Source organism: Candidatus Aalborgicola defluviihabitans, assembly GCF_016705985.1.
Classification (GTDB): Bacteria; Pseudomonadota; Gammaproteobacteria; order Burkholderiales; family Burkholderiaceae_C; genus Allorhodoferax; species Allorhodoferax defluviihabitans.
Genome location: NZ_JADJKN010000006.1, coordinates 56,676 through 113,433 on the forward strand (window position 1 = coordinate 56,676; position 56,758 = coordinate 113,433).

Genomic DNA, 56,758 nt, shown 5'->3' on the forward strand with positions numbered 1-56,758 from the left:
CGCTCTACCAACTGAGCTATTCCCGCATTTCAAGCCTCAAATTATAGCGCGATTTTTCAAAATATTGAAAACTCCAAAAAGTTTTTCGCGCTGTCTCACGGCCTGTTCAGTGCTTAACAGACTCTTGGGGCTGTACGACGGGCACAACGGGTGCGACCACTGCAGCGGGAACTTCTTCGTCCACCAGTGGTACCGGCATGGACTCCAACGCCAGTTCCAGAACCTTGTCAATCCACCGAACTGGAACAATCTCCAGCCCATTCTTCACATTCTCGGGAATGTCCTGCAGGTCCTTGGCATTGGCTTCTGGAATCAGCACGGTCTTGATCCCGCCGCGCAGAGCAGCCAGCAGTTTCTCTTTCAATCCACCAATTTCGGTCACTTCGCCACGCAAGGTGATTTCTCCCGTCATGGCCACATCGCCCCGCACGGGTATGCCCGTCAAAGCGGACACAAATGCGGTAGTCATGGCCGCGCCTGCGCTGGGCCCATCCTTGGGCGTTGCGCCATCGGGGACGTGAATATGGATGTCTTTCTTCTCAAAAACCTCATCCTTGATACCCAGACGCCGTGCGCGGCTACGCACTACCGTCCGGGCCGCCTCCACCGACTCCTTCATCACATCGCCCAAAGAACCCGTACGGGTAATCACACCCTTGCCAGGTGTGAGTGCGGCCTCAATCGTCAACAGATCGCCGCCAACTTCGGTCCATGCCAAACCGACTACCTGGCCAACCTGGTTCTGTTGCTCAGCACGGCCATAGGTGTATTTGCGCACGCCCAGATAGTCATTCAGGTTGTCTGCGTTGACCACCACTTGGCCCACGAGTTTCTTCAGCAACAGGCCTTTGACGACCTTGCGGCAAATCTTGGACAACTCGCGCTCCAGAGAGCGCACGCCAGCTTCGCGGGTGTAGTAGCGAACAATATCGCGCACAGCGTCTTCAGAGACCAGCAATTCGCTGCCCTTCACACCATTGTTCGTCATCTGCTTGGGTAGCAGATAGGTAAGCGCAATATTGGTCTTCTCATCCTCGGTATAGCCGGAAAGACGAATAACCTCCATGCGATCCAACAAGGCCGACGGGATATTCATGGAGTTGGAGGTAGCGACGAACATCACGTCACTCAAGTCGTAATCGACCTCTACATAGTGATCGCCAAACTTGTGGTTCTGCTCGGGGTCCAGTACTTCCAGCAAGGCGCTACTCGGGTCACCTCGAAAATCGGTGCCTAGCTTGTCAATCTCATCGAGCAGGAACAGCGGATTGCGTGTGCCCACCTTCGATAAGCTCTGCAAAACCTTGCCCGGCATGGCACCGATGTAGGTGCGGCGGTGCCCACGAATCTCGGCCTCGTCGCGCATACCCCCCAGAGCCATGCGTACATACTTGCGCCCCGTCGCCTTAGCGATGGACTGGCCCAGAGAAGTTTTTCCCACACCCGGAGGGCCCACAAGACACAAAATAGGCGCCTTGAGCTTGTCCACACGCTGTTGCACCGCAAGGTATTCCAAAATCCGGTCTTTGACCTTGTCCAGGCCATAGTGATCTTCGTTGAGCACGGTCTCGGCATTGGCCAGGTTGTGCTTGATCTTGGTCTTGGCAGCCCAGGGCAGGCCCACCAACACATCGATGTAGTTGCGCACCACGGTGGCTTCAGCCGACATGGGCGACATGAGCTTGAGCTTCTTCAGCTCGCCTTCGGCCTTCTTGCGCGCCTCCTTGGGCATCTTGGCGGCCTTGATCTTCTTCTCGATCTCTTCGATGTCGGCGCCTTCTTCGCCCTCGCCCAGTTCCTTCTGGATCGCCTTGACCTGTTCGTTCAAATAAAAATCGCGCTGGTTCTTCTCCATCTGGCGCTTGACGCGACCACGGATTTTCTTGTCTACGTTCAGGATGTCGACTTCGCGCTCGATTTGTTCGAACAGGTTTTCCAGCCGTTCTTTGACACTGGAAAGACCCAACACCGCCTGCTTGCTGTCGAGCTTGAGCGGCAGATGTGCAGCGATGGTGTCGGCCAGGCGACCAGCATCGTCAATGCTGGAGATGGAGGTCAAAATCTCTGGCGGAATTTTCTTGTTGAGTTTGACATACTGGTCAAACTGCTGCATCACCGCACGGCGCAAGGCCTCGACCTCGCTTGCCTTGCCGCGGCCCTTTTCGGGGAGTTCTGCAACCATTTCAATCGGTGTGACATCGGCAGAAAAATACAACTCGCCTTCTTCAATTTTGTTAACCGATGCCCGTTGGTGACCTTCCACCAGCACCTTGACCGTACCATCCGGCAGCTTGAGCATTTGCAGGATGGTCGAAACACAACCGACGTCAAACATGTCGGAAACCAGCGGGTCGTCCTTGGCGGCCGTCTTCTGTGCAACCAACATAATGCGCCGATCTGACTCCATGGCGGCTTCAAGCGCTTTGATACTCTTGGGACGACCCACAAACAAGGGGATCACCATATGGGGGAACACGACTACATCCCGCAGCGGCAGAAGCGGTAGTTCGATGGGTGTAGCAGGCAGTGGAGAATGGCCAGACATGGGGTACCTCTTAGTTACCTGTTGAATATGGACTGGTAAACCAGTATTTCAAGCGAACTGCCATTATCAAAGCAGTGCGCAAGGAAAAAACACGAATGACCCGGCGCGAAATTCGGTCAAGTCCGGAAGTTGCGATGAAACCGATTACGCCTTCTTGGCGACCTCTCGGTACACCAGTAGCGGGGGCTTGTTCTCATCAATCGTCGATTCGTCCACCACAACCTTTTCGACATTGGTCGCATTGGGCAAGTCGTACATGGTGTCGATCAGGGACTGCTCCAGAATAGAGCGCAATCCCCGGGCGCCTGTTTTGCGTGCAAGTGCTTTCTTGGCAATGGCCTTCAAAGCGGACGGGCGAATTTCCAGCTCAGCACCTTCCATGGCCAGCAGCTTGGTGTACTGCTTGACCAGCGCATTCTTGGGCTCAGTCAGGATCCGGACCAAAGCATCCTCTGTCAATTCCGCCAAGGCGGCCACTACGGGCATACGCCCGACCAATTCAGGAATCAAGCCGAACTTGATCAAATCCTCGGGCTCTACTTCCTTGAACACGTCCGTCAAGCTACGCTGAGCCTTGCTCTTTACAGTGGCGCCAAAGCCCATACCCGACGTCTGCGTGCGGTTTTCGATGACTTTTTCCAGGCCCGCAAATGCACCGCCGCAGATGAACAGGATATTGGTGGTATCGATCTGAACAAAATCCTGATTGGGGTGCTTGCGCCCACCCTGGGGTGGCACGCTGGCCATGGTGCCTTCAATCAGTTTGAGCAGGGCCTGTTGCACGCCCTCGCCCGATACATCGCGCGTAATGGATGGGTTATCCGACTTACGGGAAATTTTGTCGATCTCATCGATGTAAACAATGCCACGCTGCGCGCGTTCCACTTCGTAATTGCAGCTTTGCAGCAGCTTGAGGACAATGTTTTCCACGTCCTCGCCCACATAACCAGCCTCGGTCAACGTGGTGGCATCGGCCATGACGAAGGGAACGTCCAGCATGCGAGCCAGCGTCTGGGCCAACAGGGTCTTGCCCGAACCGGTGGGGCCAATCAACAAAATGTTGCTCTTGGCCAGTTCAACCTCGTCCTTCTTGGCCTTTTCCTTGTGGCGCAAACGCTTGTAGTGGTTGTACACCGCCACCGCGAGCGTGCGCTTGGCAGGCTCCTGGCCGATCACGTAATTGTCGAGGTTGGCCTTGATTTCTGACGGCGTAGGCAACTCGCTCTTGGCGTCCTTGCCTTCGGTCGTGGCGGGCAATTCATCGCGGATGATTTCATTGCACAGCTCAATGCATTCATCACACACAAACACCGAAGGTCCGGCAATCAGTTTTTTGACCTCATGCTGACTCTTGCCACAAAAAGAGCAATACAAAGTTTTTTCGCTGGAAGAGCCTTTTTTCTCGGCCATGGGTCGCTTGCCTTTTCGGTAGATACCGAATGATACTCAAATGAAAGGCGGTGCCGGCATGGCCGCAAAACACCGCCTGAAGGACATTGCCCCGTAATCAGGGGCGTTTGGAAATGACCTGGTCAATCAGACCGTATTCCTTGGACTCATCCGCAGACATGTAATAGTCACGCTCGGTGTCGCGTGCAATGCGTTCCAGAGATTGCCCGGTGCACTCCGCCAGGATCTTGTTCAATTGCTCGCGGGTCTTGAGGATTTCCCGTGCGGCAATTTCGATTTCTGTGGCCTGACCCTGACTGCCACCCGAAGGCTGGTGAATCATGACTTTGGAATTGGGCAGACAAAAACGTTTGCCCTTGGCACCAGCAGACAGCAAGAACGCGCCCATGCTGGCCGCCATGCCAATGCACAGCGTGGACACATCGGGTTTGATGAAGTTCATAGTGTCGAAAATTGCCATGCCGGCGCTCACCGAACCACCGGGTGAGTTGATGTAGAAGGAAATATCCTTGTCCGGATTTTCACTTTCCAGGAACAACAACTGTGCCACTACCAGATTGGCCGTCTGGTCATTAACCGGCCCCACCAGGAAAATCACGCGCTCTTTGAGCAGACGCGAATAGATGTCGTAGGAGCGCTCGCCCCTGCCAGATTGCTCGATGACCATGGGAACCATGCCCAGGCCTTGCGGCTCCAGGGTGCTGGCCATTGTGTGTTTCAAATTCATAGCATCTCCAAAGAACGGTGTTGACTGTACCGAAAAAATCGATTCCGAATGCAAATGGGGCTTGTCCGCAGGACTGCAAGCCCTGCCCAAGCCCCATGCACTACGATTTCGCTCGCCCTGTGGACGAACGCTCGATCAGTTTTGACCCATCAACTCGTCAAAGCTAATGGTCTTTTCGCTAACCTTGGCCTTGGACAGCACAAATTCGGTCACGTTATTTTCCATCACAATGCCTTCTACCTCGGCCATGCGGCGGTTATCGCCGTAGTACCAGCGAATCACGTCAGCCGGCTTTTCGTAACTGGCGGCCAGTTCTTCCACATGGGCCTTGATTTGCTCGGGTTTCGCTTGCAAAGCGTTGGCACGCACCAATTCGGCCACCACCAGACCCAGACGCACGCGCTGCTCGGCTTGGGGACGGAAGATGTCATCCGGAATCGGTGTCTTGTCGGCGTCCTTGATGCCGCGCTGCTTGAGGTCGGCGCGCGCGCTTTCAATCAGGCGGTCCAGTTCGGCTTGCACGCTGGACTTGGGCAAATCCAGTACTGCCTGGGTCAGCAGAGATTCCATGGCAATTTGCTTGTTGCGAGCCAGTAGGCGGTACTTGACCTCGCGCTCCAGGTTCTTGCGAATATCGCTGCGCAGGCCTTCTACGCTGGCTTCGGCAATGCCCAGGGACTTGGCCAATGCGCCGTCCACTTCGGGCAGGTTGGCCGATTCGACTTTTTTCAGCGTAACCAAGAAATCGGCAGTCTTGCCTGCAACGTCCTGGCCATGGTAATCGGCAGGAAATGCCAATTGGAAAGTCTTGCTCTCGCCGAGCTTCATGCCGCGCACCGCTTCTTCAAATTCCTTGAGCATCTGGCCGTCGCCCACGATGAACTGGAAGTCCTCGGCCTTGCCGCCAGGAAAAGGCTCACCATCGATCTTGCCTTCAAAATCCACGGCCACGCGATCGGTATCTTGCACGCCAGCGTCCTTGGGGCGCAGCGCGAAGGTACGGCGCTGCTTGCGCAGAATTTCGACCGTCTTGTCGATGGCTGCCTCGGTCACTTCAGCGTGAATTTTTTCCAGCGAGGCGTTGGAAAGATCGGCGATTTTGACTTCTGGGAATACTTCAAAAATCGCGTCAAAAGCCATCTGACCTTCTGGGGATGTTTCGCTTTCGGTGATGCGGGGTTGACCAGCCACACGCAATTCGGCTTCGTTAGCGGCGGTCGCAAAAGCCTGGCCGACCTTGTCGTTCATCACTTCGTAATGTACGGAATAGCCATAGCGCTGGGCCACCACGTTCATGGGCACCTTGCCAGGACGGAAACCATCCATCTTGACCGTGCGGGCCAACTTGCGCAAACGGGAGTCCACCTCCGTCTGGATCGCGCCGACTGGCAGAGTCAAGGTAATCTTGCGCTCCAGTTTCTCCAGAGTTTCAACAGTAACGGCCATGATCAGTCTCCTAAACTAAATATAGGGGCAGCGCGTGTCGATATACGACTACGGACTGCCCCGCTTTCAAAGTGGTGCGCGGGGGGGGACTCGAACCCCCACAGTGTTGCCACCGTCAGGACCTAAACCTGGTGCGTCTACCAATTTCGCCACCCGCGCAAAAATACGAAATGGGAGGTCAACAGGCCCCGCAGACGCCGTCTGCAAGACCCGAACCACCCATTTGAAATTGGTCAACCTGCTATTTTAACCTGCAGTTGGGGTCAGACTGGCGCCGGTGCTTCGCGTTTTACGCGGAACCATGCTGCATACATGGCCGGCAGTGCCAAAAGGGTCAATACCGTGGCCACAATCAGCCCGCCCATGATGGCAACCGCCATAGGGCCCCAGAAACCCGAGCGTGACAGCGGAACCATGGCAAGCACAGCGGCAGCGGCCGTCAGCACGATGGGGCGCAGGCGCCGCACGGCCGATTCCACAATGGCGTCCCAGGTGGGTATGCCTGCGGCACGGTCCTGCTCAATCTGGTCAATCAGGATCACCGAGTTGCGCTGGATCATGCCCATCAACGCAATCACGCCCAACAACGCCACAAAGCCAAATGGCCGCCCCGACACCAGCAAGGCACCGGCCACGCCGGCAATGCCCAAGGGGCCGGTCAAAAACACCAACATCGCACGACTGAAGCTATGCAGTTGCAGCATCAGCAGTGTGAAGGTGATAAACAACATGATTGGAATGCCAGCAACGATGGAAGCCGAGCCCTTGCTGCTCTCTTCCACGGCGCCCGCCACCTCAATACGGTAAGCGGTCATGCCCTTGGCTTTCCAGGAAGCCTCCAGCGCCCGCAATTGGGGCAGTAATTCTGCCGTTACGGTCGCGCCCTGCAGACCTTCAGCGATGTCACCCTGCACGGTGATGGCGTAATCACGGCCATCGCGCCACATCACCCCAGGTTCCCAGGTGAAGGTCGGCTTGGCAATTTGCGTTAGTGGAATGGACTTTCCACTGGCGGTTGGCAAGTAGGCGTTGCCAATGTCGGTAATGGCGTTGCGTTCGTCCAGCGGCTGGCGCAGCACGATGTCAATCAGCTTGTCTCCCTCGCGATACTGGCCCACGGTTGTGCCAGACAAAATGGTCTTGGACGCTTGGGCGATGGACTGGCTGCTGACACCCAGCGCGCGCGCTTTGGTCTGGTCCACTTCCAGGCGCATGACCTTGACCGACTCATTCCAGTTGTCATTTACTCCCCGCATATTGGAACTGGCGCGCAGGATAGCCTTGACCTCATCGGCGCGCGCCCGCAGGACCTGCGGCTCGCCACCGACCACGCGAAACTGCACCGGATAGGGCACTGGTGGTCCGTTGGGCAGGATTTTGATCCGTGCCCGGACCTCAGGAAACTCCTGAGCCATCAGCTGCGGCAAGCGCAAGCGCAATGGCTCGCGCAGTTTCAGGTCTTTGGGAAGAATGATGAGCTGCGACACATTGGTTTGCTGGAAGATGGCGTCCATGGGCAGGTAGAACCGCGGCACGCCAGAACCGACCCAGGTGGTGACATTTTCCACGTCCGAGTCCTGCATCAGCCGTGCCTCAATGCGTTTGGTCGTAGCCTCGTTGGCGGCAAACGAGGTGCCCTCGGGGTACCACACATCCATCAAGACTTCCGGGCGCGCGGAATCCGGGAAGAATTGCTGCTGCACCCTGCCCATGCCCACAATGCCCAATGCGAACAGCAAGAGCGTCGCGCCAATCGTCATCCAGCGGTGCTGCACGCACCAGTTCACCATTTTGCGAAAGGTGTTGTAGAACGGCGTGTTAAACAGCTCGTGCGGCTGGTCGTCGGGTTTGTGTGGCTTGACCTTGAGCAGTACCGTGCCCAGGTAGGGCACAAAATACACCGACACGATCCAGCTCAGCACCAGGGCCAACACGGTCACCCCAAAGATGGCAAACGTGTATTCGCCCGTGGACGAACGCGCAATACCAATCGGTAAAAATCCCACGGCAGTAATCAGCGTGCCCGTCAGCATGGGCATGGCAGTTATTTCGTAGGCAAAAGTGGCGGCACGCACTTTGTCGTAGCCCTCTTCCATTTTGCGCACCATCATCTCGACAGCAATGATGGCGTCGTCCACCAGCAAGCCCAGCGCAATGATGAGCGAGCCCAATGAGATCTTGTGCAGCCCGATACCCCAATACTGCATCCCAAGAAATGTGACTGCCAGCACCAGCGGAATGGTGATACCCACCACCAGGCCAGGGCGAAAGTCCACGTAGTAGCGGTTGAACCAGCGCGTTGCACCGCTGCGCTTGTGCAAGCCCAGGCTGACAATGCTCACGCCCAGCACAATCACCACGGCCTCGATCAGCACACCCACAAACTCATTGACGGATTTGGCCACCGCTGTCGGCTGGTCTTGCACCTCCACCAGCTTGATGCCTGCTGGCAGGGTTGCACCCAGCTTTTCGGTAGCAACTTTCAGTGCCTTGCCCATGGAGATGATGTCACCACCCTTGTTCATGGACACCCCCAGCGCAACAATCTGCTGCCCCTGGAAGCGGACCTTGACCTGCGCCGGGTCCACGTAACCGCGCTTGATTTCGGCAATATCACCCAAGCGCAATTGGTTGCCCCCGGCACTGGTGCCGGCGCCGTAGCCCGTACCCCGGATGGGCAAGGCGCGCAGGTCTTCCACGGCCTCAAACTGGCCGGCCACTCGCACCTGCAAGGTGTCCAGCGGGGTCTGGATGACGCCGGCGCCTTCAATGGCGTTTTGCTGGCTGAGCTGGGCCAGCACCTGGTTCATGTCCAGGCCCAGTTGGGACAAGCGCTTCTGCGAAATTTCGATGTAGAGCTTTTCGTCCTGCACGCCAAACAGTTCCACCTTGTTGACGTCGGCCACCTTGAGCAGTTTTTGGCGCACTTCGTCGGCGAAGTTCTTGACCTCGGCATCCGAGAAGCCATCGGCCTGCAACGCGTAGATCACACCATATACGTCGCCAAATTCATCGTTGTAGAAGGGCCCTTGCACGCCACCCGGCAGCGTCATGCGCATATCGCCCACCTTCTTGCGCACCGTGTACCAGGTATTGGCCACGTCAGCGCCGCGGGTGGAGTCCTTCACCTGGAACAGGATGGTGGTTTCACCCGGCTTTGAATAGCTGCGGATCTTGTCAGCGTTGGGCACTTCCTGCAGGGTGCGCTCAATCTTGTCGGTCACCTGCTCTGCCATCTGCTGGGCCGTGGCGCCGGGCCAAAAGGCGCGCACGACCATGATGCGGAAGGTAAACGGCGGATCTTCGTCCTGACCGAGCTGGAAATAGGCTGCGGCGCCCAGCACCATCAGCACGATCATCAAGAACTTGGTCAGTGGAATATGTTCCACCGCCCAACGCGACAGGTTGAACCCCTTCTCCGGGCGCAGATGTTGGTCGTTCATGGCGTTTACTTGCCCGCTGCGTTGCTGGCAGCTACCACGGGGCCAGAAGTTGTCACCGCATTTGCTACAACTTTGGTAGTGCGCTGTGTAGTATTGGCGAGGGCTAGAGGCTGTTTTTCCTTATAGATACTGACCTTTTGACCGGGTGACAGCACATGCACGCCGGCCGTCACCACCTGCATGCCCGGCTGCAGACCACTAGACACGACCACCTCATTGCCATCGGCCGTGGCGATCACCACGGGTTGTAGTTTGACCGTCATACTGGCGGTGTCCAGCACCCAAACCGCCGACGACTGGCCGTCCTGGCGGAAAGCACTGGTGGGAAGCTTGACCACCTGGGCACCACTTCGGTCCAATGCCAGCGGCAATACCGCAACGGTGCTCCCCAGTGCCAGCGCATCATCTACAGGCAGGGTCGCCTTCACGGCAAAGGTGCGTGTTACCGGATCGGCACTGGCCGCCACTTCGCGCACCGTGCCCTTGATCACGCCATTGGTTCCCCAGGCACGCACATCCACTTCAGAGCCCACCTTGACCCGTACCACCTTGTCTTCAGGTACAGAAAACACCACATCCCGTGGGCCATCCTGGGCAATACGCACCACCGGTGTGCCTGCGGCCACTACCTGGCCGGGCTCGGCTTCCACTGCGGTCACCACGCCCGCCACATCGGCCACCAGCGTGGTGTAGGCCGCCTGATGGCCCTGGGCCGAGCCTTGGGCCAGCGCTTGGTCCAGTTGGGCCTGCGCCGCTTTCAGGGTGGCATCGCGGCGCTCCAGTTCGGCACTGCTGATGAAGTTTTTGTCACGTAAATCCTTGTAGCGCTTGAAGTCGGCGGCGGCCAAATCCCGGTTGGTTTGGGCTGCGTTGACTTGGGCCTTGGCGGCAGTAGCAGCCAGCTGATAGTCCTGCGGGTCCAGCTGGGCCAGCACTGCGCCGACGCGCACCTGCTGCCCCAGTTCGGCCTGTCGGCGCACGATCTTGCCGCCTACCCGAAAGCCCAGACGGGACTCGATCTGCGCCCTTACCTCACCGGCGTATTCGCTACCGGCATGCATGCCATCTAAACCCACCGTAACCACCTTAACGGCGCGGATCGGTTCTTCGGTGGGAGCAGGTCGCGAGCAGGCGCTCAGGGCAAGCGCTGCAGCAACCAGGGTCAACGCAATGAAGGGGTGTTTGGAGGACATAGCAGAACCGTAAGTGTGGTGCGGACAAAGAGAGAAATTTATTTACTGACCGATTGGTTAGTAATTTATTCTAAACGAGAATTCTTGTCAACCACAGCCACGCGGGTCACGCCGGTGCCGCCCACCGCTCAGTCGTAAGCGATAACCGCCTTGCCCTGCGCCGCTTGGGCGCGCCAGACCGCAAGAGCGGCGTCGCTGGGGTAGAAGCGGGCGTTGTCGCCCAATTGCAGTTCGGCCACCGCGCCAGTGCAAGCGTCTTCGACCCCTTGCGCCGGCTGCAGCTCCCGTTGAATCGCCAGGCGCACGGCCAGGCCGCGAATCAGTTCGCCATGCTCGGTTTCTTCCTTCTGGGCAGGAAACTCGCGCAGCAGCCGGGCCACATCCGGGCCCTTGCCGTCAGCCCGCGCATCCACTGCGACCCGCAAATATTTGCCAAAGCGGCAGCGCGCCTGCTCCAGACTCCAGATTTGCGTGACGGTGAGCTGCTTGCCACCTGAGAATCGGTCGTTCTGTACCTTGCCCATGACGATGATGATTTCGTCATCCTTAAGCTGATTCTTGTGGGCTATAAGCAGTGCTTCGTCGGCGCGCGCCTCAAGTACAGCGGACTTGTCGTCCAGCTTGAACAGCCCCAACTTGCCGCGTTGGCCATTGATAACGCGCAGATCAGTCACGATACCGGCCAGCAACTGCGGCTCGCGGGTGTCCAGAACCTCGTCGAGTTGGCGCTTGGCAAAGCGCCGCACTTCCAGCGTGACTTCATCAAACAAATGGCCCGACAGGTAAAAGCCCACAGCCGTCTTCTCATACGTCAGCCGCTCCTTGATGCCCCAAGGCATGGCGGCCACCAGATCGGGCTCCTGCGTGCTGGAACCGTGGTCGTCGTCCCCTCCCATGTCGAAAAGGCCCACCTGGTTGGCGTTCGCTGCCGTGGCCGCAGCAAAGTCAAAGGCGCGGTCAATACTGGCCACTAAGGACGCCCGGTTGAGTTGCAGCGTGTCAAAGGCACCAGCCTTGATCAGCGCATCCACGCAACGCTTGTTCAGCCGACTGCGATCCACCCGGCGGGCAAAGTCAAACAGGCTCGTGAACGGGCCTTCTTCCCCGGTGGGGCCTTTGCCCTCACGCGCGGCCACAATGGCATCAATGGCCTGCTGGCCGGTTCCCTTGATGGCACCCAGGCCGTATCGGATTTCCTTGTTGGAGATGGGCTCAAAGCGGTGCTTGCCCCGGTTGATGTTGGGCGGCTCAAACGACAGGCCCATCCGCTGTGCGTCCTCAAATAACACCTTGAGCTTGTCGGTGTCGTCCATTTCCACCGTCATGTTGGCGCAGAAAAATTCGGCCGTGTAGTGCACCTTGATCCAGGCCGTGTGGTACGCCAACAGCGAGTAAGCAGCGGCGTGCGACTTGTTGAAGCCGTAGCCCGGCAAACTTCTCCATCAGGTCGAAAACCTCGTCGGCCTTTTCTTCGTTGATGTCGTTTTTGGCAGCTCCGGCGCGGAAGATGCTGCGGTGTTCGGCCATCTCTTCGGCCTTCTTCTTGCCCATGGCCCGGCGCAGCATGTCGGCGCCGCCCAGCGAGTAGCCGCCCAGAATCTGCGCGGTCTGCATAACCTGCTCTTGGTAGACCATGATGCCGTAAGTTTCGGACAACATGTCGGCCACCAGCGGGTGCGGGTACTCAATCACCTCGCGCCCGTGCTTGCGCGCCACAAAGCTGGGAATCAAGTCCATGGGGCCTGGGCGGTACAGGGCGTTGAGGGCAATCAGGTCTTCCAGGCGCGTGGGCTTGGCGTCCTTCAACATGCGCTGCATGCCGCTGCTTTCAAACTGGAACACCGCCTCGGTCTTGCCCTCCTGGAACAATTTGTAGACCCGTGCATCGTCCAATGGCAGGTTCTCAAAGGCGAAACCTTCTTGCCCGGGATGGCGCTTCATGATGAACTCGCGCGCAATTTCCAGAATGGTCAGCGTGGCCAGGCCCAAGAAGTCGAACTTCACCAGGCCAATCGCCTCCACGTCGTCCTTGTCATATTGGCTCACGGCGGACTCGCTGCCGGGTTGCTGGTACAGCGGGCAAAAATCGGTGAGCTTGCCCGGTGCAATCAACACGCCACCAGCGTGCATGCCGATGTTGCGCGTCATGCCCTCCAGCTTGCGCGCCAACTCCAGCAGGGTCTTGACGTCTTCCTCCTTGGCTTCGCGTTCGGCCAAAATCGGCTCCGCCTCGCTGGCGTAGACGTATTTATCGTTCTTCTTGCCGTCTGTGGGCGGCAGTTGCAGTGTGACGTTGGTGCCAGGCTTGTTGGGAATGAGCTTGCTGATGCCGTCGCAAAAGGTGTAGCTCATGTCCAGCACCCGACCCACGTCGCGCACCACGCCACGCGCCGCCATGGTGCCGAAGGTGGCAATCTGGCTTACAGCGTCTTTTCCGTATTTGGCCTTCACGTAGTCGATCACCAAATTGCGGTTGGTCTGGCAAAAGTCAATGTCAAAGTCAGGCATCGAAACCCGCTCGGGGTTCAGGAATCGTTCAAACAGCAGCTTGTACCGAATCGGGTCCAGATCGGTGATCTTGAGCGCATAGGCCACCAAACTGCCCGCACCGGAGCCACGCCCCGGCCCCACCGGGCAGCCGTTGTTCTTGGCCCAGTTAATGAAGTCGCCCACGATCAAAAAGTAGCCGGGGAAGCCCATTTTTAGAATGGTGCCTATCTCAAACTCCAGGCGTTCCAGGTAAGCGGGCATTTGGGTGTCGCGCTCCGTTGCGTTGGGGTACAGATGCGCCATGCGATCTTTAAGCCCTTCGTGCGAGGCGTAGCGGAAATACTCGTCTGGCGTCATACGCTCGCCATTGACCAGGGGCGTTGGGAATTCCGGCAAATAGTTTTTACCCAACACCAGCGTCAGGCTGCAGCGTTTGGCAATTTCCAGCGTGTTGGCCAGTGCGGACGGCAGGTCTGCAAACAGCGCCTGCATCTCGGCGCTGGACTTGAAATACTGCTCGCGCGTGTACTTGCGCACACGCTTGGGATTGCCCAGAATTTCTCCGTCGGCAATGCAGACACGGGCCTCGTGGGCTTCAAAGTCGTCGGGCGTGGTGAACTGCACCGGGTGGGTGGCCACCACCGGCAGCTTGAGGCGGGCCGCCAACTGCACGGCAGCTGCCACATGGGGTTCGTCATCGACACGACCGGCTCGCTGAAGTTCCAGATAAAAGCGGTGCGCAAACACGCTGCCCAACTGCAGTGCGATTTCCAATGCGCGCTGGGTATCACCCTGAATCAGCGCCTGTCCCACCGGCCCGGCTTGCGCGCCCGACAGACAGATCAACCCGTCATTCAACTCTTGCAGCCACGCCAGTTTGATGACGGCCTGGTTTTTGACCACGTTCTGGGTGTACGCGCGCGCCAGCAATTCCGAAATATGGAGGTAACCCTGCTTGTTTTGCACCAGCAGCACCATGCGCGACAACGCTGTCGTGTCACCACCCAGTCCTTCTAAAAAAATCTCGACACCGATGATGGGCTTGGTGCCCTTGGCCCGAGCCTGCTTGTAAAATTTGATGGCCCCAAACAGATTGCTCAGGTCGGTAATAGCAATGGCGGGCTGGTCGTCGGCAACCGCCGCCGCGATAACTTCATCAATACGGTTGGTTCCATCGACAACGGAAAATTCGGTGTGCAGGCGCAGGTGTACAAACATGCAGGTATTGTAGGTTTTCCCACCTGGACACGGTGGTGCAGCCCATGCGTGCTGCACCTACGGTCAATGCTTAGCGTACAGCGGCCAATGCAGCAATGCGTGCGCCAAACAGGCGACCGGTTTCCAGGTCACCCGCATTCATTTCTTCACCGCTGGCGTCACCGGGCGTCTGCGCCATGGGGCCGGCACTGGACGCCAGGTAGTTCACATCACTGCGTTGAGAGGCCTTGGTGTTGTTGTAGTTGTGCCCGGTGCCGGCCCAGATGCCGCCATGTTGCATGGCCAACGTCATGAAATAGTGCAGCGTGGAATGCTTGTCGCCATTGACATTGGCGCTGGCCGTGAAGCCGCCAAAAATTTTGTCTTTCCAGGTCTGGGTGTACCAGGGCTTGCTGGAGGCATCGGCAAACTTCTTGAACTGCCAGCTCACATTACCCATGTAGGTGGGCGAGCCGAAGATGATGGCGTCAGCTGCGGCCAGCACTTCCCAGCCACCTTCGGGCAGGTTGCCGTCGGCATCAATCGCCAGCAACTCGGCAGCAGCACCATGGGCTACCGACTGCGCCAAGCGCAGGGTATGGCCGTAGCCAGAATGGAACACAACAATCACTTTCGCCATTTCAAAATCTCCAATATTTAAAAAAAATCCACAAACAAATCAAGGCGTCAGGTCAAACACCAGCACCTCGGCGCCTTCCGCGTGGTCCAGCACCAGGCTGTCTTCCTGCGCCAACAACGCTGCATCACCAGCGTTCAGGCGCTGGCCGTTGACAGAAATGGTGCCACGCACCAAGTGCACATAGGCTTTTCGCTCAGGGTCCAGTGCCAGGCTCGCACCCTGGTGTCCATCGAACAGGCCGCTGTACATGCGCGCATCCGCATGGATCAACACCGAGTCATGTGCGCCGTCTGGCGAAGCCACCAGGCGCAGCACACCCTGCTTTTGGGCGGCTGGCACCGTCTTTTGTTCGTAACCGGGGGCAATGCCGCGCACATTGGGTTCAATCCATATCTGGAAGAAATGCGTGGTTTGATCGGGTGCATGGTTGAACTCACTGTGCTGCACGCCGGAGCCGGCGCTCATGCGCTGCACATCACCCGGTGGAATGCCCTTGACATTGCCCATGCTGTCCTTGTGGGCCAGTTCGCCGGAAATCACGTAACTGATGATTTCCATGTCGCGGTGGCCGTGCGTGCCAAAGCCGGCACCGGGGGCAATGCGGTCTTCGTTGATCACCCGCAGATTGCCCCAACCCATATGGGCAGGGTCAACATAGCCCGCGAACGAAAAACTGTGAAACGACTGCAGCCAGCCATGGTCGGCATAGCCCCGGTCAGCAGATTTGCGCAATGTCAACATGATGAATAGCTCCTTTGCTCTAGGAGTGAACTTTAGACCGTAGCAACCCCATTTCCATCCATCGGGTTTGATGGCATCATTCAAATTATTTAAATTTAAGTACACGTACCATGCAAAATGCACGCAACGCCCTGACGCCGGACGCCCTCGCCATGCTGCAATCCATCGCGGCGGCTGGCAGCTTTGCCGCTGCGGCACGGGCCATGGGCATGGTGCCCAGTGCACTCACATACCGCGTGCGATTGATTGAAGACGCGCTGGATGTACTGCTGTACGACCGCAGTTCCCGCCAGGCGGTGCTGACCGAAGCTGGTGCAGAACTGCTGCGTGAAGGTGCCCGCTTGCTGCACGACATGGAAGCGGTGGCCAACCGTGTCAAACGGGTTGCTACCGGCTGGGAGCCGCAGTTCACCATCGCCGTGGACACCATCATTTCCAAGTCCACCGTCATGGAGCTGTGCGATGCCTTCTTTGCCCAGTCGCCGCCCACGCGCATTCGCTTGCGCGACGAAACCCTGTCGGGTACGCTGGAGGCCCTCACCAGCGGCCAGGCCGATCTGGCCATTGGCACCACACACGATACCAACACCACCACAGATATACACACCAAGCCGCTGGGCAACGTCAGCTTTGTCTATGCCGTAGCACCCCACCACCCGCTGGCCAACGCCGCAGAGCCGCTGAGTGACACCCTGATCCAGCAGCACCGTGCGGTGGCCGTAGCCGATTCGGTGTTACGCGGCAGTGCCATGACTTTTGGGCTGCTCAGTGGGCAGGACGTATTTACCGTGGGCAGCATGCAGGCCAAGTTGGATGCCCAGTTGCGGGGACTGGGCGGTGGCAACCTGCCACGCTGTATGGCCGACACGTATATCGATGCCGGCCGGTTGGTGGTAAAAAAAACCGAGCGCGGACCGCGCCAGGTAGCCATCCACTACGCCTGGCGTGGCGGCAAGGCCAAAACCCACGGGCGGGCATTGCAATGGTGGCTGCAACAACTGGAAAGCCCCACCACCCGCGCTGCCTTGCTGGAGAAACATCGGTCGAATTTTTACTAGCCCCCGGCCCCGCGTATAAACTGGGACCAATCCCACAACTCCTGGAGCCCCTGCCCATGACCGCACCCAAACACATTGCCATCGTTGGAGCCGGGATGGCGGCCATCACCTGTGCACGCACACTGGCCCAGGCGGGGCACCAGGTCATGGTGTTCGAGAAGAGCCATACTGTGGGCGGTCGCATGTCCACGCGCAACAGCGCGTTTGGAACCTTTGACCACGGCGCGCAATACTTCACCGTACGCGACCCGCGCTTTGTGCAAGCCCTGCAAAGTACGCCTAACGTCTGCAAGGCCTGGAGCGCCAACACCGTGCAAGTGTTGGACGAACGCGGTCGCGTGGCCGCTGCCGGCCTTCCCGCCCGCGAACCACACTGGGTAGCCATTCCCGGCATGAGCACCCTGGTGCGCCGCTGGGCACAGCCCCTGGTCGACGCGCACTGTCTGGAACTGAACACCAACGTTACCCACATCGAACGCGACGCCCTGAACAAGGCCCAGTGGCAATTGCGCACCCAAGGCGATGGCGACAGCATTCACGTCTACAGCGGTTTTGATGCTGTGGTGCTGGCCGTGCCCTGTGCCCAGGCGCAAGCGCTTTTGAAAGACACCCCAAAGGCCGGCAACCTGTTGAAGAAGACCAGCGCTGTCACGGTAGACCCCTGCTGGACCCTGATGCTGGCCTACCCGCAGGCCATGCAGCCCGGCTTTTCCACCCTGGGGCCGCAATGGAACGCCGCGCGTAGCACCCACCACCGCATTGCCTGGATGACACGCGAGTCCAGCAAGCCTGGACGCGGCGCTGTGGAGCGCTGGACCGTGCAGGCCAGCGCCGCCTGGTCACGCGAGCACCTGAACGACACGCCCCAGCGCGTGCAGGCCAAACTGATCAAGGCCTTTGCAGAGGTTACCGGCATTCGCGCCGAACCGGCCCACATCGACACCAAGCGCTGGCTCTACGCCAAGACCAACCAGCCGCTGGGCCAGTCCCACCTGTGGGATGCCAGCGCGGGCTTGGGCCTGTGCGGCGACTGGTGCCTGGGTCACCGGGTGGAAAACGCCTTTGTATCGGGGCTGGAACTGGCCCTGGCAATTGCGTAAAAGCGGATGAACTTGGGGGCTAAAACCTACCGAGGCAGGTTTGCCCCCTCCCCCACCGGCCCACTGCACGCCGGTTCATTGGTCGCGGCGCTGGCCAGTTGGCTGGATGCCCGCGCACACGGCGGCCAGTGGCTGGTGCGCATTGAAGACGTAGACACGCCCCGCACTGTGCCCGGCGCTACAGAGCGCATCCTGCAACAACTGGTAGCTTGTGGCTTGGTTCCCGATGAACCAGTGGTGCGGCAATCGACCCGCACCAGCCTGTACCAACACGCGCTGGACGAACTCATTTCTGCAGATCTGGCCTACCCCTGTTGCTGCTCGCGCAAGGACATTGCTACCGCCATGCAACAACAGGGTCTGGAGCGACAGCGCCATGCTGAACTGGTTTACCCCGGTACCTGTCGCCTCGGATTACCCGCCGGCGGCACCCCAGAGAACATGGTGTGTGCGTGGCGCCTGCGCATCCAACCCTTAGTGTCAAATCAGCCGATAGCCCTCGTAGATACTACACAAGGCGCTCTTGAATCAATAGCATTCTCCAACATCCACTGGCATGACCGACGCCTGGGGGCCCAGCAGCAGAACGTGCCCACCGAAGTCGGCGACTTCGTACTCAAGCGGGCCGACGGCTGTTTCACCTACCAACTCGCCGTGGTGGTGGACGATGCCGCGCAGGGCATCACCCACGTAGTTCGCGGCGTCGATCTGGCCGACAACACCTCGCGTCAGATTTGGCTACAGCACGCCCTGGGCCTGCCCACGCCGCAGTACCTGCACACGCCACTCGTGCGGGGCACCAATGGGGAGAAGCTGTCCAAGCAGAATGGGGCGCAGGCGGTGGATGCCTCCACCCCGCAGGCCGCAATGGGTGCTCTGGTACTGGCGGCTCAAGTACTGAACTTGCCAGCCGCGGAGCAACTGGGCAGCATCACACAAGCGCTGGCCGCCTGGGTACCAGCTTGGCGGGACCATTGGGGCCGTGTGCGTGATTGAGTTTGCAGGTAGTGGAGAAAATGGCCGCCCTGCTACCGAATTTGAGCACTCACTGTCAACCAACAAGCGGCTTTCACATGATCGCCGGCATGGAACGGCCAGTCTTGACCTATCGCCTTGTCATGTCTTGTGTTCAGTCTGCCGCATTCATCCAATCACGGTACAGCGCATACAACTCGGGAATCCAAATTTCGTGGTTGGAAAAGGAAATTACCATCCGGTCATTTTTGTAATTCCAGCCAATGCGTTGACCACCCCAACCTTCGGCCCAAAAAGTATCCGGCGCGATTGGGTTATCCGTCCAGATCAGGTAGCCATACCCTCGGACTGAATTCTTGCCCCATTTTGTTCCCGGTTTGGCGGTTGATATCTGGGTGTGCGCGGCCTCGTTCACAAACTTGCCGAAGCAATCCGATTTTTTCGACGCCCGCTTGACCCACCATGCAAAGCGCATCCAATCATTTAGATGGAGAAATACTCCAGCATCGGTCTTGACTGCCTGCTTGCCATCAGAGCAAAAAACCCCTGCAGAAGCTGCACACAAGGTGTTCAACCTTCCGGATTCAGCAAGGCCTGCCTGGTCAAATACCATGCGTTGCATCCACTGGGCAGTCGAGACTCCAGTTGCCCTGTTCAGCAGGATGCCCAGAGTCAAAGGATCAGTGGCCTTGTAAGCGAATTGTTCACCCGGTTTGTAATCTGAAAAGGTGCCGTGCGCGGCGCTCGCCAATCGATCGGACGATAGTGCATGCACGATGTCGAATTTGCCCGCGCGAAGATCGGTTTCTTCTTGTGCGGTAAAGATGTAGCCACTGCCCTTTGTTGGTCCGGTGTTGGCCTCGGCTGCACCGGAGGCCATACGTAACAGGTCGCGCACCGTGGCATTGCCCAGAGCTTTTCCTTCCAGTTCAGGCATCAGGGCCGCTGCACGGTCTTCGAGCTTGATCTTGCCGGCACAAATAGCCTGCCCCACGGCCAACGCTGTTACGGTTTTACCCATGCTGGCGCTGGCAAACAAGGTTTTTTCGGTTGCTGGTTCCTTGAGACCAGCATAGATAACGCTGGGGCCGTCCATCAGCACGATGGCCTTGGCTTCGCGGGATGCCAACAGAAACTTGGCTTGCTCCACCACACGAGCCTCCTTCGTCGTGGCGCCACGCGACGCGATAGGCGGCGGGGCGGCCACTGGCTTGATGGTGTACGTCCATCGACGGAACCCGTTCTCATTGCCCAACAAGCTCTTGTCGTCAATGTAAGGATGCCCATCCTTGACCTGAGGGCCTTGTCCAAATGCCGAAGTTGCAACGGCGCACAACAAAAACAGAAATCGTAAAAATGCACCCATACCAAATTTCCCCAGCCATACCAATCGCAAAATGCCACGCCAAACTTTACAGCCGCGCAATTTTGCCATTTCGGCCTACTCTGAAGTCATGGTGTGAGTCATTATGTTCCGGGGACCTCTGAAGAATTCCAATCGAGCGAAATTTGCGTCAAAGTTGACAGATGATCTCCTTGACTGGGCCCAGCGCGTGGCCTCTTCCACGAACTTGCGTTTGGTCGGATCGGTCACACTTTTCACTGCGGGCTCCGTCCCGGCGGCGGCGGTCAAATTGATAGAAGGCATAGTCGCTGTCGCAGCGGCCAGCGTGTGGCTTAAGAATTTGCGGCGATCAGGATGGTCTGTGCACAGGAAGGCACGCAAACGTGGCACAGCAGCCATCGTGGGTGAGTCACTTCGGTTGGTCACAATTACTATGCATTTGATAGCTGTTGATTCATATTTAGCGAGGGCTAGAGGCCAATTTCACCAAACACTTACCAAACCTTGCACGGTTTGGCCGACGTCATCGCTGCGCCGGGTTTACAGGCAAAGGCCTTGCCAAACTCCGGCAGATTCACCACCACACCATTCACGCGGTACTTGCCAGGTGAGTGCGGGTCGGTTGCAGCCTGCACACGCAGGTCCTCGGGGCGGTTGCTCTCACAGGCCCACTGGGCGAAGCCGATGAAGAAGCGCTGCTCGGGCGTGAAGCCATCGCGGCTTTCGGGTTTGACCACCGTGGTCTGCACCTTCCACGCGGTCCAGGCCAGCACCATGCCGCCCAGGTCGGCCATGTCTTCGCCCAAGGTCAGTTTGCTGTTGATTTTGATCTTATCGACCACCGTGTATTTGGCGTACTGCTCAACGATGCATTGCGCGCGCGATTGGAACTTGGTGGCGTCTTGCGGCGTCCACCAGTTTTTCAAATTGCCCTGCGCATCGAACTGGCGGCCTTCGTCGTCAAAGCCGTGAATGAGTTCGTGACCAATGGTGCCGCCAGTGTTGCCGTAGCCCGGCGCGTCGTCCATCTTGGGGTCGAACAGAGGCGGTTGCAACACCCCAGCGGGGAAGTTGATGTCGTTCATCTGCGCTGTAGTAGGCGTTGACAGTGGGCGGCGTCATACCCCACTCGCCACGGTCCAGCGGCTTGCCGATCTTGCCCAGTTGGCGGTGCACTTCAAACTGCATAGCCCGGGTAACGTTGCCATAAAAATCGTCCCGCGCAATGGCTACGCTGCTGTAATCGCGCCATCTGTCGGGGTAGCCGATCTTGTTGACGATGGCCTTGAGCTTATCTATCGCTTTGACCTTGGTGGCAGGGCTCATCCAGTCGAGGTGCTCCAGTTCGTCGCGCATGGCCTGCTCGATCTGCTCGGTCATCACCAGAGTCTTATTTTTGAGTTCGGGCCCAAAGGCGCGGTCTACAAACTCTTGTCCCAGGGCTTCTCCCAACTGGGCATCCACCAGTGCAACACAACGCTTCCAGCGCGGCTGCTGCAGCGGTGTCCCGCGCAGAGTCTTGCTGAAGTAATTGAAGTTCTCGGTGACGAAGTCGCTCGACAAGCTTGATGCCTGTGCATGTGCCACGTGCCAGCGCAGGTAGACCTTGATGTCGTCCAGGCTGCTGTTCTTCCAGTGACGGGCCATGGCTCGATAGAACTTGGGCTCTGTCACATTCAGAGCGCTGACATCAGCCAGTCCCGCCGCTTTCAAATATACGCCCCAGTCAAAGCCTGGCGTCAGCGCCTGCAACTGGATCAGGTCCATTTTGTGGAACAGCTTGTAGGGGTCGCGCTTGTCTACCACCGACAGTGTGGCGCGGGCCAACGTCGTCTCGGTGCGCAGCACGGTTGCTGCGTGCTGCTGCGCCAGCGCGGGGGCTTCGCCCATCAGCGCGAACATGCGTGCGACGTGGGCCAGATACTTGGCGCGCAGGTCTTTGGATTTGGTATCCAGTTTGGTGTAGTAGTCGCGGTCCGGCAGGCTCAGGCCGCCACCCGTCGCAAACGCGATCACGTTGGACGAATTGGAAAAGTCCTGATCCGAGCCGAAACCAAAATACAGGCCGTTGTCGGCAATGGACAGATGCAGTTTGGCCAGCACAGCCGGCAGGTCGGCCTTGCTGCGCATGGCGGCAATCTCGTCCAGCACGGGTTGCATGGGAGTGGCGCCGCGCGTCTCGACGGTGGCCTCATCCATACACGCGGCAAAGTAGTCACCAATCTTGTGCTGGTTGGCCGTGTTGCCATTTTCCTTGTGCGACAGCGTTTCCAGAATGCCCCACAGGAAACGCTGGTTGTCCTGGTACAGCTTGCCGTACACGCTCCAGCGCGCTTGATCGGCAGGGATGGGGTTGTTCTTGATCCAGCCGCCACAGGTGTATTGGTAAAAATCCTCACAGGGGTTGGCCGTTGTGTCCAAGGCCGATGTATCCAGCCCCGGTGTGTAGGGGAACTCGGTCAGTGGTTTGTCCTGCGCAGTGGCAGGCAGGCCCATATACAGGACTTGGGCGGTCAATAAGGCAATGAGACTACAACGCATAAGAAGTGCCCGTGGTTGGATTGGAAATAACTGGAATCATTTTTTTACCGGATACGAACGCACCATCAGTCCATAAATCAAAGTCCCCAGCAGTAAAGCGCAGGCTGCTATCTCCAGCGACAGTGTGAAACCCTCACCGGGTGTGCGACTGCGCGCCAGCATGGCCGCAGCCAGTGGCGGGCCCACGATCTGACCGATGCCGTAGCTGGCAGTGGCCAGCCCCATGTAAGCGGGGGCCTGGGTCGGGCGCAGGCGGCGCAGTTCCTGCATGGCAAAAAACGTGATGGCCGTAAACGGCAAGCCCAGCAGCAGGCTACCCAGGGTAAAGCCGCCCAGCGTAGGGCTGATGAGGCTGGTGGCGATACCCACCGCCTGGATCAGGTAGCAGGCAATCAGCAGCAGGCGCAAGTCGCGCACACCGTGAATGCGCGAGGCGACCAGCGCGCCAACCACGACGCCCAGCCCAAACAGCGGCCAGAACATATCCAGCCACGGCGAGCCGGGAATGGCCTGGCGGGCAATCACCGGCAGGAAGGTGGCGGTGATGATGTAGCCAAAACCAGCCAAACCGTAGGCGAAGGTAAACAGAGCCATCTCGGTGCCCTTGCCAGTGGTTGCGGGATGGGGTCGCGTGGTTGAGGCAGCCGCTGCAGATGGCGATGGCGGTGGCTTTGCCCCCGCGTGAAAAGTGTCCCAAACGGCAGCGGTGAGCAGGGCCGCCAGCACGCCAAAAATCAGCCAGCCGGTGAAGGCACTCCAGTGCAGCGCCACCATGCCACTGGCGGCCAGGCCGCTCAGCACAATGCCAACGCCCGGACCGGTGTAGATCATGGCGCCCATGGCGGGCAGGTTCATCTGAGCCAGCTGGGCCAGGCACCAACCCGAGGTGTAGACAAACACCAGCGCGCTGGCGACCCCGGCGGCAAAACGCAGGGCCGGCCAAGCCACTGGCCAATACAGCACCATGCCCAGCGTCAGCAACACCGTGGCCACCAGGCCAATGCGCACCAGCACCGTACTTTGGGGCGGCGGCGGGCTGCCCAGGCGCCGCCATATCCATGGCTGCAGGGTGCACAGCAGCGCGCCCACCAAATAGCCCAGGTAGTTGGCGCTGGCGAGCCAGCTGGCACCTGCCAGGCTGACGGTGCCGTCGGCCAGCATCATGGGCAACAAGGGAGTGAAAGCAAAGCGGCCAATGCCCATGGCCACGGCCAGCGACACCATGCCCGCGATAACGATGCGCCAAGGGTTCATGCCAGTCCCAGCCAATTAAATGGCGTAAGCAGAGCAATTTCTTCTTTACAGGGGTTGCTGTGGGTGGTGTGCATTGAAAATGGAGGGCGGTAACGTCGCTGGCCCACGCGGCGCCGCATAATCACCCCTTCGCATTGTGCCCAATCCAGGGAGCCCCCGTCGGGCAATGACTTTCATGAAAAAAATATTCAAACTCGCCATCGAAGGCAAGAACCGGGATCGCGTTCTCGATGCCGTCAAGCATGAGGTACGCAAGTACGTCAAACGTGAGCGTCGGCGGTTGTTGCCCGAGGGCGTAGACTTTTGGGACTTTGACTGCAAGTTTGGTCCTACGCAGGAAGCAGCCGAAGTGGTGCATTTTGCAACGCTGACCGGTCTGATGGACACGGTAGCCCAAGCAGGTGGGGAGCAGTTCTATGTGGAAATTCTGGCCAAACATGGCCACCGCCAGGCCCGACCGGAAGGCGCCACGGATCGTGTGACCTCAGCGGCCGCGTCGGCAACCTACCTCGACGACCCACAGTAAAGTGGCCCCGGCTTCCAGCCCCAGACCTGCACTGGGCTGTGACCCTTGATGGCTTGCAGACCCAGGTCGGTGAAGAGGTGCGACTCGGCCAACTCGTCCACCACCGCCTGGGAACAGACCACTGGGTGGCCCAGTTCCTTGGTGAGACCTTCGATGCGCGAGGCCACGTTGACTGCGTCGCCAATGGCCGAGTAATCGTGCCGCGCCTGCGAGCCCAGATGGCCGACGATGGCCTCGCCCACATGCAGGCCGATACCAATGGCGATGGGTGCCCGGCCCTCAGCCTGTAGCTCGGCGTTCAGGCCTTGCAGCGCCTCCAGCATGACGCGGGCCGCAGCGAAGGCTGCAACGCTGGGTTTTTCCATACTTTGCGGCGCGCCAAAAATGGCCATGACGCCATCACCCATGAAGCAGCTGATGGTGCCGCCCGCGCCGTGGATAGCCTGGTTGACCTGCTCAAAATAGCGGTTCAGCAAGGCGATGACTGCTTGCGGCGCCAAACCCTCACTCAGCGTGGTGAAGCCGCGTATGTCGGCAAACAGCATGCACACATGACGCAGCTCCCCGCCCAAGCCAACAGGCAGGCGGCGCTGCAGAATTTCTTGCATCACCGGCGGGCTGACGTAGCCGGCAAAGGCCGCACGCAGGCGGCGGCGCTCGCCCATTTCCAACAGGGCCGTCAGCAGCCAGCGCCCCGCAAGCGCCAGCAGACCAACCAGCAGCGGCACCGCCACCGGCAGGTACCAACCGTGGTGCAACAGCAGGCTGGTGGCGCCCAAAGAAATCAGAGTAAAAGCCAGTGCCACCGCAATCGCTGTATGCGTGCGCAGCTGCAGAAACCATAGCAAACTGCACAGCAACGCCAGAACCACCACCCACGACTCACCCACCTGCACCGCTAGGCCGCCATTCAACAGCGAACGCAGGGCTTGAGCATGCACCAGCACGCCGGGTACGTTGTGGCCGTTGTCCGGCTCCCAGCCGGCCAGGTTCACCGGCTGGATTTGCCGGTCTTCAAACGGCAGCACGCTGCCCAGCAGCACCGGCTTACCAGCGAAGGCCTGAGCCAACGGGGCTACATCGCCCGCATCCACCCACTGGTTCACCTGCTGTAGCGGGATGTAGCGCGGGAAGCCGCCCAGGGCATAGTTGATCAGTCCCGGCTGGGGCACAGCGCGCGGGTTGAGTTTGCGCAGCATCTGGCCGGCCAGCGAGGGTATCGGCTGGCCGGCCGCACCCAGGTTTTCGTTGAAGCGGCGCACTACGTGGTCGGCGTCGGGCGCCAGCAACAGCGAACCGGTGCCGCCCGCGCCCGCCAGGGTGACGAAGGGCGCATAGATGGGCAGGGGCTGGCCGGTGTCGTCGGCCGAGGTGCCCAGCACCACCGGGACAAGCGGGCGCGCCGCCACCAGGCCGCCCAACAGCTTGGCGTCACTGCCGGGCAGCACGCTATCGAAAGAACGGCTGGGCAGCACCACGTCCAGCCCCACCACCGAGGCCTTGGCCAGGGCCATACCGCGCAGAAACGTTCCAATGTGGCCGTGCCACAAGGCAAAGGGTTCGGCAAACTGCTGCAAAGTGGCCTCGTCAATGCCGACGATGACCACGTCCTTGCGCACGGGCGGGGGCGCATAGCGCAACAACACGGATTGCTGGGCGTCCAATACTCCGAACTCCAACGGCCAGGCCAGCGACGTGCCCAGCAGCAGGGCCGCCAGCGCCAGCACGACGGCGTAGCCCGACCCCACCACGCGTTGGGTGAAGTCCCGCACTTATCTTTTGGCCAATGTGCGCAGCTCGGGCAGGTCCGGCCGCTCCTCGGCGAGCTGCTGCCAGAGCTTGCGGGATTCGCTCAAGAACCGGCCCTGCTCCAACAGCGAGGCGAAGATCAGCCGGTCGGAAAACGGCGCCTGCGGCCGGGCCGCAATGCCTCCATGCGTTCCCGTTCCTGCGGGCTACTGAGCGAGAAATACGAGGCGCACCAAGCTATTGGCCCCGGAACCTCCAGCGCAACGGTCCACACATAGTTCACCCCGGCCTGCAGCGCCAGTTTGTCATCCAGCACCAACTGGCTGCCTTGCACGGCAGCGGACAACAGCACTTTGTCGCTGCCCTCATCACGCAGCTCAAACTGCACGGTGGTGGCATCGGGGGGCAGGGTCCAGGCAAATGTGGGCCGTGCGCCGAGTACCTTACCAATAGGCTCCAACAGCTTGAGCCGATCCATACCCAGCCCGCGCATCACCATTCCGCCCAACACTACGCGACCATTGGCGGTCTGCAGGCGGGCGGTTTCGGCCGCCACCACCGACGATCGCAGGATGGCACTCGCGCCCGCAACCGACTGTGGCGCGGTCGCACCCAAGGTAATGCGCGCCGGACCGCGTAGCTGGAATTCGGTGCCCGACTGCAGGTAGACCAAGCTCAGCGTGGCGCCTTTCTCCAACTGGATATCCGCCCCGTTCGTCAGCTCGGACAACAGCGCAACCGGCTTGGTGCCACGATCCGGCGCAAAGCTACTGCGCCTTTCACGTCAGTCACCACTGCCACGGCCTGGGCGTGGGCGCCCAGGGCCAGCAGGCTGAGCGCCAACAGCAAAAACCCAGCTGCCCAGCGGGCCGGCGAAAAAACGGGTGCAGGAGACATGGGATTCCTAGTGCAACAGAGTCAGCGCACCGGGTCGCCAAAAAGGGCGTACGGTGCCCAGTAGAACGGGTGGCTCCACCGTCCATTGCCCAGCTTGCCATCCAGCATGGCCAGTTGGGCCTGGCGAAGGCTCTCGCCGCGCGACAGTGTGCCCTTGCCCTGGGCGGAAAAGGTGGCACTGGTCAGGGCCGTAGCCGATTCCGACTCCACCGCCCAATGGGTGGCCAACACCGAGCGTGCGCCGGCAAAAGAAGCCCCGCACCAAGCCGGACATGGCAGCGCCGCCCTGCTCGCCCGCCGCCGTGTTGCAGGCCGAGAGCAGCACCCACTGCGCATTCAGGCGCAGGCCCAGTACGTCGTCCAGCTCCAGCAGAGGGGATTCGCGTGTGTCGCCGGTAGCGGCCATGGCCAGCGAGGGTTTGGAGATACCGGGCAGCTCGCCCGGCATCAGGCCATGGGTAGCAAAAGCCACCACGCGGCGGTCCAGCAGATTCGCATCGAGCACCGCACGCCGCGTGGCCTGGGCGCCCATCAGCAGGTCAGTTTTCGGGTTGGCACCGAGTGCGCTAGCCAGGGCCAGCAACTCGGTGCGGGTGTCGGGAAGGGCCGGCATGTCGGCATAACTGAATCCCCATTGCGCGTCGTAGCGCGCTGCATCACCAGACAGACCGGAATCCACGCGCGGGGCGGTTGCAAGCTTCGCTCCACCCGCAACGCCAAACAGCGGGTCACCAAAACCCATCAAGGCCTTCGCGGCTACCGTGGGTTGCGCTACTCGGCGCAGGGCCAACAGTGCCGAGGACGATGGCAACTGCGTGACGGCCATCTGTCGCACCAGCCAGGCTGGGGCCTGTCCGGCCTGAGGCGGCTGAGTTACCAAGGCAGCCAGTGGCAGGCTTGCGAGCGGACCGTCGGTTGCGATCAGCAGTGACCGTACGTCGCGCAGTGCAGGCTCCAGCGGGCCGAGCAGGTCTTTGTACAACGCGTACAGCTGCGCACTGGCCGGCACTGACTCGCGTCCGGCAGGTGCAACGCCGAGGTCCAGCAGCCCGCGCAGCTGGGCCACGCGGCGGGCCAGTTCGGCACGCGACACGGCAACGGCACTAAAGCCTTTCCGGCCATCGGCACCCACTAGCCAGACCAAAGTGGCAGTGTCGGTAGGGTACACCACCAGCAGGGACTCACCAGGATTGAGCAACTGTCGCAGCTGGTCGGGTTTGGGGGTGCTGGGCGTAACCAGATCGGCATAGGCGGGGAACTGCTTGGCGATCTGCTCGCGCTGATTGGTTAACACCGTGCGCGCGGCTGTCACATCGGCCTGCTGGGACTTGACGGTGTCATGCAGCACATGTCGGCGTTCGCCCAATGCCTTGCGGTCAACGGCCGGTAGTGCCTTGAATTCGGCCGTCTGGGCTTGACGGTACAGGCTGTCTTCTTCCCGCAGGCTGGTATTGAGTGTGCCCACCAGGGCGGCCACGGCCTGGCGCTGGGTCTGCTCCTGGTCAGCAGGGCGCGCAGGGCCGGTGTGCTGGCCAACACCCGGGCCGTGCTGTCGGTGATGGCGCGCTGCGTCACCCAGACTGCTGCGGTCGGCCAGTTGCAAGGCGCGGTCGCTCATCGCCGGATCGACGGCCTCACCTTTTAACGCCTTGTCGGATACGAAGCGCATGAACTCGTCGAAGGCAATGCCCAGCACATAACCACGCACGCCACGCATGTCCAAGTCCAGCCAGCCACCGGGGTTTTCCAGCGTGGCGGCAAATAGCGCCTCGTAGTCCTGCATGGCCTGCCGAACGTCACCCCGCAACAGCCGCACCAAGCCGCGCATGCCAGCTGCCTCCTGGGTCAGCGGGTGATTGGCACCATAGAGGCGGTTGCGGTAACGCAGCGAGCGCTCGGCCAAGTCCAATGCTTCGTCCATGCGCCCGTTCTTGGCGGCCAGCAGGGCCAGAAGCCGCCAATCGGAGGCGCGGGTGCGAGCCAGGACGTCGGGTGGCATGCTGGCCAAAAAGCTGCTGTAGGAGGCATCGGCCTCGGACCAACGCCTCAACCCGATCAGGGCGCGCACAATCTCCTGGCGCGCAAGCCAACCGGTATGGCTGGCGGCGCTGACGCCGGCGCGTTGCAGCATGGCGTCGGACTGCTGGGCAGCTGCCAGCGCGGGGGTGGTGCTGGGTGGCGTTGAGACTGTTGGCCAGGCGGTAGTCCCAGCGCGCGCCCAGGCCATCGCTGAGCTGGCCAGCACGCCACAGCGCCAGGTTGGACTCGGCCACGTGGATGGCCTCCTGCGGCCGACCATCGCGCACCAGGGCGTAGGTGAGCATGCCCATGGAGCCGTCCAGCCAGCCGTAGGCGTCCAGCACACCGGGGTCGCGCGGGCTGGTACTGTGGCTTCGCGCAGCCTGCACGGCGCTGCGGCCCAAGCCTATGGACTCGCGCAGCGTGGCCACTGCAGCTTTGTTATTGCCTTGCCAGCGTTCGACCTCGGCACGCACGTGCAGACGGCTGATTGGCAGGCTCGCAGGTGCCCCGCCCTGGCGCAGGGCCTGCGCCGCCAGGTCGTCGGCGCGTGACAATAGCCGGGCCAGGATGGCGCGGTCATTGCCCTGAGCAGCGAAATAGGTTTGGCGCAGCGCTGCCATGGCCCGCTGGCCCAGGGACAGGCTGGTGTCTGTGACAAAAGCTTCGCTGGCCTCCAAGGCCTTGCCCGAACTACCCCAGGTGAATTCAGCATTCAGATAAGTGGTGACCCAGCTCTCGCCACCGGGCCGGCCACGCCCGGCGTCCACCAACTGGCGCGCGGTGGCAATCAAGCGTGCGCGCTCTTCCAACAGCAAGGCCGCTTGGTACTGTCGCTGCAGCGCGGCGTAGCGGGCGTCGGGGGCATCGGGCAGGGGCTGGGCCAGCAGGCGGCTGGCTTCGTCACGAGTCAGGTTGCTGCCGCTGAGGTCGGCTTCGTCCAGGGTGACAGCCATGCCAGCAGTATCGTCGGCATCATTTTGTGCATGTGCAATCCCCGGCAGAGTCAGACAAAGAGACACTAAAACAGTGGTGAGCCCATGGCGGCTTCGACCCAACCGCACGGACAGTGGATGCACACAGGATAGTAATTTCCGCCACATGCGCGAGAGTATGACACCGAAGATCGCCGCGGCATAGCACGAACAAACAGAGTCGCCAGTCCGGTTCACCAGCAATTTACACCGTCATTGTCACGCTCGACGCTGAGCGCTGCCACCAGACACGCCCAGAATGGTACGACAATCCATCGATCCAATTTGGAGGAAACCATGAACCCACGCGCCGCCCGACAGACTACCCGCTTGATCCCCCCTTCTTACCGTTGCGCTACTAGGACTTGCCACCCTGACTGTCCATGCCGACCCCGTTGTGGAGACCGTGCATCTCGTCGTTACCGGCGGCCCGAATGCGGGCACCTGGGATGGGTCAGAGGAAAGAGGCGGTTGCTCTGCAGGCATGACCGGCCCAGGTTCTTGGGGTAACCAATTCTCATTGCCCAAAGAAAAAGACCCGGCGAAATTCAATAGCCTGCAATTGATTGTTCCGGATGCAAAAAAAAGCGGCGTCTGGCACCAAAGAATTCTTGATTCTGTTCCGCTTCGGCCCCTTGATCGGCAAGAACACCGAGTACAACATCGAGACACGACCAGCGGAGGCCAAGAAAAAGGCAGTGGCTCGGTGACCGTGGACGACAGGGCGCAACGGCAAAAGTCAGCTTCAACGTCACCAGTGGCGAAGGCTACAAGTTTGAAGGAACGATTGATTGCAAGTCAATCATACGCGGCAGCTAGTCCGCCAAACCGTGTACCCCATATCCGCACGCACAATGCTGGCGGCATCCTGGTCAGTAGGTCTATGAACATTCTGATGCCCCTGCGGACCCGCTGATGATCAGTGGCCAGGAGCTGGTCGCTTGGGGCTGGATTTCGGGTATCAACCGAATCAAATTCTTGGGCCTGATGCTGCGTGCCCAAGCCCAGGTCGGCGGCTTTGACGGCCTGCTACTGCCCGGTGACCATGCCAAAGGCATGCGCGCGTATCAGGAGAGTCCGGTGCTGCAAGGGCTTGTGGTCAGCTTTTTTGAAACGCTCGATGCCAACGGCCAGCACAAACCCATTGGTGCGGTGTGCCATGGCGTACTTCTGGCAGCACGTTCTATTTCAACGCGCACCGGCCGCTCGGTGTTGCATGGTCGCAAAACCACAGCGCTGACTTGGGCGTTGGAGCGTTCAGCCTGGAACCTGACGCGATGGTGGGCCCGCTTTGGATCCCTGTACTACCGCACGTACCGAATCTGCGGGCGATCCGGTAGGCCAGGAGTGTGGAAGCTGAGGTCAAACGGGCCTTGGCCTACGATATTGATTTTTGCGACGTACCCCCCGGTTCGCCCCAGCACTGGCGCAAAACGTCGGGCTTGGTGCGTGATCGCCTGAACGACCCGCGCGCCGCCTGGGTGGTACAAGACGGGCGCTACATGTCGGCCCGCTGGCCGGGCGATGTGCACCTTTGCGCAAAACCTATCTGCAATTGCTTCAATAGCTGTCTGCGCAATGGATACGAGGGCTAGAGGCTTATATGAGTTTAGGCCTCTAGCCCTCGTCGGAACTGCACAGTTCGCTATCATATATGTAGTTTCTGCGCACTATTTGACCTTGCCCTGCTGCCGGCAAATCCGGCTGGCTGTATTTCTTGCGTCTCTGGGTGGCGGCCTCACACCGCCAACACACTGCGGTGGGCTGCAATCGCATCGACGACGATCGGCAGCAGGTCCACAGTAGCGCCGGCATCCATCTGGCTCAGCAGTTCACGGCGCATGCGCGGATCCCAGAACTTGTGGATGTGGTTGCTGATCTCGGCCAGAGCCTCATCGCGGTCACTGTAGGACTCGAAAAACTGGCCAATGCGGTTGGCCATGGTGACGAGGGTGTGGATTTGCATGGATAAGGTTCTCAGTACATTCAAGGAGCCATGAGCCCAAAACGCTCTGGGTAGGTGTAGGCCACGAAATCGTCGCCGCGCACAAAGCCCGCCAGTGCCAGATTGCACCGGCGCGCGACGTCCACCGCCAGTGTCGTGGGGGCGGACACTGCGGCCAGCAGGCCAGCGCCGGCCATGGCCGCTTTTTGCACCATCTCAAGCTGGCACGGCTGGTGGCCAATACCCACCCCTGGGTTGGGTCGGCGCCTGCCTTTGCCATGGCTCCTACCAGTTTGTCCAGCGCGTTATGGCGGCCGATGTCTTCTCGCAGCAGCACGATGCGCCCTTCCATATCACCAAGCGGCCGCATGCGCGGCGCCGGTGAGCTGTTGTACCGCCTGCCACTCCCCCAGTGCGCGCTGCGCCCGGCCCAGCACGTTTGGCGTGAGTCGCAACATGGGTGCAGTGGGCAGGTTGCGGTGTACCTGGCCCAGGCTTTCGGTGCCGCACAGGCCACAGCCAGTTCGGCCGGCAAGGTTGCGGCGGAACTCTTTCAATCGCCACTCACAGGCAGAGGCCACTTCCAACTGCACCTCCAGCCCCTGCGCCGTTTGCTGGATGTCGCTGCCATACAGCTCGCTCGCGTCGGCCAACAAGCCTTCGGTCAGGCCAAAGCCAAGCGCAAAGTCTTCCAGTTGATCGGGGCTGACCAGCATTACGGCGTGAGAGATGCCATTGAACACCAATGCCACCGGAACCTCTTCGGCCAGCCAGTCGGGGTGCTGCATGGCGCGACCACTGCGCCATGCGGTCACATCCTGGGTAAGAACACCGGGTGGCACGACAGCCTCATCAAACGGCTTCATTTGTCCACCACTTCGGGGACCGCCCCTGTTGCAGCAAGCCCTGTTGCTGGCGGTCAAACGCCTGAAAGCCCTTTGCCAATCGGAAGGCTGCGACACCGGTAGCACCTGCACGGCCGTCACCTTGTACTCCGGACAATTGGTGGCCCAGTCGGAGCTGTCGGTGGTGATCACATTGGCCCCGCTCAGGAAATGGAAGGTGGTGTAGACCACCCCGGGCTGCATGCGCTCGCTGACCTGTGCCCGCATCACCGTCTGGCCTGCGCGGCTGCTGATGCCGACCCAATCCCCCTCTTTGATGCCGCGGTCCAGTGCATCGTGCGGATGGATCTCCAGCAGGTCTTCACCATGCCACTGGTTATTGGGCGTGCGCCGGGTCTGCGCGCCCACGTTGTACTGGCTGAGGATGCGGCCGGTAGTAAGCAGCAACGGGAATTTGCGCGTGATCTTCTCGTCGCTCGGGATGTATTGGGTGTTGAAGAACTTGCCCTTGCCGCGCACGAAGTGGTCGACATGCATGGTGGCCGTGCCGGCCTCATCGGTGTTCTCGTTGCAAGGCCATTGCACACTGCCCAAGCGTTCGATTTTTTCAAAACTTACACCCTGGAAAGTGGGCGTGAGCTCGGCGATCTCCTGCATGATTTCTTCAGGATGGTTGTAGTGCATGGGGTATCCCAGTGCAGTGGAGAGTTTCATGGTTACCTCCCAATCGCCCAGCCCCGCCAGCGGCGGCATCACCCGGCGCACACGGCTGATTCGGCGCTCAGCATTGGTGAAGGTGCCATCCTTTTCCAGGAAGCTGCTGCCGGGCAGTAGCACATGCGCATATTTGGCGGTCTCGTTCAGGAAAATATCCTGCACCACGATGCACTCCATGGCCGACAACGCCGCAGTCACATGCTGCGTGTTCGGGTCGGACTGCACGATGTCTTCGCCTTGGCAATACAAGCCCAAGAAGCTGCCGCCCAGCGCGGCATCAAACATGTTGGGGATCGCAAGCCCGGGTCCGGATTGAGCTCAACGCCCCAATGCGCTCAAACTGCACGCACGGTGGCGTCGCCAATGTGGCGGTAGCCCGGCAATTCGTGCGGGAAGCTACCCATATCGCAACTGCCCTGCACATTGTTCTGACCGCGCAGCGGGTTCAGACCCACGCCCTCGCGTCCGACCATGCCGCAAGCCATAGCCAGGTTGGCGATGCCAATCACCATGGTGGAGCCCTGTGCGTGCTCGGTCACACCCAGACCGTAGTAGATGGCCGAGTTAGGGCCGCTGGCAAACAGACGCGCGCATTGCGAACCTCATCCGCTGCTACGCCGGTTACGGCCTCAAACGCTTCGGGCGAGTTCTCTGCACGGCTCACGAATGCGCGCCATTCGTTGAAACTCTTGCTGTCACAACGCTCCGCCACATAAGCCTCGTTGATTAGCCCTTCGGTAGCAACTACGTGGGCTAGTGCGGTGATCATGGCCACGTTGGTTCCCGGCAAGAGCGCAAGGTGGTGGTCCGCACGCACATGCGGCGTCTCCACCAGCTCGATGCGCCGTGGGTCCACGACGATCAGGCGCGCGCCTTCGCGCAAGCGACGCTTCATGCGCGACGCAAACACCGGATGGGCATCGGTCGGGTTGGCACCAATGATCATGATGACGTCGGCCTGCTCGACCGACTTGAAGGTCTGCGTGCCGGCCGAGGTGCCAAAAGTCTGACCCATGCCATATCCCGTGGGCGAATGGCAAACGCGGGCACAGGTGTCCACGTTGTTGGTGCCAAACGCCGCACGGATCAGCTTTTGAACCAGGTACACCTCTTCGTTGGTGCAACGGCTTGATGTGATACCACCCACCGAGTCTTTGCCATGTTTGGCCTGAATGCGCTTGAACTCGCTGGCCGCGTAGTTGATTGCTTCATCCCACCCCACTTCGCGCCATGGGTCGGTGATCTTGGTGCGGATCATGGGTTTGGTGATGCGGTCTTTATGGGTCGCCTAACCCCAGGCAAACCGGCCCCTTCACGCAAGAATGTCCTTCATTGGCCTTGCCGTCTTTCCACGGCACCATACGCACCACCGTGTTGCCTTTCATCTCGGCCTTGAACCCGCAGCCCACGCCGCAATAGGCGCATGTGGTGATGACACTGTGCTCGGGTTGGCCGAGTTCGATGATGGATTTTTCCTGCAAAGTAGCGGTGGGGCAGGCTTCGACGCAGGCACCGCAGCTCACGCATTCGCTGTCCATAAATGGCTGGTCTTGCCCGGGCGAGACACGGCTCTGGAAACCGCGCCCAGAAATAGTCAGTGCAAAGGTGCCTTGCGTTTCTTCGCAAGCCCGCACACAGCGGTTGCAGACAATGCACTTGCTGGCGTCATAGGTGAAATACGGGTTTGACTCGTCCTTTTGGCGTCGCAATGGTGGTCGCCCGCCACACCGTCCACCAGGCCCCTGCTACGCCGTAACGCACATTGCGCAAGCCGGTCACGCCGGCCATGTCTTGCAACTCACAGTTACCGTTGGCGCTGCAGGTGAGGCAGTCCAGCGGGTGGTCAGAAATGTAGAGCTCCATCACACCCTTGCGCAGCTTTTGCAGCTTGGGCGTTTGGGTGTGCACCACCATGCCCGGTTCGGCAGGGGTCGTACACGATGCGGGCGTTCCCTTGCGGCCATCGATTTCCACCAGACACAATCGGCAGGAACCGAACGGTTCCAGGCTGTCGGTGGCGCACAGTTTGGGCACCTGAATGCCTGCATCTGACGCAGCGCGCATCAGCGATGTGCCTTTGGGCACGCGCACTGCGTTGCCATCAATGGTGAGCTCCACGGTCTCGCTGGACGTGCGGCCGGGTGCCGCGGTCCACTTCAATCTTGATGTGCTTCAACATGGTTTTGTTCCTTCAGGCCGTCTGATCGGCCGTGGCGGTCAGTCCAAAATCTTCCGGGTAATGGTCCAGCGCAGACAACACCGGGTAGGGCGTCATGCTGCCCATGGCGCACAGGCTGCCTTGCACCATCGTGTCACACAGGTCACGCAGCAACTCCACTTGCTGGGGGCGGTTTTTCCCAGCGTGATGCGGTCAATCACTTCCACACCGCGTGCTGCCGATGCGGCATGGCGTGCATTTTCCGCAGCTCTCAATGGCACAAAACTCCATCGCGGAACGCGCCAGCTGAGCCATGTCGGCGGTGTCGTCGTGCACCACAATGCCGCCGTGGCCGAGCACTGCGCCCATGGCCGCATAGGCCTCGTAGTCCAAGGGCACATCCCATTGCGATTCGGGTACATAGGCACCCAGTGGACCACCAACTTGCACCGCCTTGATGGGTCTGCCGCTGCGCGTGCCACCACCAAAACCATACAACAATTCACGCAAGGTGAGGCCAAAGGCCTTTTCCACCAAACCGCCGTGCTTCACGTTACCCGCCAGTTGGAAAGGCAGCGTGCCGTGTGAACGGCCCATACCGTAATCGCGGTAGAACTGCGCGCCCCGCGCCAGGATCCCGGGCACACTGGCAAAAGTAATCACGTTGTTGATCACGGTGGGCTTGCCAAACAGACCCTCAATGGCCGGTAGCGGTGGTTTGGCCCGCACGATGCCGCGTTTGCCTTCCAGGCTTTCCAGCATGGCGGTTTCTTCGCCACACACATAGGAGCCCGCTGCCTTGCGCACCTCCAGCGTGAACGCGTGATCGCTGCCGAGCACACGCGGCCCCAGAAAGGCCGCCGCTGTGGCGCGCGAAATTGCCTCGCGCATGGTGGCTGCCGCGTGCGGGTATTCGCTGCGGATGTAGATGTAGCCCTGGGTGGCGCCCACCGCCAGAGCGGCAATCACCATGCCCTCGATCAGCATGTAGGGATCGCCCTCCATCGTCATGCGGTCTGAATAGGTTCCGAATCGCCCTCGTCAGCATTGCAAACCACGTACTTTTGGTCGGCCTGCGCCCCGGCGACTGTCTTCCATTTGATGCCCGCCGGAAACGCTGCACCGCCGCGACCCCGCAGGCCAGAATGCATCACCTCGCCCACAATGGCTGCACTCTGAAGCGCCAGTGCCTTGCGCAGCCCAGCCCAGCCCTCATGGGCCTCGTAGTCGGCCAGGCTTAAGGGGTCGGTGATGCCCATGCGCCGAAAGGTCAGCCGCTCTTGCAATGCGAGAAAGGCGATCTGCTCGGTGATGCCCTGGCGCAAAGGGTGTTCACCGCCTTGCAACAAACCGGCATCCAGTAGCCCAGCCACGTCCGCCACAGTCACGGGACCATAAGCCACACGGCCTAGCGGTGTTTCCACCTCGACCAGCGTCTCCAGCCAAAACAAGCCACGTGAGCCGTTGCGCACCAGCTCGATCGCAAAGCCGCGTTGTTCGCATGCGCTCAACAACGCTGTGGCTACCTCATCGGCCCCGACTGCCAACGCAGCCGAATCAAGGGGCACATAAATCTTGACGGCGCTCATTTAGCCTCCACACCAGCCAACAGGGTTGGCAAAACGCGCTGTTGTAACCCGCGCAAACACACGCTCGTTGATCTGGATGGCTGGCGACTGCGCACACAGCCCCAGGCAATACACCGGCTCGAGTGATACCGCGCCGTCGGCCCGTGTTTCATGCGCCTTCACGCCCAGCCACTTTTCGATCTCTGACATCAAGTCATCCGATCCGCATGCTTTACATGACTCAGCCCGGCATACCTGTACCACCGTGCGCCCAGGCGGCGTGCTGCGAAAATAGTGGTAGTAGCTGATCACCCCATGCACTTCGGCACGCGACAAATTGAAGCCCTTGGCGATGGGAGCCACCGATTCAGCGGGTACATACCCAAGGGCATCTTGTATGGCGTGCAGCAACGGCATCAAGCCTCCAGCCTGATCGCGGTGTTGCTGGATCAGAGATTCGATGTGTTCTTGCATGCGTGGACTCCGGATATGTGGGAACGGATCAGTCAGGCAGGCCGAAATGTGTCAAACACAACATTTTTGGTTCACCGCTGTGCACTGCCCGCTTGTGGCTTTTCCAACAGCATCGCAACCAGCTTCTCGGTGCTCTCCAGCACCCGCTCGCTCAAGCCTGCTGCGAGTGGCGCGTTACGCCGCATTTTGGCGGCGTCCCGACTGGCAAATAGCGTCGTCTGGTAAGGCTCCCACACGCGTCGCAACTCGGCAACTTGTGTCTTGATCTTTGGCGCAGTCAATGGCGATGTCTCCATCTGCATCAGCACCGCGGTGAAATGGGCCCGTGCCAAATGCAGTTCCATGTCGGCCGGTGCGGTGTTGATTTCCCAGGTTTCGTACAGATAGAACTCATCATGCGCCGAGAGCATGCGTTGGCGCCGGCAAGGTTGACCAGTTGGTCCTGTGGCTGGCTATCGACATCCCGATAGACCAGCGTGACGTGGTGCGCCACTTGCTGTAGCTCCTCACCAGATCGTACAAAACATCAGCCCCTAATTTGGTCGGCTGCGCCGTCAGGAGTGGCTTGCATCGTGCCCACACCACATCCAGCTCAGCCAGGGTTTGGCCTGCGCCGCATTGGGCTGAAACGCCTTGAGTGCGGCAAGTTGGGTTTCAAACAGTCGGACTGACTCTTGCAAAATAGCGCGTGCGCCATCGGGGTCAATGCCTTGCCCTAACATCAGATAGGCCTTGGTCATGCGCTGCGCCAGCATGCGCTGGCGCCCCGCCACGTTCACGGCGTGCGTGGTATCCATCCGCTGGGCCGCCACTGGAGCTGTCTGGGCCTGCACCTGCAGTGGTAAACAGGAAAACGCCAGCGCGCACAGAACCCATGTACCGAATCGATATCTGAGCATGGAAGGTCTCCTGCGGTGAATGAAAGAAAAATAACACGATTGCACAACAACCGCATGAGCCGAAGTATCCCACCTCAAACCGACACTCAGGGCGAAAAACTGGCTTCTGGCTTGATCTTGGTGGGTGCTTCTCCGGGCAGCCACTTGGCATATATCACCGCATAACTGCCGTCGCGTTTCATGGCGTCCAACGCGGCCTGCCACTTGGTAACCAACTCCCTGGGTGTGCCCAGCGAAAACGCCACATAGGTCTGGATGCTGGTGACCGTATAGACAAGCTCCAAATCGCCGGGGTTGGCACCAGCTTTGTCCAGCATATCCGGCAAGGTGGCGCTGGACGTAAACATCAACGGTGCGCGATCGTTCAGGGCCATCTTCACCATGGTCTCGGGCTTGGGCACCAGCTCCAGATTCGTAAACCCCAGTCTTTCCAACAAACGGTGGGTATAAAAGTCTCGTGCCACCATGACGCGTTCTACCGCCTTGGCGTCGTCCAGGTTGTTGATGCGCAAGCCAGAGCCGCGTTTGCCATAGAACGACGCCTTGGATGCAGAAACAGGACCCAACCACTGAAACAACGTTTCGCGTTCGGGCGTGCGTGCCATGGCAAAAAGGCCCACATTGGCTTGCGTGCTCACGGTACGGTAGCCCCTGGCCCAAGGCTGAAATTCAATGAGAGTACCGTCCCCCACGCGACGCTGGATTTCGCGCACAACGTCTACAGCCAGCCCTTTGGCCTGCGTTCCATCGGTAAAGCTCAGTGGCGGGTTTTCGTCGGCGAGCAGCTGTAGCTCGCCGGCAGCAACATTGGCACTCAGCAAGGCTGACGCTGTGATCAGGAGCCATCTGCAAAAAGTGTGCCGTATCAATGTTTGCATTTCAAAGTACTTTTCACGCCAAAAAAATCGCGAATCGCAATTAAAGTTATATCAGATGTTTCAAGCATCTGGTGGCAGCAACAGGCAGCAGAACTGGCCCCTGGTAGCCACGCAATCGGCCGGGTATCGTTACGGCCAAAACCATCGGTGCCCAGGGCGCGATCCGATCAAGTCGTTTCTTGGAACATCAATCCAGCGCGCGCAGCGGATGCAGTCTGCGCTCGCCATTGCTGGCGAGCGACCGTGTGGCGCGCCATACAGCGCCGGTGCAATCACGTGCGGTTCCGGGCAGACCCGGAAGCAGTCTCCGCAAGCCGTGCAGCGATCACGGTTCACGGCGCTGACATGCATCAGCGAGCCTCGCCCGAGCACACCGTAGAACGCGCCAACCGGGCACAGGTGGCCACACCAGCCGCGTGGTAACACCAGCAGGTCGAAGGCAAAGACGGCGAGCGCCGCGCCATAGCCGCCAGCCAGCCCGAAGACCAGCGCGCGCTGCAGCAGCGTGATCGGGTTTACGGTCTCCCAGACGACGCTGCCCAGCAGTGCCGACAGCAGCAACACGACTGCCAGCACCGCGTAACGCAGCCGGCGGTCTGGCGTGGCGTGGCGCAGAAGGGACGGCAGCCGCAGCTTGCCACGCAACCAGGCTGCAAGATCTGTCACCGGATTGACCGGACAGACCCAGGCGCAGTAGCTGCGACCGCCGAAAGCTGCGTAGAACACCGCGACGATCACTGCACCGGCCAAAGCGCTGCCTTCCAACATGTGGTGCGCCAGCAGCGTTTGTAGTGCTACCAGCGGATCAGTCAAACGCAGCACACCGAACAATTCGCCTGATGCCAGGCTTCCTCGGGCCAGCCAGACGCCGGCCCACGGCCCCATCAGGAACAGTGCGAGCACCGTCAACTGACTCGCACGGCGTGCCAGCAGCCACCGGTTGCGTTGCCACATCGAACGCGGCCGGGTGGCCGCAGTCTCAGCGTCGCGTTGCATGATTGGCGCGTACGGTGATTGCAGCATCGCCTTGCAGCACGCAGGCCGCCTCGCACAGACCACAGCCGGTGCAATAGTCAGCGTTGACCACCGGCCTGAAGTTGCCCCCGCGCAAGGTGCGCCCCGGCTGCATGCGGATCGCCTGGCCCTTGAGCGGGCAGGCCTGATAGCAACTGTTGCAATAGGCGGCGCCGGTATAGCTATGGCAGCGCTCGGGCGTGCTGAGTTCCGCCAGTCCCATTGCTGCAGCATTGATGGTGCTGAGCTGCAGCGCCCCGGTCGGGCAGGCCGCGGCGCATGGAATGGTCTCGCACATGTGGCATGGTGTGTCCCGGGCGGTGAAATATGGTGTGCCGGTGGGCATCAGCGGGCTGATTTCGGCCAGGTGCAAGGTATCGTACGGGCACGCCTGAACGCACAGCCCGCAGCGCACGCAGGCATCAAGAAACTCGGTCTCGCGCAACGTGCCAGGCGGACGGATGCGGTCCGCTGGCAGGATGCTGCTGCGCTCGCCTTTGACCCGCGCCACAAGTCCAAACGTGACACCACCGAGCGCCAATATGCTCGTCACCGCCCTGCGTCGTGAGATTTTCCGTTTGACCATCGACTGTCAATTGTGTTGCAGCAACTTACCGCCGCCAAGCGGTGACGCGCTTCTTACCGATGCACCATCTTACCCGTCAGCGCTATTGGTACGTGCTTGTTCAACTTGAACTTCCAGACGAAGCCGCCCGCCAAGTCCTTTTCATTTCCTCACCCATTCACCGGTTGTTGGCAATTTTGAATACAGCCTGACCACCTCGGCCAGAATGGCACCAGAGCCCGGCAGCGTTACTTCCTTAAGAGAAATCGGCCACCAGCCCTCGTCAAGACTACATAGAATACTATTAAATTTATAGCAATCACGCACTGCATCCCCTTCGACTTCTCTAGTCATATTGGGCTAGGTGTAGTTCTCGCTCATCAGCGTGACGTACTAGAAAACGTCTTTTTCCTCGACCAGCATCACGCTTGGATGCAGACAAAATGGCAAGACCTTTGGACCCTTGCCCACCACTTTTCAAGCCCCGGTATATCATCGTCACCCGCCGGTGAAAACAGTCGGTTTGGCGCCGTCGCAGTGGCACCCTACTGCCACGACCACCAGCGCCCACCGACAATCCTCTACCTCGCCCAATGACCCTTACCGCACTGATAGCGATCTATGTGCGCCAAAACTGGCGTCCCTATGCGCTGGCCGCCTGGATGCTGGCGACCAGAGCGCCTTGACAGTCTACATTCCGCGTCAGGTTGGCCATGTGATTGATGGTTTGGTGGCTGGCACCCTGCACGAAGAGGCGTTGTTGGGCGAGTTGGCCTGGTTGGTGTTGGCCGGGGTGGCCATCTATTTTTTGCGGGTGGCCTGGCGTTTGCAACTCTTTGCCGCCAGCTACCGCCTGGGTGCCCAGCTGCGCGCCCGACTGTACGCCCGCTTGTGCCAGCAAGGCCCCCATTTTTTCCAACAAAAGCGCACCGGTGATTTGATGGCGCTGGCGACCAACGACATTGACTCGGTGGAAATGGCCTCGGGGGAGGCCATGCTGGCGGGCTTTGACGGCACCCTGACGCTGATCTTGGTGGTCGCCATGATGACGCTGGGCATCGATGGCCGATTAGCGGCGGCGGCCCCTGTTACCGTTTCCTATTATGGCGTGGGCGTTTTGGCGTATCTCCAACCATATTCACCAAGCCTCCAAAGAATCGTTGGATGCGTTTGGCAAACTTAACGACCAAGTGCAAGAGACCTGACCGGTGCGCACCCTGCGCGCACTGGGATTGGAGGCGCGCAGCGCACAGCGCTTGAGGAACTGGCAGAAGCGCCGCCGACGCCAGCCTGAGGGCCCAGCGCTGGGAGGCCGCATTGAACCAGCGGTGGGGTTACCTTAGTCAGTGCCACGGTCCTGACATTGGGTTTGGGAGGCTATTTTGTTTGGCACGGTGAACTCAGCATTGGTGCTTTGACGGCCTTTAGCATGTACCTGGGGCAGTGGATCTGGCCCATGTTTGCCGGCTGGGTGTTGGCCCTGATCGAACGGGGGCGCGCAGCCTGGGGCCGTTTGCAGCCCGTTTTGATGCGCCATTGACCGTGGCCGACAGTGGTTCTCGCACAGATGTTGAGCCCGGACGTCTGGTCCTGGAAGGGGTGAGTTTTTCTTATCCGGGCCACCAAGCGCTGGCACTGGATGCGGTCAGCCTACAGCTACCGCCCGGCCAAACACTGGGGCTGGTGGGTGCCACGGGCAGTGGCAAATCCAGCGTTTTGCGTTTGATTTTGCGCCAGTACACCCAAAGCACAGGCGCCATTCGCTGGGGCGGCAACACCCTGGGTGACTACACGCTTGAGGCGCTTAACCGGGCCATCAGCTGGGTACCCCAAGAGCCGTTTTTATTCTCGGCCAGCATTGCCGAGAACATCGCCTTGGCCAAAGCGGGTGCCACGCTCGAAGAAATCGCGCACGCCGCGCGCTTGGCTTCCATCCACGACGACATCGTGCGCATGCCCAAGGGTTATGACACCCCGGTTGGCGAAAAAGGCATTGCACTCTCGGGCGGGCAGCGCCAGCGCGTGGCCATCGCCCGTGCCATGTTGACCGACGCACCCTGTTGCTGCTGGATGACGCCTTGTCTGCGGTAGACACCCAAACCGAGACCGATATCTTGCAGCACTTGCGCAGTGCGCGTGCCGGCCGCACCGCCTTGATCGTCAGCCACCGCCTCAGTGCGGTCATGGACGCGGACCACATTGTTGTGCTGAGCCACGGACGCATCAGCGAACAGGGTGACCACGCCACTTTGTTGGCGCGCAATGGCTGGTATGCCGCCCAGTGGCGCTACCAACAACTGGAGGCCAGCCTGGATGCAGCCTGATGCCAATCTGGCGCCCGACGCGGGCGCCACCCGCCGCGCCATCGCCCTGCTGCTGCACGCCGCCGCACCCGAGAAGCGCAACCTATCTGGGTACGGTCTGGTTGATTGCCTGCGCCTTGTTGAAGCCATGGGCCCTTGTTGGGCAAGTATTTCATCGACCAGTACCTGCTGCCGCGCAAACTGGTAGTCCCCGATATGGCCTTGCTGCTGGCAGCACTGTTGCTGACGGGCGCCCTGGCCAGCGTCATCCGTTACGCCCAGCTGGCGCGTATGGCTGGCGTGGCCATGCGTTCGGTCAAGCGCGTGCGCGAAGAGGTCCATGGCCGTGCTGCGCCTGCCCATGGCATTTTTGACAAAGCCATCACTGGCCAGTTGGTCAGCCGGGTTACCAATGACACCGAGCAGGTGAAAAACCTGTACGTGCAGGTTCTATTCGTTATTTTGGACAGCAGCATTGTAGTGTTCGGTGCGCTGGCGGCCATGGCCTGGCTCGACTGGCGGTTGATGCTGATCGTGCTCACCCTGATTCCCGCCGTGGTGGTGATTGTCTGGTTTTACCAGGCTGGAGTGCACCGCGGTGGCCCGGCCCGGCAAAAAGCGCAGTGACATCAATGCCCAAATGTCAGAGTCCATCGCTGGTATGGCGGTGCTACAGGCCAGCAATCGCAACAGCGCTTTAAAGACCGTTTTGACCACACCAACGGCCAGCACCTGGGTGCACGTTTGGCCGAGATGCGGGTCAACGCCTGGTTGCTGCGCCCCATGCTGGATTTGATCAATGTGCTGCTGCTGGTGGTGGTGATTCACAGCTTTGGCCAACGCGCGCTCAGTGCCTTGGAGATTGGTGTTTTGTACGCCTTTGTCAGCTACATCGGTCGTGTGGTCGATCCACTGATCCAGATCACGCTGCAATTTGGCCAGTTGCAACAGGCCGTGGTGGCGGCGGCGCGGGTCGACACGCTGTTGCAAGAGCAACGTCCAAGACCCATGATAGGCCCCAGCGTATTGGCAGTGGCGCTATCAAAATTGAAAATCTGGGGTTTGGCTACGATCCGCGAACGCCCGTTTTGCACGACCTGAGCCTGAACATTCCGGCGGGCGGGTTTTACGGTCTGGTGGGCCACACTGGCAGCGGCAAATCCACGCTGCTGAGTTTGTTGCTGCGGTTTTACCAAGCCCAAACCGGGCGCATCACGGTCGATGGTGTGGAACTGTCCACCTTTAGCGACGCACACTTTCGCGAAGACGTGGGCTTGGTGCCGCAAGACCCGTTTTTGCTGGCCAGCAGTGTGCGCGACAACATTGCCATGGGCCGCGAGCTGGACCAGGCAGCCATCGAAGAAGCCGCCCGCGCGGCCACTGCCACGACTTTATTGTGCAGCTGGAACAGGGCTACGACACCTTGTTGGGTGAGGGTGGTGCCCGCCTGTCGGTGGGACAAAAGCAGCTCATTGCGCGATTGCCCGGGCCCTGGCGGGCGAGACCCGCATCCTGTTTTTGGACGAGGCAACCGCCCATATTGACTCAGAAACCGAGCAAATTGTGCAAGTTGCCCTCTCCGAGCTGCGTGGCAAGGTCACCTGGTGGCGATTGCCCACCGTCTGTCCACCATTCGGGCGGCCGACTGTATCGTGGTGCTCAACCACGGACGCATCCATGAGCAAGGCACCCATGATGAACTGATGGCCCTTGAGAAGGGTGTCTACCAACGCCTGTACTTGTTGCAGCAAATGGGCGAGTAAGACGCAGTACATGGTCGCGTCCGCGCCGTGTTAGCCGAACACTTGCGGTATGGCAGTCTCCAACTTCTATTCTTCAATTTCGCATGAGTCACCTTTTGTATGCTTCAAAGAGCCCGCGGAAAAATATTCGTCAAGCTTTCTCGGTACTTTGGCCGGCTTTAAAGGATAGGAAAATCAAACACATGAGCCCAAGCAACCCGACCAAGAGCGGGCCAAAACACCATGCCGTCCCACAAATGTCCGTCTGATTTTCCTGATTTGTAGGGTGTTGCGGTCACCATGAATACCAGTTCCCACGGGCCTTTGGCCGACAAACCGTCATCCCGGCGCTGGGCATCATCGTCATGGTATTGAGCCTGATCGACACGGGCTACCAGTCCTCCGTCCGCGGGCTGGACCTGTCGTGGCACGCCATGCTGGGCTGGCGCACGCCCACAACCTGCAGCACGGCAGGATCTGCTGTTCAACTACGGTCCGCTGTCGCTCATGGAATCGGCGATCTACTTCGAGAAGAACCATGCTGACGTATTGCTGCTGGGGCTCTACGCGCTGACGCTGGGCTTGTGCTTTTTTTGCGTCCTGAGGATACGTCGGGTCATTGACCTGCTGCTGTTCTGTGCGTTGGCTCTATTTTTGGTACTGCCACACGACGTCTACCTGCTGCCGCCAGCGCTGCTGGCGCACAACGAGGTGCAGCGCGGGCCCGCGACCGCGCACGGTTGGCGGTCTCGGATCGTGCTGGCGTTTGACATGGCGCTGGCCTGCCAGGTGCAATCTGGCGCGGTGTTCTTGTCAGTCCCGGTACTGCTGCTGGTCACGGCGTATCGCATAAGGCTGCGGGACTATGTGCCGGTTGTCCCCGTCTGCTTTGTATTTTTTTCACTGCTGGTGTTTGCGTGGGCGGGTCAGGATTTGGTCAATTTTCCCGCGTTTTTTGCGGGCTACTTCGACGTTTCACAGGCCTACAACGCCGATATGGGTCTGCACGCGCCCTGGGGCTACCAGCTGGCCTTTGCGCTGGGGCGTTGGTGGTGGGCAGCACCTTTGGGCTGCGCGGGATGCAGCAGTTACCGGTTAGTGCGCTGTCCATCCTTTACCTGATGGTTGCCCACAAGATAGACGGTTTATCGGCCATGGCGAACATCCGTTCTGCCCTCATTCCTGGCGCGCGCTGGGCGTTTCTGGGTGCCGTCCAGTTGCGGAGTCCGGCTAGCCATTTCCGCAACCGTGACACTCCACCCGACCGCGCCATTGCTGCCGCCGGGCGACGGGTTCAAGATCTATCCTCGTTGATCAAATACTGCGTTGCGTACCCGCTGAACAGCAGCGTACAGACAGATGCAGGATGCCGACTATCTGCGCCAAAAACCAGAAGGCCCTGACGAGGCCCGACGCCGCCATTCCGTTCAAGGACATTCAGGCGCCATTTGACGTTCCCGTTTGAGTTTGGCTGGCCTACGCTTCGGGGTGGAACGGGCCGCCACGCCCGGCGTTTAGTCGTATTACGCGACCAGCCGCCGCATGACCGAACACAACGCCAACTTTCTGGCCAGCAAAAGTGCCCAAATCTGTTCTGTTCAGCATGGTCGCAGTCGACAACCGCTTACCCTCGCGCTGGAAGACCCGCAGACACCGGGGGCCTACCGGAGCTTCTACTCATGTAGGTCGGCAAACCCCGGACCAATTGGTTACTGACCTGCCGCACGGCTCCGCTGCGCGAGAAAGCCAAAGCCGCCAACCCACCTTCGAGCTCCGGTTGGCCAGACGCTCATCTTGCCCTCATTGCAGGACTAGTCAGCCTTAGGCCCGAATAGCGGTTGAACCAACATGGCTGGGCCGTTTAGCCGGCTTTTTGTTGGGCCCACCTGCGCTGGGGCTGTCCGTGGTGGCCCCCAACTGGCAACGTGATTTCCGGTTCTTGCGGGAGGCAGGCGAAAGCGGCTTCCTCCTATCGCCAGCACCTCGAGTCCACAGCCGGCTGCCGCCCACTTCCTCAGGGGTGTCGCCACGGCGACGGAGGACGGCATTACCAACATCAAGCCGCCCGCATTAATCAACAGCTTTCCGTGGTTTGACAATGAGATTTGATGTGACACTGTGCACGCTGGCATGGGCACCTCCTCGATGAGGTAGATCGGCCTGCCTCCGTCTTTGCTCTGGGGCTTCCACTAACTCCAGCGGACCTTTGCTTGCCAACAGTGATCTGGATCGCACCATCATCGCGAAAAGTTACGCTGGTCGCCGTCCTGTATCACGATGGCTCTTTTCATGAAATTTGTTCTGGGTCAAATATCTTCGTGGATAGTTGCGCCACTGATGTTCCCAGCGGTGGCTGAGAACTTCGCCAAATGGATTTCTTCACTATTGCCGGAGATGTGTGATGCGAAATCCTGATACAGAAGGCAACCTTGTCCTCGGCAGGATCGCTCTCAATGAGCTTGTTAGCGATACTACCTGCCGTCGCTGCGGATCGTTCCATGTGCTTCGTGTGGATTTCGGCGGACCCCGGGGCGTTGGAATGCGATCACAGACGTTCCTGGGTCTCTGCTGGTCACGTGACCCTGATTTCGGGGCAAGGCGTTCTGCGCCGAGGCGAAGGACCGGTTCGCACCTGAGTGACAGCGGTATTGCCGCGCGGATTGGACCGGATGGCAGAACCGAACGTTCTTGCCGGCTTGTATTCCATTGAATGGTACGGTGAATTGACCGGGAGTTACTGGGTTTGCCGAGTCAGGCTGCTGTCCGGGCCGATCACGCTAAGGAACCGCAGGGGTGGGGGCCGTTCGCAGCGCGGTAGCCGACTGGGGCTTAGTGCTCGATCCTGCTTTGGCTTGGGATCTCGAATTGCCTGTCGTTGGTGAAACCTGGGACGGTCTTCTCAACGACGAGTATGGCTTTCATGTGAAGCCGGAACATGCCATAACGGCAATGAAAAGCGCGACGTCCGGCCCGGTAGTGGAAGGTTCCGTCGGTGGCGGTACCGGCATGATACGGCACCTTGGAAAGGTCGGTACCGCCTCACGCAAGGTCGTCATTGAGGACGGCGAGTATGGTGGGAGTCCTCATTCAGTAAAATACGGTTCCTGTCGTCGGTTGCTGAACGTGAATGGAATCAACGTAGGGCAGGCCATTGTTGAGCAGCCGGTCTGTTTCGAGGGACGGAAAGCGAACATCCATTCACGCGGCCGATGTGCCGGCCTGTGATGAGAAATCACCGCCACCCCGCAACACCCGCCGCGAAGGGTCGGGTTCTATTATTGTCATTGTCGCAACTAACGCCCCATTTTTACCGCACCAACTCCATCGACTGGCGCGACGTGTTCCCTTGGGTATTGGGAAAATGGGTGGATTGGGAGAGGATGGATCGGGTGAAATATTTGTCGCTTTTTCCACTCAGCCCTTTGTGAAGCCTTCAGGCTCCAACTCGGTGCCTGTTCAACAACTGGATAACGGGCAAATGAATCCTTTCTTCGAAGCCACTGTTCAGGCAACGCAGGAAGCAATCCTCAATGCCATGCTCGCAGCGGAAACCATGACCGGTGCGGATCGAATCCGTGTTCCTGCTTTGCCCAAAGATCGCTTCCGTGCGCTGATTCAGCATCGATCTAGTTGAATTAGTCAATCTGACCACACTTCGTTCACTGCTTAAATCACACCATGACAAATCGCCGCGGCTTCTTGAAATACCCCTTGCTCACTGTTGCTGTACCGGCCATGCAGTTGACCGGCTGTGGCGGTGGCGATAGTCCCGCGCAAGCGCAGTGCCTTATTCCCAGCGTTTCCAACCTTATTCCGGTTCCATTGACCCGGCAAGCGGCGGATTACACCTGTGGCATCACGGCAGTTCAGTCGATCCTTGGTTACTATGGCATTGATCGTCGCCAGGATGTTCTGATCGCCGCGATGCAACCGGATCCGGATAGGGGTACGAACTATCAGAATGTGCTGGCCTATGCGATATCTTTGGGATTCGAAGCCTCCGCGCGCAACGGCATGACCCTGGACGAACTGAAGGGTCGCATTGATAGCCGAATCCCGGTTCTATTGGATAATCTAGCTCGGGCAACGCCACCTGTTGACCGGAGCACATTCGAAATGGGTTCCATGTGGTTGCTCGTGAGTTACGACAATGACCATTTTTATTTCATGGACCCATCGACACTGGGTCACAGCACCTACATCCCGATTCCAGAACTTCTTGAGCGCTGGCACGACCATGACGATTACCAGAAGCAGGATTTGTTTTGTTTTGCATCGTCATGATCAGACGATGACGCACTTCAGGGCTACCGGATCAAGGTTACTCGTCTGGAGTGAAAGTGAATTGACTGGAGCAGCCCGGCTTGATCAGGCTCTGGCCCTTGTCGGGGCCTCCCCGCGAAATCTAGTGAAAGCATGCTACAAGATGACAGCCATTACGCCGGCAGTCGGGGCCTAGGACCTACATTTGGAGCATGGTAACTGGCGCTTTCTTGGTGTTGCAAATCCCTCCCGCAACGTTATGCGCCATGTCGTGCAAGGCCCTCAGCAGCATCCGTACGGAATCCAGGTGCCCTCGACTGGCGTTTCCCGCGCCAGCGCGGAGACATGCTTCTGGCGACGCAAACTTGGCGTTCAGGTAATTCCACACCGCCAACTTTGACGGTTTGCCCGTGATGGGTCTTGTCGCATTGAATTAAATCAAGGTGTCAAATCCGCGGACCCGTGCGAAAGACCGGCGCGCGGAAAGAACTGGTAGTTGCTGCGACCGCAGTTTTTGGCGCGATACATAGCGGTATCGGCGTGTCGAATCAGCTCATCGGCCGTAGCGCCATCATCGGGAAAGACGCTGATGCCGATGGATGGAGACACCGACACGGCACGACCATCAATGATGACGTCGACACTGACGGACTCAATTAGGTTGACGGCCACCAAGCCGGCATCGTCTGGACTGGCAATGTCGGTGAGCACGATCAGGAACTCGTCGCCACCCAGGCGCGCCACCACATCGGCGTCACGCACGGCGAGCTTGAGGCGACACGCGACTTCCCGCAGCAGCGCGTCGCCTGCATGGTGCCCCAGGGAATCATTGACCAGTTTGAAGTTGTCGAGGTCAATGAACAAAGTGGCGACCGCCGTCCGCCTTCGCCGGGCCAAGGCCAGAATGCTGTCGAGTCGCTCCATCAGGTAGAGCCGGTTCGGTAGTTGCGTAAGCGTGTCATGCAGTGCCATGAATTCGATGCGCGCCTGAGCCGCTTTGCGCGCACGGATGTCCCTCAGCACGGCCAAGCGGTACGTGCCGCCCTTGAACGGCATCGTCTTGCCAACAATTTCGACCGGAATCTCAACACCATTGGTGTCAAGGACCGCTGCTTCATACGGATCTTCGTGGCCGGACTGCATGTACTCGCTGACGGTGGGCTTCCATCGCTCAGGGATAAAGTCCAAGGTGTTGCGCCCGACAATGTCCGTAGAGGTCCGGCCGAGCAGTCCCTGCAGCGCGTCGTTGACATCCGTGACCACGCCGTTGTGATGGAACACGACACCCTCGGTGGTAGCTTCGGCCAGTTTACGCATGCGCTCTTCACTGTCGCGGATCGCGCGTTCAGCCTGCCACTGGGTTGTGATGTCGCTGATCAGTACAAATGCACCCAGTTGGGTCTGGCCATCATCGAGGTGGGGAATCAAGTTGACCTCAATTACCCGCTGGGTGCCATCGGGCAAAGTCTGCTCGCGCACGTATTGAACGGTCTTGCCGGCGACCACTTGCCGCACGTGTGGCTCAATCATGGCCCAAGCGGCCTCGCCAATGGCTTCGCGCACGGTCTTGCCAAGGATGGTCTGGGGCGTCCAGCCGTTGTACTCGGCATAACGTCGGTTGGCAAACTGGCACTGCAAGGTGTGCACCTCGTAGTACGCGATCAACGCCGGCACCGAGTCGGCAATCAAACGCAACAACGAATCGCTCGAACCCATGGGGCGATTGTTGAGGTCCGGCTTATCGGTCGAAGACATCATTTTGCATTTATATCGCGCAGGTTTTCACGATAGCAGAACTGCGGTAAAACGCACGCCCAGACGTTGCCAACTAGTTCCCATGCAGACAGTCCAGACAACTATGGGTAGGACATTCGACCGCGTGAGGTCAAGTATGGTGCCGAAATAGGTCCGCGGGGTTCACGCTTTCCCTTATGCGGCGTCCAAATATTCCAATCTTCTGCCACCACCGGCACAATCGCTGTGAAAAGCGGGGCTGTGGGTACGACCCCACCCCGGTGCAGAAGCAGCGCCGTTCGCTGACCAAACCTCAGATGGACTCCAACCGGTTGCGCCCACCCGCTTTGGCGCGGTAAAGGGCAGAGTCCGCCTGGCGCAGGGTCGCTTCGAACGTCGCTACCGTACCTGATGCCAACCCGGCGCTCAAGGTGGAACCGGGCAGCGGACCACTTCGGGCAAACTGAGCTCGCAATTGCTCTAGGCGGTGGCGCAATGCAGCGTCGGCGTTTTGCCCCAGCGCGATGACGACAAATTCCTCCCCCCCCAATCGGGCGCTGCGGCAGACAGGGGACTCACTCGCGTGCAACATCAATGCCAGATGTTGAATCACCTGATCACCAACGGAATGTCCGTGGCGATCGTTGATCTGTTTGAAATGGTCTAGATCCACCATACCCAAGGCCAGCGCCTGCTGCGGCGCTTGCGCACCAATCCACTGTCGCAGGCCCACGCGGTTGAGCAGGTCGGTCAATGAATCATGTTCTCGCTGGTGCTGCAGAAGGGCCATCAGGTCGCCCGACAGAACCAGCACCAAGCCAACAACCCCTCCGATCAAAGCCATACCGGAGGCCAGCACCGATCCGGTGTTGACCAGCGAGTTGCTGACTGAGCTATCAACCAGACCCAAAACGGCTGCCAAGCTGCGCATGCCCATCAGCACGGCAAACACTACGCCCAGCAAGGCCAATAGCCGCATGCCGGCTTGGTGCTGTGGCCGCGACTCGCCCAGCGCGGTACGCGTCACCAGCAGAGACAGGAAGGCCAGCAGGAGCGACAACAGACCAATGCGCCAGCGCGGGCTAGGGGCCATCACCCCAAACCACAGTACCGTGCACAAGCTTGCCGCGCAGCAGGCCGCAAGCCAGCCCTTAATGTGCGGGCATGCTACGCAACTGCCGGGCCCCGCCCAACAATAGCGACACGCCCGTTACCATCAGCATCACAGCCAAGACCAGCCCCACCCACGGCGACAGCCACGCCTGCAGCATGTTGAGCGCAAAACCCACTGAAGCCAGCAGCACACCGCACGCGGCCAGCTGCATGCCCGGTAGTCTGCGACCCAGCGTCCGGTTGGTGATGAGCATCACCAGTGATAACAGCGCAGCCGACAGCGAAAGGGTGATGCCCAAGCCAAGTGGATCGAGGTAGGTCCAGGCCGTGGGACTCATGGCGTAACTTCCTGTGTGGAAGCCCGCTCCACCCGGTTGCGTCCCTTCGACTTGGCTGAATACAACGCGGCATCAGCCTGGCGCCAAAGGGTTGAAATCCGTGCCCGTGGAGGCCATCGCTAGCCCAAGACTGGCGGTCACGGCCAGGCCGGTGGAGTCCGGTGCAAGCCGCTGCAGGTCATCGCGCAGGCGCTCGGCCACGGCATACGCACCAGGCTCCTCCATGTTGTAAAGCAGCACGGCGAATTCCTCGCCGCCCATGCGCACAGCCATGTCGCCTTCGCGCAGTTGGCGCAGCAGTACCTGGCCCACGAGGCCAACACCCGGTCGCCCGCCGCATGCCCGTGTGTGTCGTTGACATGCTTGAAATGGTCCAAATCCACCGCTACAAGCGCCCAGCCATCTAGCACGGTGGGAAGGCACGAAGCCAGCGCATGGCGGTTGAGCAACCCGGTGAGTGAGTCGCGCTCAGCCTCGGCCTGCAAGTCGTTGATGACCAGCAACTGGTGCACCAAGAGCAAACCGGTCTGTATGGCGACGAAAGACATGGCTCCCACCAGGTAAACCACCATGTTGAATGGCGAGCCCAAGACATAAACCGGCTGTATATTCCCGTGCCATGCCCACACTGCCCGCACCAGCATCAGCACGGACAAGAGAAGCGCGGCAATGGCTACAAACGCAAGCCCCAACGCAGTGCCTCGCTTGCGCAAGGGCCATAGGGCAAACAACAAGCAGCCCATGAGCCAGATGGTGGCGGACGAAAATGCCATGACACGGTGGGGTAGGCTGGGTGACCACAAGCCCCACCACAGCGACGTAAGAATGAGACACACGGCGGGTACCAGCCACCACACTTGCCGGGGCGGTTTGCCTGCGAGGCGATGGGTGCCATCGATAAGCAGCCCCAGGCCAGCCACCATGGCCGGATTGCCGACCAAGAGCGCGAGTTCTGCGCCCACCAGCCCTTGGGAAACATTGAGTAACGCCCCGCCCGAAGCCAGCACCGAACCGGCTGCCCAACTGCGCAAGGCCCGGCCATGGCGTGAGTGCGACACAAGCCAGAACGCAAGTGCCGCGAGTGTCAGCGAAGCCATAAAGGCCGCCATCGTAATGGCGCGTGGTTCAGGCATAACCCGCTTTTGATTGCTGTTGTCGTCTTACAAGGATCAGAGTGGGGATCGGAAAACCCCCATCTGACAGCGATCCATAGCGCCCGCGTGCCACGGATCGACCCTATTGGTGCTGGTCCAATGTTTGTGAATGGGCATTGTGTGTTTCACCTAAAAAGTGAACTATCGTTCGTAATTTTTGAATACGTCCATTCTGCGCTGTCAATTTCCAGAGCCAACATAGGGTTTTCGCGAAGTCTGGGCGGCTAGACATTCCAACTGCATGAGGCAAGGTACGACCCCGAGAAATCATGTTTAACAGTCGTAGTTCCCGCCGGCCTAGTCGCCGCGAACCATTGCAAATTCAATGGTTAGTATGCAAATCGATGTGATGGTCTGGCGCATATCGTCACGGCCGGGTACGCCCGAGCTGGTCACGCTGTACACGGGCACGTTCACGCTCGGGTAAGCCGCTTCGGCGCCACGGACACTAATGCGATGCCTCCAAGAATGGCCAGGCCAGTCCAACTCAGGCGCTGCGTCCAAACCTCCCCAGAAGAAGTGTTCCTCCGATGGCCGCCAGAAGCGGCACGCTGAGCTGCACCGTAGCGGCGGCGCTGGAGCGCAAATGCGGCAGGACGGTGTACCAGACGATGTAGCCAAACCCCGGAAGTGATGGCCCCAGAGCACAACGCGAAGCCACACCGGCACTGCTCGCCGAGAGCTGCGTGGCGTGCACCAGGACCAGCAGTACCGAAAACGGACGGACCGCAAAAGTTGCCAGCGGTGGTGGCACCGGCATTGAGCGACTTTTTACCATGCAGCGAGTAAGCGCCCCAGCTCACGCCTGCAGCCATCATGAGAACAGCACTGCGCAGCGGCGGCGCACTCAAGCCGGGCAGCAGCAACGCTGTCAGCCCGCCTATGGCAACCAACAGCCCGAGCCACTGGCGCACGGACAAACGTTCCCCCTGCCAAAGACTCGTACCCACCATCGTGGCCGGCACGGACCCGAAGAGCAACAACGCCCCAATACCTGCCGGCAAACTGACGTATGCAAACGAAAATGTGGCCGCATAAGCCGCCAACCAGAAGGCCGGCACCCAACCGCCACTTTTCGTTGGCGACACGCCGCGAAGCCGCATCACGACCACGAGCATCGCGGCGCCTGACATCAGACGAATGGCAGCAAAGCTGGCCGGGTCGATGGTGCCGCTTTTGAGCGCAAAGCGGCAAAGCAGCGAGTTAGCTGCAAAGGCCAGCATCGCGAGTAATGTCAGCAAGAAAACGTATGCGCCTTTCAACTGCATGATGGCCAGTATTGCGCCGAGAAATCATCGTTAAGAGCCATGGTTTCCCCGCGCAGTTGTCGCGCAAGGCAACTCAAGGGGTTGCAGTTCTCTTTGACGACTGCACAACCCCACACACGGTGCAAACACGGTCTCACCATTTTTAAACGCTTCAGCCCGCTGCTCGCAACGCCGCAGCACTTCCCGCCGTTGATCGTTGCTATAGGCAACCCACCAATCACGCTCGTCCTGCGTGCGAAAACACCCCCTGCACAGGCCAAGTTCCGGGTTCATCTCACAGACATTGATGCAGGGTGAACGCACCTGTATCGGGGTAATGGCATTGCTATTCATCTAGACCTTTCTCAAATCAGATATTCGCTTCAATCAGCATACCAGCGCTTGAAGGATGTCATGGGTCACGTCTTGACCCGGCGCTACGCCTCGTTCGACCACTCGGTCGCGTCCAAGAAATCATCCACGTGGCGCGCGCCGCGAATCAATACCGCTAGGCCGGACTCTTGCTCACACTGGCGCAGGCAGGCCTCAAATTCGGGTGTCAGCCCACGATAGACCTCCATCCACGTGTGACAACCGTCTTGAACTCCAGGACGCCGCTTAAGCGCACTCGGCACACCACACAGGTCAAACACGCGCTGCTGTAGCCCCTGCACACCTTGCTGCAACACCAACGCCTGGTCGGTCGGAACGCGGTAGTAAATGTAGCGATCCATGGCATCTCCTGTCAGATTTGCTGAAAACTCGCCTGCGTTGCAGCCGCGCTTTCGACGGCCATCATGTCACAGGAGCCTACCACCGCAATGTCCGTGGCCCCAGCAACGCACCAACCGCTGCCGGAATTGCGATGCCCAGCACGTACCAGATGCCGACGAAAGGCGCCCCCGATTCCGGGCAATGCAAGGCATAGACCAATGCGGCCAGTGCACCCGCCAGCAAGCCGGCGCTGGCGCCGGCCAATGCCGGGCGGGTCGGCGCCAATCCCTTCATCACCCAGAACGTCGCCACGAACAGCGGCAGCGAAATCAGGGCGATGCTAAAGGGACAGGTGTTCCAGGTCGCGCCCAGAATCAAGCCGGCGCGCTGCTCCGGGTCGGCGCCAAGCAGCACCAGCGCTGCAACCAGCCACAGCAACAGGACCGGGGCGGCAAGCGCAGCCCAGGCACCGCCCACCCGCATGCCAGGGCGCGCCAGGCGTTCAGTGGCAATAAAGGCCGCGAGTGCCAAAACGCCGGCAAACGCCATCTTGACCCAAAATATCAACTCGCCCATGGCTTGTGCCAGGTCTGCGCGCAGGCCATGGGTAAGCACCAGAAGCAGCACTGCGCCGACAATGCCAGGCCAAGCGCGACGGCGAAACGCCGGCCCACGGTATGCATGGGCACTGGCGCAGCACCGGTCGCGAGCAGGGAAATGAGATCGTCGGTCTTCACGTGTTTCCCCTGATTCTGGCTGCCAGTGCTTTCAAGCCCCGGTGGACACCTATTTTGACGGCCGCCTCCGACATACCGGT

At 59.9% G+C, this 56,758-nt stretch carries 52 protein-coding genes, 2 tRNA genes and 6 pseudogenes (2 of these 60 only partly in view); 18 read left to right on the forward strand and 42 right to left on the reverse strand.

Annotation, left to right across the window (positions count from 1 at the left end; genetic code table 11):
- The 11 genes and pseudogenes from IPI80_RS07825 to IPI80_RS07875 form a co-directional block, all read right to left on the reverse strand.
- Positions 1-26: transfer RNA gene (locus IPI80_RS07825), tRNA-Gly, on the reverse strand; it reaches 50 nt to the left of the window's first position.
- Positions 27-106: 80 nt separating this feature from the next.
- Positions 107-2,545: an endopeptidase La gene (gene lon, locus IPI80_RS07830; RefSeq protein WP_413858844.1), complete on the reverse strand. Its 2,439-nt coding sequence runs from the start codon at positions 2,543-2,545 to the stop codon at positions 107-109.
- 144 nt (positions 2,546-2,689) lie between these two features.
- A complete protein-coding gene (gene clpX, locus IPI80_RS07835) occupies positions 2,690-3,955 on the reverse strand; it encodes an ATP-dependent Clp protease ATP-binding subunit ClpX (RefSeq protein WP_413858846.1) in 1,266 nt (421 codons plus the stop codon).
- A 97-nt stretch (positions 3,956-4,052) separates the two neighbouring features.
- Positions 4,053-4,682, reverse strand: a complete 630-nt coding sequence (gene clpP / locus IPI80_RS07840; protein ID WP_413858848.1) for an ATP-dependent Clp endopeptidase proteolytic subunit ClpP — start codon at positions 4,680-4,682, stop codon at positions 4,053-4,055.
- Between the two features lie 135 nt (positions 4,683-4,817).
- Positions 4,818-6,128, reverse strand: a complete 1,311-nt coding sequence (tig, locus tag IPI80_RS07845; RefSeq protein ID WP_413858850.1) for a trigger factor — start codon at positions 6,126-6,128, stop codon at positions 4,818-4,820.
- Positions 6,129-6,200: 72 nt separating this feature from the next.
- Positions 6,201-6,287 (reverse strand) — tRNA-Leu (locus tag IPI80_RS07850).
- Between the two features lie 104 nt (positions 6,288-6,391).
- Positions 6,392-9,571 carry an efflux RND transporter permease subunit gene (locus tag IPI80_RS07855; protein ID WP_413858852.1) on the reverse strand — a complete coding sequence of 1,060 codons (3,180 nt, stop codon included), beginning with the start codon at positions 9,569-9,571 and terminating at the stop codon, positions 6,392-6,394.
- A gap of 5 nt (positions 9,572-9,576) precedes the next feature.
- Positions 9,577-10,764, reverse strand: a complete 1,188-nt coding sequence (locus IPI80_RS07860) for an efflux RND transporter periplasmic adaptor subunit (RefSeq protein ID WP_413858854.1) — start codon at positions 10,762-10,764, stop codon at positions 9,577-9,579.
- A 128-nt stretch (positions 10,765-10,892) separates the two neighbouring features.
- Positions 10,893-14,472, reverse strand: a pseudogene (gene dnaE, locus IPI80_RS07865) (DNA polymerase III subunit alpha).
- Positions 14,473-14,542: 70 nt separating this feature from the next.
- Positions 14,543-15,091, reverse strand: a complete 549-nt coding sequence (locus IPI80_RS07870) for a flavodoxin family protein (protein ID WP_413858856.1) — start codon at positions 15,089-15,091, stop codon at positions 14,543-14,545.
- Between the two features lie 39 nt (positions 15,092-15,130).
- Complete coding sequence (locus IPI80_RS07875; protein ID WP_413858858.1) at positions 15,131-15,832, reverse strand: pirin family protein; 702 nt, start codon at positions 15,830-15,832, stop codon at positions 15,131-15,133.
- A 110-nt stretch (positions 15,833-15,942) separates the two neighbouring features.
- Here IPI80_RS07875 and IPI80_RS07880 point away from each other — a divergent pair, with 110 nt between their 5' ends.
- Genes IPI80_RS07880 through gluQRS form a run of 3 tightly spaced genes read left to right on the forward strand, consistent with a single transcriptional unit; the run spans position 15,943 to position 18,986 of the window.
- Positions 15,943-16,890: a LysR family transcriptional regulator gene (locus IPI80_RS07880; protein ID WP_413858860.1), complete on the forward strand. Its 948-nt coding sequence runs from the start codon at positions 15,943-15,945 to the stop codon at positions 16,888-16,890.
- A 56-nt stretch (positions 16,891-16,946) separates the two neighbouring features.
- Positions 16,947-17,990 (forward strand): NAD(P)/FAD-dependent oxidoreductase, encoded by a 1,044-nt coding sequence (locus IPI80_RS07885; RefSeq protein WP_413858862.1) that lies wholly within the window; start codon positions 16,947-16,949, stop codon positions 17,988-17,990.
- 6 nt (positions 17,991-17,996) lie between these two features.
- Entirely contained in the window at positions 17,997-18,986 is a 990-nt protein-coding gene (gluQRS, locus tag IPI80_RS07890) for a tRNA glutamyl-Q(34) synthetase GluQRS (RefSeq protein WP_413858864.1), read from the forward strand.
- 133 nt (positions 18,987-19,119) lie between these two features.
- Here gluQRS and IPI80_RS07895 read toward each other — a convergent pair whose 3' ends face one another.
- The 4 genes from IPI80_RS07895 to IPI80_RS07910 all read right to left on the reverse strand — a co-directional run bounded on the left by IPI80_RS07895 (position 19,120) and on the right by IPI80_RS07910 (position 24,105).
- Positions 19,120-20,331 (reverse strand): serine hydrolase domain-containing protein, encoded by a 1,212-nt coding sequence (locus IPI80_RS07895; protein ID WP_413858866.1) that lies wholly within the window; start codon positions 20,329-20,331, stop codon positions 19,120-19,122.
- Positions 20,332-20,804: 473 nt separating this feature from the next.
- Positions 20,805-21,338: a M13-type metalloendopeptidase gene (locus tag IPI80_RS07900; protein WP_413858868.1), complete on the reverse strand. Its 534-nt coding sequence runs from the start codon at positions 21,336-21,338 to the stop codon at positions 20,805-20,807.
- Entirely contained in the window at positions 21,271-22,851 is a 1,581-nt protein-coding gene (locus IPI80_RS07905) for a M13 family metallopeptidase (protein WP_413858870.1), read from the reverse strand. Before IPI80_RS07905 ends, IPI80_RS07900 begins: the two co-directional genes overlap by 68 nt.
- Positions 22,852-22,887: 36 nt before the next feature.
- Positions 22,888-24,105 carry a YbfB/YjiJ family MFS transporter gene (locus tag IPI80_RS07910; RefSeq protein WP_413858872.1) on the reverse strand — a complete coding sequence of 406 codons (1,218 nt, stop codon included), beginning with the start codon at positions 24,103-24,105 and terminating at the stop codon, positions 22,888-22,890.
- 175 nt (positions 24,106-24,280) lie between these two features.
- On the opposite strand from IPI80_RS07910, the gene IPI80_RS07915 reads away from it, so the two are divergent.
- Positions 24,281-24,631 carry a DUF6172 family protein gene (locus tag IPI80_RS07915; RefSeq protein WP_413858874.1) on the forward strand — a complete coding sequence of 117 codons (351 nt, stop codon included), beginning with the start codon at positions 24,281-24,283 and terminating at the stop codon, positions 24,629-24,631.
- Here IPI80_RS07915 and IPI80_RS07920 read toward each other — a convergent pair.
- From IPI80_RS07920 to IPI80_RS07945, 6 genes and pseudogenes are all read right to left on the reverse strand, one after another.
- On the reverse strand, positions 24,610-26,403 hold the full coding sequence (locus tag IPI80_RS07920; protein ID WP_413858876.1) for a CHASE2 domain-containing protein: 1,794 nt from the start codon (positions 26,401-26,403) through the stop codon (positions 24,610-24,612). The two genes, IPI80_RS07915 and IPI80_RS07920, sit on opposite strands and share 22 nt — an antisense overlap.
- A 116-nt stretch (positions 26,404-26,519) precedes the next feature.
- Positions 26,520-27,110 carry a hypothetical protein gene (locus IPI80_RS07925; RefSeq protein WP_413858878.1) on the reverse strand — a complete coding sequence of 197 codons (591 nt, stop codon included), beginning with the start codon at positions 27,108-27,110 and terminating at the stop codon, positions 26,520-26,522.
- A complete protein-coding gene (locus IPI80_RS07930; protein ID WP_413858880.1) occupies positions 27,098-27,277 on the reverse strand; it encodes a hypothetical protein in 180 nt (59 codons plus the stop codon). The genes IPI80_RS07925 and IPI80_RS07930 overlap by 13 nt, the downstream gene beginning before the upstream one ends.
- Before the next feature lie 21 nt (positions 27,278-27,298).
- Positions 27,299-27,613, reverse strand: coding sequence for a CHAT domain-containing protein (locus IPI80_RS07935; RefSeq protein ID WP_413859717.1), 315 nt, complete (start codon positions 27,611-27,613; stop codon positions 27,299-27,301).
- A pseudogene (locus IPI80_RS07940) lies at positions 27,537-29,186 on the reverse strand (CHAT domain-containing protein); the annotation flags it as partial. The gene IPI80_RS07935 and the pseudogene IPI80_RS07940, both read right to left, overlap by 77 nt.
- Positions 29,074-30,252 carry a hypothetical protein gene (locus tag IPI80_RS07945; protein ID WP_413858883.1) on the reverse strand — a complete coding sequence of 393 codons (1,179 nt, stop codon included), beginning with the start codon at positions 30,250-30,252 and terminating at the stop codon, positions 29,074-29,076. The pseudogene IPI80_RS07940 and the gene IPI80_RS07945, both read right to left, overlap by 113 nt.
- A 593-nt stretch (positions 30,253-30,845) precedes the next feature.
- On the opposite strand from IPI80_RS07945, the gene IPI80_RS07950 reads away from it, so the two are divergent.
- Together IPI80_RS07950 and IPI80_RS07955 are read left to right on the forward strand one after the other, a co-directional pair.
- Entirely contained in the window at positions 30,846-30,980 is a 135-nt protein-coding gene (locus tag IPI80_RS07950) for a hypothetical protein (protein WP_413858885.1), read from the forward strand.
- Positions 30,981-31,185: 205 nt separating this feature from the next.
- Positions 31,186-31,731 (forward strand): type 1 glutamine amidotransferase domain-containing protein, encoded by a 546-nt coding sequence (locus IPI80_RS07955; protein ID WP_413858887.1) that lies wholly within the window; start codon positions 31,186-31,188, stop codon positions 31,729-31,731.
- Between the two features lie 277 nt (positions 31,732-32,008).
- On the opposite strand, the gene IPI80_RS07960 is transcribed toward IPI80_RS07955, so the two are convergent.
- From IPI80_RS07960 to IPI80_RS08015, 12 genes and pseudogenes are all read right to left on the reverse strand, one after another.
- Complete coding sequence (locus IPI80_RS07960; RefSeq protein WP_413858889.1) at positions 32,009-32,236, reverse strand: formate dehydrogenase subunit delta; 228 nt, start codon at positions 32,234-32,236, stop codon at positions 32,009-32,011.
- A 20-nt stretch (positions 32,237-32,256) separates the two neighbouring features.
- Positions 32,257-32,585, reverse strand: a pseudogene (locus IPI80_RS07965) (formate dehydrogenase accessory sulfurtransferase FdhD).
- Positions 32,569-33,081 carry a formate dehydrogenase accessory sulfurtransferase FdhD gene (locus IPI80_RS07970; protein WP_413859719.1) on the reverse strand — a complete coding sequence of 171 codons (513 nt, stop codon included), beginning with the start codon at positions 33,079-33,081 and terminating at the stop codon, positions 32,569-32,571. The pseudogene IPI80_RS07965 and the gene IPI80_RS07970 overlap by 17 nt, the downstream one beginning before the upstream one ends.
- A gap of 57 nt (positions 33,082-33,138) precedes the next feature.
- Positions 33,139-35,956: pseudogene (gene fdhF, locus IPI80_RS07975) on the reverse strand (formate dehydrogenase subunit alpha); the annotation flags it as partial.
- Between the two features lie 12 nt (positions 35,957-35,968).
- Positions 35,969-36,946, reverse strand: a pseudogene (locus IPI80_RS07980) (complex I 51 kDa subunit family protein).
- Positions 36,943-37,524, reverse strand: coding sequence for a hypothetical protein (locus IPI80_RS07985; protein ID WP_413858891.1), 582 nt, complete (start codon positions 37,522-37,524; stop codon positions 36,943-36,945). The pseudogene IPI80_RS07980 and the gene IPI80_RS07985 overlap by 4 nt, the downstream one beginning before the upstream one ends.
- Positions 37,525-37,977 (reverse strand): formate dehydrogenase subunit gamma, encoded by a 453-nt coding sequence (locus tag IPI80_RS07990; protein ID WP_413858893.1) that lies wholly within the window; start codon positions 37,975-37,977, stop codon positions 37,525-37,527.
- Between the two features lie 71 nt (positions 37,978-38,048).
- Complete coding sequence (locus IPI80_RS07995) at positions 38,049-38,387, reverse strand: hypothetical protein (protein ID WP_413858895.1); 339 nt, start codon at positions 38,385-38,387, stop codon at positions 38,049-38,051.
- Between the two features lie 144 nt (positions 38,388-38,531).
- Positions 38,532-38,876 carry a type IV pili methyl-accepting chemotaxis transducer N-terminal domain-containing protein gene (locus IPI80_RS08000; protein ID WP_413858897.1) on the reverse strand — a complete coding sequence of 115 codons (345 nt, stop codon included), beginning with the start codon at positions 38,874-38,876 and terminating at the stop codon, positions 38,532-38,534.
- A gap of 86 nt (positions 38,877-38,962) precedes the next feature.
- Positions 38,963-39,754 carry a substrate-binding periplasmic protein gene (locus IPI80_RS08005; protein WP_413858899.1) on the reverse strand — a complete coding sequence of 264 codons (792 nt, stop codon included), beginning with the start codon at positions 39,752-39,754 and terminating at the stop codon, positions 38,963-38,965.
- Between the two features lie 129 nt (positions 39,755-39,883).
- Positions 39,884-40,750, reverse strand: coding sequence for a quinol dehydrogenase ferredoxin subunit NapH (gene napH, locus IPI80_RS08010; RefSeq protein ID WP_413858901.1), 867 nt, complete (start codon positions 40,748-40,750; stop codon positions 39,884-39,886).
- Positions 40,734-41,354, reverse strand: coding sequence for a MauM/NapG family ferredoxin-type protein (locus IPI80_RS08015; protein WP_413858903.1), 621 nt, complete (start codon positions 41,352-41,354; stop codon positions 40,734-40,736). Before IPI80_RS08015 ends, napH begins: the two co-directional genes overlap by 17 nt.
- A gap of 661 nt (positions 41,355-42,015) precedes the next feature.
- On the opposite strand from IPI80_RS08015, the gene IPI80_RS08020 reads away from it, so the two are divergent.
- The 12 genes from IPI80_RS08020 (at position 42,016) to IPI80_RS08075 (ending at position 49,662) form a co-directional block, all read left to right on the forward strand.
- Entirely contained in the window at positions 42,016-42,516 is a 501-nt protein-coding gene (locus IPI80_RS08020) for an ABC transporter transmembrane domain-containing protein (RefSeq protein ID WP_413858905.1), read from the forward strand.
- A 186-nt stretch (positions 42,517-42,702) separates the two neighbouring features.
- A complete protein-coding gene (locus IPI80_RS08025) occupies positions 42,703-42,873 on the forward strand; it encodes a hypothetical protein (protein ID WP_413858907.1) in 171 nt (56 codons plus the stop codon).
- A 59-nt stretch (positions 42,874-42,932) separates the two neighbouring features.
- Positions 42,933-43,424: an ATP-binding cassette domain-containing protein gene (locus IPI80_RS08030; protein WP_413858909.1), complete on the forward strand. Its 492-nt coding sequence runs from the start codon at positions 42,933-42,935 to the stop codon at positions 43,422-43,424.
- Entirely contained in the window at positions 43,412-43,657 is a 246-nt protein-coding gene (locus tag IPI80_RS08035; RefSeq protein WP_413858911.1) for a hypothetical protein, read from the forward strand. Before IPI80_RS08030 ends, IPI80_RS08035 begins: the two co-directional genes overlap by 13 nt.
- A gap of 138 nt (positions 43,658-43,795) precedes the next feature.
- Positions 43,796-44,263 carry an ABC transporter transmembrane domain-containing protein gene (locus IPI80_RS08040; protein WP_413858913.1) on the forward strand — a complete coding sequence of 156 codons (468 nt, stop codon included), beginning with the start codon at positions 43,796-43,798 and terminating at the stop codon, positions 44,261-44,263.
- Positions 44,264-44,380: 117 nt separating this feature from the next.
- Complete coding sequence (locus IPI80_RS08045; protein ID WP_413858915.1) at positions 44,381-44,737, forward strand: hypothetical protein; 357 nt, start codon at positions 44,381-44,383, stop codon at positions 44,735-44,737.
- The gene (locus IPI80_RS08050) at positions 44,725-45,180 is read left to right on the forward strand and encodes an ATP-binding cassette domain-containing protein (RefSeq protein ID WP_413858917.1); all 456 of its coding nucleotides are present in this window, start codon (positions 44,725-44,727) and stop codon (positions 45,178-45,180) included. The genes IPI80_RS08045 and IPI80_RS08050 overlap by 13 nt, the downstream gene beginning before the upstream one ends.
- A gap of 60 nt (positions 45,181-45,240) precedes the next feature.
- The gene (locus tag IPI80_RS08055; RefSeq protein WP_413858919.1) at positions 45,241-45,399 is read left to right on the forward strand and encodes a hypothetical protein; all 159 of its coding nucleotides are present in this window, start codon (positions 45,241-45,243) and stop codon (positions 45,397-45,399) included.
- A gap of 486 nt (positions 45,400-45,885) precedes the next feature.
- Positions 45,886-46,500 carry a hypothetical protein gene (locus IPI80_RS08060; protein ID WP_413858921.1) on the forward strand — a complete coding sequence of 205 codons (615 nt, stop codon included), beginning with the start codon at positions 45,886-45,888 and terminating at the stop codon, positions 46,498-46,500.
- A 1,671-nt stretch (positions 46,501-48,171) separates the two neighbouring features.
- The gene (locus IPI80_RS08065; protein WP_413858923.1) at positions 48,172-48,603 is read left to right on the forward strand and encodes a P1 family peptidase; all 432 of its coding nucleotides are present in this window, start codon (positions 48,172-48,174) and stop codon (positions 48,601-48,603) included.
- Positions 48,590-49,012 carry a P1 family peptidase gene (locus IPI80_RS08070; protein ID WP_413858925.1) on the forward strand — a complete coding sequence of 141 codons (423 nt, stop codon included), beginning with the start codon at positions 48,590-48,592 and terminating at the stop codon, positions 49,010-49,012. The genes IPI80_RS08065 and IPI80_RS08070 overlap by 14 nt, the downstream gene beginning before the upstream one ends.
- 44 nt (positions 49,013-49,056) lie before the next feature.
- A complete protein-coding gene (locus tag IPI80_RS08075) occupies positions 49,057-49,662 on the forward strand; it encodes a C39 family peptidase (RefSeq protein WP_413858927.1) in 606 nt (201 codons plus the stop codon).
- A gap of 417 nt (positions 49,663-50,079) precedes the next feature.
- On the opposite strand, the gene IPI80_RS08080 is transcribed toward IPI80_RS08075, so the two are convergent.
- From IPI80_RS08080 to IPI80_RS08120, 9 genes and pseudogenes are all read right to left on the reverse strand, one after another.
- Positions 50,080-51,357 carry a diguanylate cyclase domain-containing protein gene (locus IPI80_RS08080; RefSeq protein ID WP_413858929.1) on the reverse strand — a complete coding sequence of 426 codons (1,278 nt, stop codon included), beginning with the start codon at positions 51,355-51,357 and terminating at the stop codon, positions 50,080-50,082.
- Between the two features lie 331 nt (positions 51,358-51,688).
- Positions 51,689-52,468, reverse strand: a complete 780-nt coding sequence (locus tag IPI80_RS08085; RefSeq protein WP_413858931.1) for a GGDEF domain-containing protein — start codon at positions 52,466-52,468, stop codon at positions 51,689-51,691.
- 58 nt (positions 52,469-52,526) lie between these two features.
- Positions 52,527-52,826: a hypothetical protein gene (locus IPI80_RS08090; protein WP_413858933.1), complete on the reverse strand. Its 300-nt coding sequence runs from the start codon at positions 52,824-52,826 to the stop codon at positions 52,527-52,529.
- Between the two features lie 72 nt (positions 52,827-52,898).
- Positions 52,899-53,959, reverse strand: a pseudogene (locus IPI80_RS08095) (diguanylate cyclase).
- 434 nt (positions 53,960-54,393) lie between these two features.
- Positions 54,394-55,248 carry an EamA family transporter gene (locus tag IPI80_RS08100; RefSeq protein ID WP_413858935.1) on the reverse strand — a complete coding sequence of 285 codons (855 nt, stop codon included), beginning with the start codon at positions 55,246-55,248 and terminating at the stop codon, positions 54,394-54,396.
- Between the two features lie 30 nt (positions 55,249-55,278).
- The gene (locus IPI80_RS08105; RefSeq protein WP_413858937.1) at positions 55,279-55,581 is read right to left on the reverse strand and encodes a DUF1289 domain-containing protein; all 303 of its coding nucleotides are present in this window, start codon (positions 55,579-55,581) and stop codon (positions 55,279-55,281) included.
- An 83-nt stretch (positions 55,582-55,664) separates the two neighbouring features.
- Positions 55,665-55,961 (reverse strand): DUF4936 family protein, encoded by a 297-nt coding sequence (locus tag IPI80_RS08110; protein WP_413858938.1) that lies wholly within the window; start codon positions 55,959-55,961, stop codon positions 55,665-55,667.
- Between the two features lie 76 nt (positions 55,962-56,037).
- Positions 56,038-56,568 (reverse strand): DUF1109 domain-containing protein, encoded by a 531-nt coding sequence (locus IPI80_RS08115; RefSeq protein WP_413858940.1) that lies wholly within the window; start codon positions 56,566-56,568, stop codon positions 56,038-56,040.
- A gap of 106 nt (positions 56,569-56,674) precedes the next feature.
- Positions 56,675-56,758: the 3' end of a sigma-70 family RNA polymerase sigma factor gene (locus tag IPI80_RS08120; protein WP_413858942.1), read on the reverse strand. The gene runs 492 nt beyond the window's last position; 84 of the gene's 576 nt are visible here — the last part of the coding sequence; the start codon falls outside the window, past its right edge; its stop codon occupies positions 56,675-56,677.

What these genes read in the sequence shown, in the direction of transcription:
- IPI80_RS07900 (WP_413858868.1), bottom strand. Translation starts at nt 21,338, where the DNA reads ATGGACGACGCGCCGGGCTACGGCAACACTGGCGGCACCATTGGTCAC.
- lon (WP_413858844.1), bottom strand. Translation starts at nt 2,545, where the DNA reads ATGTCTGGCCATTCTCCACTGCCTGCTACACCCATCGAACTACCGCTT.
- IPI80_RS07870 (WP_413858856.1), bottom strand. Translation starts at nt 15,091, where the DNA reads ATGGCGAAAGTGATTGTTGTGTTCCATTCTGGCTACGGCCATACCCTG.
- IPI80_RS07935 (WP_413859717.1), bottom strand. Translation starts at nt 27,613, where the DNA reads ATGCGCAGTGGGTGCTGCTCTCGGCCTGCAACACGGCGGCGGGCGAGC.
- IPI80_RS08085 (WP_413858931.1), bottom strand. Translation starts at nt 52,468, where the DNA reads ATGGCCCCTAGCCCGCGCTGGCGCATTGGTCTGTTGTCGCTCCTGCTG.
- clpX (WP_413858846.1), bottom strand. Translation starts at nt 3,955, where the DNA reads ATGGCCGAGAAAAAAGGCTCTTCCAGCGAAAAAACTTTGTATTGCTCT.
- IPI80_RS07970 (WP_413859719.1), bottom strand. Translation starts at nt 33,081, where the DNA reads ATGAAGCCGTTTGATGAGGCTGTCGTGCCACCCGGTGTTCTTACCCAG.
- IPI80_RS08100 (WP_413858935.1), bottom strand. Translation starts at nt 55,248, where the DNA reads ATGCAGTTGAAAGGCGCATACGTTTTCTTGCTGACATTACTCGCGATG.
- IPI80_RS07915 (WP_413858874.1), top strand. Translation starts at nt 24,281, where the DNA reads ATGAAAAAAATATTCAAACTCGCCATCGAAGGCAAGAACCGGGATCGC.
- IPI80_RS07860 (WP_413858854.1), bottom strand. Translation starts at nt 10,764, where the DNA reads ATGTCCTCCAAACACCCCTTCATTGCGTTGACCCTGGTTGCTGCAGCG.
- IPI80_RS07945 (WP_413858883.1), bottom strand. Translation starts at nt 30,252, where the DNA reads ATGGCTGTCACCCTGGACGAAGCCGACCTCAGCGGCAGCAACCTGACT.
- napH (WP_413858901.1), bottom strand. Translation starts at nt 40,750, where the DNA reads ATGCAACGCGACGCTGAGACTGCGGCCACCCGGCCGCGTTCGATGTGG.
- tig (WP_413858850.1), bottom strand. Translation starts at nt 6,128, where the DNA reads ATGGCCGTTACTGTTGAAACTCTGGAGAAACTGGAGCGCAAGATTACC.
- IPI80_RS08060 (WP_413858921.1), top strand. Translation starts at nt 45,886, where the DNA reads ATGGAATCGGCGATCTACTTCGAGAAGAACCATGCTGACGTATTGCTG.
- IPI80_RS07985 (WP_413858891.1), bottom strand. Translation starts at nt 37,524, where the DNA reads ATGAGCGCCGTCAAGATTTATGTGCCCCTTGATTCGGCTGCGTTGGCA.
- IPI80_RS07995 (WP_413858895.1), bottom strand. Translation starts at nt 38,387, where the DNA reads ATGCTCTCGGCGCATGATGAGTTCTATCTGTACGAAACCTGGGAAATC.
- IPI80_RS07885 (WP_413858862.1), top strand. Translation starts at nt 16,947, where the DNA reads ATGACCGCACCCAAACACATTGCCATCGTTGGAGCCGGGATGGCGGCC.
- IPI80_RS07950 (WP_413858885.1), top strand. Translation starts at nt 30,846, where the DNA reads ATGCAAAAAAAAGCGGCGTCTGGCACCAAAGAATTCTTGATTCTGTTC.
- IPI80_RS08105 (WP_413858937.1), bottom strand. Translation starts at nt 55,581, where the DNA reads ATGAATAGCAATGCCATTACCCCGATACAGGTGCGTTCACCCTGCATC.
- IPI80_RS07990 (WP_413858893.1), bottom strand. Translation starts at nt 37,977, where the DNA reads ATGCAAGAACACATCGAATCTCTGATCCAGCAACACCGCGATCAGGCT.
- IPI80_RS07960 (WP_413858889.1), bottom strand. Translation starts at nt 32,236, where the DNA reads ATGCAAATCCACACCCTCGTCACCATGGCCAACCGCATTGGCCAGTTT.
- IPI80_RS07930 (WP_413858880.1), bottom strand. Translation starts at nt 27,277, where the DNA reads ATGTCTCCTGCACCCGTTTTTTCGCCGGCCCGCTGGGCAGCTGGGTTT.
- clpP (WP_413858848.1), bottom strand. Translation starts at nt 4,682, where the DNA reads ATGAATTTGAAACACACAATGGCCAGCACCCTGGAGCCGCAAGGCCTG.
- IPI80_RS08110 (WP_413858938.1), bottom strand. Translation starts at nt 55,961, where the DNA reads ATGGATCGCTACATTTACTACCGCGTTCCGACCGACCAGGCGTTGGTG.
- IPI80_RS08080 (WP_413858929.1), bottom strand. Translation starts at nt 51,357, where the DNA reads ATGGGTTCGAGCGATTCGTTGTTGCGTTTGATTGCCGACTCGGTGCCG.
- IPI80_RS07905 (WP_413858870.1), bottom strand. Translation starts at nt 22,851, where the DNA reads ATGCGTTGTAGTCTCATTGCCTTATTGACCGCCCAAGTCCTGTATATG.
- gluQRS (WP_413858864.1), top strand. Translation starts at nt 17,997, where the DNA reads ATGAACTTGGGGGCTAAAACCTACCGAGGCAGGTTTGCCCCCTCCCCC.
- IPI80_RS07880 (WP_413858860.1), top strand. Translation starts at nt 15,943, where the DNA reads ATGCAAAATGCACGCAACGCCCTGACGCCGGACGCCCTCGCCATGCTG.
- IPI80_RS08000 (WP_413858897.1), bottom strand. Translation starts at nt 38,876, where the DNA reads ATGCTCAGATATCGATTCGGTACATGGGTTCTGTGCGCGCTGGCGTTT.
- IPI80_RS08005 (WP_413858899.1), bottom strand. Translation starts at nt 39,754, where the DNA reads ATGCAAACATTGATACGGCACACTTTTTGCAGATGGCTCCTGATCACA.
- IPI80_RS08075 (WP_413858927.1), top strand. Translation starts at nt 49,057, where the DNA reads ATGACAAATCGCCGCGGCTTCTTGAAATACCCCTTGCTCACTGTTGCT.
- IPI80_RS07875 (WP_413858858.1), bottom strand. Translation starts at nt 15,832, where the DNA reads ATGTTGACATTGCGCAAATCTGCTGACCGGGGCTATGCCGACCATGGC.
- IPI80_RS07910 (WP_413858872.1), bottom strand. Translation starts at nt 24,105, where the DNA reads ATGAACCCTTGGCGCATCGTTATCGCGGGCATGGTGTCGCTGGCCGTG.
- IPI80_RS07895 (WP_413858866.1), bottom strand. Translation starts at nt 20,331, where the DNA reads ATGGGTGCATTTTTACGATTTCTGTTTTTGTTGTGCGCCGTTGCAACT.
- IPI80_RS07855 (WP_413858852.1), bottom strand. Translation starts at nt 9,571, where the DNA reads ATGAACGACCAACATCTGCGCCCGGAGAAGGGGTTCAACCTGTCGCGT.
- IPI80_RS08090 (WP_413858933.1), bottom strand. Translation starts at nt 52,826, where the DNA reads ATGAGTCCCACGGCCTGGACCTACCTCGATCCACTTGGCTTGGGCATC.
- IPI80_RS07955 (WP_413858887.1), top strand. Translation starts at nt 31,186, where the DNA reads ATGATCAGTGGCCAGGAGCTGGTCGCTTGGGGCTGGATTTCGGGTATC.
- IPI80_RS08015 (WP_413858903.1), bottom strand. Translation starts at nt 41,354, where the DNA reads ATGGTCAAACGGAAAATCTCACGACGCAGGGCGGTGACGAGCATATTG.